The following is a 57,671-nucleotide window of genomic DNA, read 5'->3' as shown; positions in this document are numbered from 1 at the left end:
GCATTACCGCATCGTCATCGCCGACGCCCGCACCAAGCGGGACGGCCGTGTCATCGAGGCCATCGGGCAGTACCACCCGAAGTCCGACCCGAGCATCATCAAGGTCGACGCGGACCGTGTCGGGCACTGGCTGTCCGTCGGCGCCCAGCCGACCGAGCCGGTCCTGGCGATCCTCAAGGTCACCGGTGACTGGCAGAAGTTCAAGGGCCTTCCCGCCCCTGAGCCGATGAAGCTCCCGGCACCGAAGCCCGACAAGCGCGAGGTCTTCGCCGAGGCGGCGCGGGCGGCGGCCGCGGCCGACGACAAGCCGGCGACCACCCCGAAGAAGGCCAAGAAGGCGGCCGCTGCCGACGGCGCCGAGGCGGCGCCGGCAGAGCCGGCCGCGGGGCAGTAAGTGCTCGAGGCGGCTCTCGAACATCTCGTCCGCGGCATCGTCGACTATCCCGACGATGTCCGGGTCGATCTGTCGAGCAACCGGCGCGGCCGGACGCTGGAGGTACGGGTCCATCCCGACGACCTCGGCAAGGTCATCGGTCGCCGCGGCCGGACCGCCCGGGCGTTGCGTACCGTGATGGGCGGTGTGGGCGGTCGCGGTCTGCGCATCGACGTCGTCGACGTGGACCGTTGATGCCCGCTGTCGGCACCCGTGGGCACGCTGCCGCGTCCCATGGGTGAACCCGTCGTCGTCGGGCGGGTCGGGCGTCCCCACGGCATCCGTGGGGATGTGACGATCGACGTCCGTACCGACCTTCCGGAGCGGCGTTTCGCGCCCGGGTCCGCCCTGGTCCGCCGGGCTGCGGAGAACCGGGCGGTGGGCACGCCCTCCACCGGGAACGGTCCCGAGACGGGAGAGGGGGCCGCGCCGCCGAACGCCGCCACTGTGCCGCCCTTCGGGTCGGTCCTGTGGGTGGAGACCTCCCGGTGGCATTCCGGGCGTCTGTTGGTGCGGTTCGCCGGGGTCGCTGACCGTCGTGCCGCCGAGGCGCTGCGGGGCAGTCTGCTGACCATCGACTCCGACGAGTCCGGTCCGCCGACGGTGGCCGGTGAGGACGACGACGGTGAGACCTGGTGGGATCGTGACCTGGTCGGCCTGCAGGCACGGACTCCCGACGGCGTGGTGCTGGGGGACGTCGCCGACGTCGTTCACTCCCCGGCGGGCGAGATCCTCGCGATCAGCCGTGCGGGCGGTGGGGAGTACCTGGTCCCGTTCGTCCGCGAGATCGTGCCGACCGTCGACCCGAAGGCCGGCCACATCGTGGTCGACCCGCCGCCGGGCCTGCTCGACCTCGACTGACCTCGCGGCGCGACTGTCTACCGGGCAGCACGGCTGATCTGCCGTGCATGACGGATCTGCCGGCGCGGCGCCGCGGCAGGGCTCGGCAGGTTGTCCTTCCGGGCCGCGGCACACCTCAGGCACGAAGGCAGCGGATGCGCATCGACGTCGTGACGATCTTTCCGGAGTACCTGCGCCCGCTGGAACTGGCCCTGGTCGGGCGGGCGGCGGCGCGGGACCTGGTCGACATTCACACGCACGACCTGCGGCAGTGGACGCACGACATCCACCGCACGGTCGACGACTCGCCCTACGGCGGCGGGCCCGGCATGGTGATGCGGCCCGAGCCGTGGGACGGCGCGCTTCGCGAGATCTGCGAGCGTGATCCGTCCCGCCGGCCCCGGGTGGTCGTCCCCACGCCGGCCGGGAGGACGTTCACCCAGAGCTACGCCGCTGAGCTTGCCGCGCAGGACTGGCTTGTCTTCTGCTGCGGCCGCTACGAGGGCATCGACGGCCGTGTGGTCGACGCATGGGCGGACGACGAGATCTCGATCGGGGACTACGTGCTGGCCGGGGGAGAGGCTGCCACGCTGGTCATCGTCGAGGCGGTCACGCGGTTGCTGCCGGGAGTGGTCGGTAACGCGGAGTCGCTCACGGACGACTCCTTCGCGCATGGCCTCCTCGAGGGGCCGGTCTACACCCGTCCGCCGGTCTGGGAAGGGCGTGCGGTGCCGGAGATCCTGCGCTCCGGCGATCACGCGGCCATCGCCCGGTGGCGGCGGGACGAGGCGCTGCTGCGCACCGCCCGCCGGCGCCCCGAGCTGCTGGAACGCGTCGATCTGTCGGAACGGGATCGCTCGGTGCTGGCACGGCCTGCTCCGGTGGACCCCGCTCCGGTGAACTCCGGCCCGGTGAGCCTCGGTCCGACGGGCAGCACAGGCTGACCGGAGTGGGGCTACCGACCGGACACCGCATTCGTGTGGCACAGTAGGATGCAGTGTCCGCCGGTTCATGACCGACGCTGTTCACTGACCTTGTCCGCTGGCACTTACCATCGATGGCACCGTCCACAGATGGCGACTGTCCGCTCACACTGTCGGTCGGCGTTGTCGGTCCGACGAACCGGCGCACCCCACTGGACCGCTCGCCTGGTCCCCGCTGTCCTGGCTTTCCGCCGTTCTGGCGTCCGCCCGCCCGGCTCCGTGCCGGGGCGGCGGCGCGCGCCATGTGGCCGGAGGGCCCAGGTAGCTGACCGGGCACGGCCCTGGGCCCGTTCGATGTATTTGCCTGTGACAACCCTGAGGAAGCGACTGCCATGCACACCCTGGACAGCCTCGACGCCGAGTCGCGCAGGACGGACGTGCCGGAGTTCTGGCCGGGCGACACCCTGAAGGTCCACGTGCGCGTGGTCGAGGGCAACCGCCAGCGCATCCAGGTCTTCCAGGGCGTGGTGATTCGCCGCCAGGGAGGCGGCGTTCGGGAGACCTTCACAGTCCGCAAGGTCAGCTTCGGTGTCGGTGTGGAGCGGACCTTTCCCCTCCACAGCCCGATCGTGTCGCGGATCGAGATCGTGACCCGCGGTGACGTCCGTCGGGCGAAGCTCTACTACCTGCGCCAGCTTCGCGGCAAGGCCGCCAAGATCAAGGAGAAGCGCGAGCCGGTCGGCCGCTGATCTTCCCGGGTGGGTCGTCCACCGGTGTCCCCCTCGGATCGGACACCGGGCGACTTGCCGGGTGCGAAACCACTCCACCGCGCGCGCGGTGCATCAGGATGGTCAGGCCGCGGGCTGATCTCGTCAGGTCGCGGCCCAGGCGGGTCTCTGCCTGTCTCACGACGAACGACGGCCGACCTGACGAGGTGGCGCAGTGAGTGGATCGGACCGCGGCTTGCCCGAGCCGTTCGACGGCCACGCCGGGAGTGTTCCGGCGCCGGTCGGTGCCGGCCGCGGTGATCTCCCCGGTGCCGAGGGCCCTGCCGTGGACCAGACGGACGTGCTCAGCGTTTCCGGCGCCGCCGACGACCGTCCAGGCGGTTCGCCCTCCGCCGGATCGCACTCCGGCGGGGAGAGCGGCGGCACGTCCGCCGCCACGGGGCGGCGGGTCTCCCGGCCGGCAGGCGGAAGGGACCACGGGCGTGGCTCCTTCCTCCGTGAGCTGCCGATCCTCGTGTTGGTGGCCTTCCTGCTCGCGCTGCTGATCAAGACCGTCTTCGTGCAGGCGTTCTGGATCCCGTCGGAGTCGATGGAGCGGACGCTGCTCATCGACGACCGGGTCCTGGTGAACAAGGTCGTCTACCACTTCCGTGACGTGCACCGTGGCGAGATCGTTGTGTTCAACGGCCAGGGCACCGGGTTCGAACGGGAGTCCGTCGTCGTCTCGCCCCCGAGTAACGGGTTCAGCCGTCTCGTCCGCAACGTGCAGGAGCTCCTCGGGCTCGGTGCGCCGAGCGAGAAGGACTTCATCAAGCGGGTGATCGGAGTGGGCGGCGACGTCGTCGCCTGCTGCGACGGCGCCGGGCGCGTGACAGTGAACGGCAAGGGTCTCGACGAGCCGTACGTCTATGAGAACGACTTCCGCGACTTCGGGCCGATCACCGTTCCGGACGGCGACCTGTGGCTGATGGGTGACCACCGTTCCCGTTCCTCGGACTCCCGCCAGAACGGCCCCGTTCCGCAGGACAAGGTGATCGGCCGGGCCTTCGTCCGGGTCTGGCCACTCGGCCGGTTCGGGATGCTGTCAGTGCCGGAAACCTTCTCCGGTGTGCCGTCCGCGGCGGGTGCTCCCGCGTTGCCCGGCGCTGCTACCGGGCAGCTCACGCCGGCTGCCTCGGGGCCACTCGGGTCCTCGGACGCACTGCTGACCCCCCTCGCCGCGCTGGCCCTCGTGGTTCCGCTCCGCCGCCGCACCGGCCGGTGGCGACCGCACTCGGGCCGCTCGGGTGCGGCGCACCCGAGCGCAGGGCGGCCGGGCATCGGCCGGCGGAGCATCGGTCAGCGGGACCGGAGCGGGACGCGTGGGCGGGACAGGTGGCCGTGGCGTGACGCGGGTGGTTCGCCCTGATCTCGACGCAGGTGCGCGGGGCGGCGATTCGCCGCGATGCCGGCCTCTTCGGCTACGAACGGGCACTGGTCCGCGGCGGCCTTGGGCCGGTGGCTGGTGTGGATGAGGCTGGCCGGGGCGCATGCGCGGGGCCGCTGGTCGTGGCCGCGGTGGTCCTCGACCTGCGCCGGACGCGGCTGCTCGACCGGCTCACCGACTCGAAGCTGCTCACCGAGCGCATCCGCGAGGAGGTCTACGCCGACGTCCTGGCAAGCGCCGCCGCGGTGGCGACCATTGTGGTCTCCGCGGCCGACATCGACCGGATCGGTGTGCATGTGGCCAACATCATGGGTATGCGCCGAGCAGTGGCGGCACTCGACGTCCGGCCGGGCTACGTGCTGACGGACGGGTTCGCAGTCGCGGGCTTCGGGGTGGAGTCGCTGGCGGTGATCAAGGGGGACCGTGTTGTCGGGTGCATCGCCGCGGCGTCGGTCGTGGCCAAGGTGACCAGAGACCGGATCATGCGTAGTTTGCACGAGCGGCATGCCGAGTACGATTTCGCGCAGCACAAGGGGTACGTCACCGCGGCGCACAACGCCGCGTTGGCGCGGTACGGGCCGTGCGAGGAGCACCGCCTGTCCTACGTCAACGTCGCCGCTCAGGCGGCGCCGGCAGGAAAGACACGATCGTTGCGGCTGGAGGACAGAGTTGGTATGACCAGCCTGCATGGCGCCACGGAGAGCGCATGAGCGCGGAGGATCTCGAGAAGTACGAGACCGAGATGGAGCTCCAGCTCTACCGCGAGTACCGCGACGTGGTCGGGTTGTTCTCGTACGTGATCGAGACCGAGCGGCGGTTCTATCTGGCGAACGACTATCAGATCGAGGTCCGCAACAGTTCGGACGGCGAGGTCTTCTTCGAACTCACCCTGCGGGACGCCTGGGTCTGGGACATGTTCCGTCCTGCACGTTTCGTGAAGAACGTTCGGGTTGTCACGTTCAAGGACATCAACGTCGAGGAACTGACCAAAGCCGAGCTCTGAACCCCGAGGCCTGGCACTGAGGTCGGGGACCCGGCCGCCGGGGCTCCGTTCCGTTCCGCCTTGTCGTGCCCGTCGCGGTCCCGTCCGTCCCGCGCTGTCGGCGGTTCGGCCCATGGCCAGCGGGCTGCTGCGCGCTGCCCCTTCGCGATTCTCACGCGTGCGCCTGCGGTCACGCACGGGGACGAGAACCACCGGGGGGCTGTGGACGGAAACAGGTTGTCCACAGGGAGCGGTCCGAGCCACATCCGCGGCCTGAGCACACGCAACCTGATCTCACCGACGGGCGATCGACCCGCGGTGGGACGGAGACTCGGATGCGGGTCAGTCAGCGGTTCGGCAGGTTCGGTGAGGACGTCGCGGCCCGTCATCTCAGCGCGGAGGGCGCGGAGATCCTCGTCCGAAACTGGCGCTGCCGCGAGGGCGAGATCGACATCGTCGCCCGCCAGGGCGACCTTCTGCTCTTCTGCGAAGTGAAGGCACGCTCCGGCACCGGGTACGGCAGCGGCCCCGAGGCGGTCACCGGCCGCAAGGCGGCCCGGATCCGGCGGCTCGCCGTGCGCTGGCTGGCGGAGCATCCCCAGCCGCCCGCGATCGTGCGCTTCGACGTGCTCTCGGTCTGTCGGGAGCAGCAGGGCGCGGTGCGCGTGGATCACCTGCGGGGAGCCTTCTGATGGCGCTCGCCCGTTCTCTGGCCGTCGCCGTGGTTGGTATCGAAGGGCACCTCGTCGAGGTGGAGGCCGATCTGGCGAACGGCCTGCCCGGACTGACACTGATCGGCCTGCCCGACGCGGCTCTGCACGAGGCGCGCGACCGCGTGCGCGCCGCGGTGGTGAACTCGCGCGAGCGCTGGCCGGATCGCAGGATCACTGTCGGCCTCTTCCCCGCGACGTTGCCCAAGTCGGGCAGCGCGTTCGATCTCGCCATGGCCGCGGCGATCCTGGGCGCGGCTGGCGCCGTGCCGCGCGCGGCCCTCGCTGGTCGGATCCTGATCGGTGAACTCGCTCTCGACGGCAGGCTCCGCCCGGTGCGCGGTGTCCTGCCGGCCGTGCTCGCGGCGGTCGGCGCCGGGTTGGAGCGCATCGTCGTCCCGGCATCGAACGCCCGGGAGGCCGCGCTGGTGCCAGGCGCGGTGATCGAGCCCATGCATGACCTCGCGGGCGTGCTCGACCTGCTGCGTGGCCGCCCCCGGCTCGACCAGGTCCTGCCGGAGGCGGCGCCCGCGGTCCGTCCTGATCCGTCCGAGCTGGATCTCTCGGACGTCGCGGGTCAGGCCCGGGGGCGCCTCGCGGCCGAGGTGGCCGCGGCCGGCGGCCATCACCTGTATCTGCAGGGTCCTCCCGGCACCGGCAAGACAATGATCGCCGAACGGCTGCCCGGTCTGCTGCCGGCTCTCGACACGGCAGCGGCGCTGGAGGTCACGGCCGTGCACTCGGTCGCAGGCGTCCTCCCCGTGGGCGAGCCGCTGGTGACCAGGCCTCCGTTCCGGAGCCCGCATCATTCCGCCACCCCGGCCGCGCTCGTCGGCTCAGGCTCCTCGGTCATCCGTCCAGGGCTTGCCAGCCAGGCACATCACGGCGTGCTTTTTCTTGACGAGGCTCCGGAATTTGGGCGCAGTGCACTGGATGCGCTGCGCCAGCCGTTGGAAAGCGGCCAGGTCGAGATCGCCCGGGCCCGGGCGACGACCCGTTTCCCGGCCCGGTTCCTGCTGGTCCTTGCCGCGAACCCGTGTCCGTGCTCCCGGGCGCGTGGTCCTCGTGATCTCCGCTGCGACTGCCCGAGCACCGTGCGCCGTCGGTACCTCGCCCGGTTGTCAGGGCCGCTCCTGGACCGGATCGACCTCCAGATCGCGCTGACCTCACCCAGCCGCGCCGAGCTCAGGGCCGACCGGGACCTGGCGGGCTCCTCGGCCGCCGCCGCCCAGCGGGTCCACCAGGCGCGGTGTGTGATGGAACGTCGCTTCGCCGGAACTCCATGGCGTCGCAACGCAGAGGTCCCCGGCCCCTCACTCCGGCGTCGCTGGCCGCTGCGTTCGGAGGCCACCCGCCTGGCGGACCGCGCCTTCGAGCGGGGCCTGCTCACCGCCCGGGGGTTGGACCGGGTGTTCCGTGTCGCCTGGACCATCGCGGATCTCAACGGCCAGGAGCGTCCTGGCGCCGAAGAGGTGGGGCTGGCGCTCGACCTCCGTCTGCCCGGAGGCCGGCATGAGTGATCTGACGGACCTGACGGAGCAACAGCGCACGCCGCGGGTGCCCATGGCACGGGGAGATGCTGTTCCACGGGTGCTGGCGCGGATCGGGCTCAGCCGCATCGCCGGCCAGGCCCGTTCCGATCTGAACGCTCAGCTACGCACCTTGGGTGATGTCGCGCTGTGGGAGCGGCTGCGCTCGCAGCACCCGGGCATCGACCCGGAGCAGGACATCGAGGCCGCCGCACGGGTCGGGGCACGCCCGATCTGCCCGGGCGACGCGGACTGGCCGGCTGGTCTCGACGCCCTGGACCGGATCAGCGGCGTCGGGAGCTCTGACGTCGGTGCGCCGCTCGTTCTGTGGGCCAGGGGAGAGTCCGCCCTCGGGGACATCGCCCCGCGGGCAGTGGCGGTCGTCGGCTGCCGGGCAGCCACCGACTACGGCATCCGCCAAGCCGAGGAGATCGGCCTGGGGCTGGCCGAGCGGGGCTGGACGATCGTCTCGGGTGCGGCGTTCGGCATTGACGCGGCGGCCCATCGCGGCGCGCTGGCCGGCACGGGCCCGACGATCGCAGTGCTCGCCGGCGGTGTCGACGTGCCCTATCCGGCGGCCCATGCCGACCTGCTCGACGAGATCGCCGCGAACGGTCTCGTCCTCAGCGAGACACCGCCGGGGAGCCCACCGTATCGACGGCGCTTTCTGACCCGGAACAGGATCATCGCCGCGCTGGGCTCCGGCACGGTGCTGGTCGAGGCCGGGCTCCGTAGCGGAGCGTTGAACACCGTCCGCCACGCCCGTCGTCTCGGTCGCACCGTCATGGCGGTGCCCGGGCCGGTCACCAGCGCGATGAGCGCCGGCTGCCACCGGCTGCTGCGGGACCACCGGGAGGAGACGGTACTGGTCACGAGTGCAGGTGACGTCTGTGAGGAGATCGGCGGTATCGGCGAGCTGGCGGATCGTTCGACCGGCCCCGCCCTCGCCCGCGACGGGTTGTCGGATCTTGTCCTGGAGCTGCTGGACGTGATGCCGGCCCGCTCCGCCGTGGGTGTCGCGGAACTGGCCGGCCGCGTCGGTTGCCCACCAGGCACGGTGCTGGCCCTGCTCGGCCCGCTGACGGTGGAGGGGCTGGTCGAGGTGACCCGAGCCGGTTACCGGTTGACGGCGCTCGGCCGCTCCTCGTCCTCGCAGAGTCGCCGAAGGCAGTCCGCCGCGAGCCCCGCCCAGGGGAAGCTGACCGGGCTCTGACAGGCCCGCGTCGTCCGGCGTCATGGAAGCGTGCTGCCCGGTCCGGTCAGGAAGCTCCTGACCGGACCGGGCAGCACTTGTTCTCCGTGGACCGGTATCTCCTCAGAGGAAGGGAAGCAGCCGGGGCGGGGTCCGGCGGACGAAGCCGAGGGGGTTGAGGTACTCCTCAGCCCGCAGCACTCCCCAGTGCAGGCAGGCGGCTCCGGCGCAGCCCGGGTGGCCGGAGTCGAGCAGCCCGATCACCGCGCCGGCGGCGACCGGGTCGCCTTCACGCACCAGCGGCCGCACGGGTTCGTAGGTGGTCCGCAGCGAATCGTGGACCACGGTCACCACCCAGCGATCGCCGACCCACCCGGCGAACCCGACCACCCCGGACCGGGCCGCAATGACCTGGCCCCCCGCAGCCGAGCGCAGGTCGACCCCACGATGCCCGGGGCCGTAGGGATGCTCCGGTGCCTGGAAGCCCCGGGCCACCGAAACCGGCGGCAGAAGCGGCAACCTCCAGCCGTCGCTGCCGGCGACTCCTGGCGGGCTCGGTGCGGGCGGCGTCGCCGGGGCAGGCGGAGCGGAGGGGCCAGGTGCAGCGGACGGAGCACGCGGGCCGGCTTCTGACAGGGCCCGGACGGGCACGCGCCCCGGGCCGATAGCCGCGATCAGCACCGCGAGGACGGGGATGACCAGCCAGGCCAGGTGGCAGCGGGATCGGCGTGGCATGACGCGTCGCCTCCAGATCGGCGGTGGGGGCTGCCGCCGTCCGGTCGCGGGTCGGCCAGGCCGGCGTCAGCGGGCGGGCCCGTATGCGCAAGCCGGTGACGCGGCCACCGCCAGTGGACGGCAGCGATGACGGCACGGCGGCCGGACCCTTTCGGGTGTGGATCCGACCGCCGCCCGGCTGGCCGGCGGGGGCCTGAACTGCCAGCCACACCAGAATGACCCTCATCGGAGGCAAAAATAGATCTGTGGAGCCAAATGTGGATAACTGGAATTGAAAGAGCGTTGCTCGTGTCTGGATGTGGTCTTCAGTGGCGGTTCTCCGGCTGGGGCCGAGGCGGGCCGGGCTGCCCGGAGCCGCCGGACCTCCGGCTCCCCACCGGGGCCCGGGCGCCGGGCCGGGCGGCCGGCGTTCTGCCCCGGATCGGGGTATGAGCTGGGTCGATCGGATCCCGAGGGGGCCCCGACCGGCGTGGGACGGTCGGAGCGGCGGCCGGGTGGTGCCGGTCGCCGCCGGGGGAGTCGTCAGCAGGGCCGGGTATCATCGACATGGAGTCCATTGGCTGGGGTCACCCCGGCGTTGCCAATCTCCTGGGTCTCTGCTGCCAGGGGTTGGCGCCGCGTGGTCCCCGGCGCTGGTTGGTGTCGGCCGCGGCCGATCTCGACCGCCAAAGGGCTCAGTTCGCACGCCTGCTCCCGGTATTGACCGGGAGGGCCTCCTCGGTCCGCCGTGCCTTCCACGGCGGCCACGGCCGCTCAGGCGTCAGGGGCTCCGGCTGTCGCCGGAGCCGTCACAACCGAGGCGTCCCGGTCGACGTGCCGGGCGGGAAGGGAGCGACGGGATCATGGCCGTCGTCACCATGAAGCAGCTCCTCGAGAGCGGCGTTCACTTCGGGCACCAGACGAAGCGCTGGAACCCGAAGATGAAGCGCTACATCTTCACGGAGCGCAACGGGATCTACATCATCGACCTGCAGCAGACGCTGTCCTACATCGACCGGGCCTACGACTTCGTCAAGGAGACGGTCGCCCACGGTGGGACGGTCCTGTTCATCGGGACGAAGAAGCAGGCCCAGGAAGCGATCGAGGAGCAGGCCCAGCGGGTCGGTATGCCCTTCGTCAAGGAGCGCTGGCTGGGCGGGATGCTCACCAACTTCTCCACGGTCTACAAGCGGCTCCAGCGGCTCAAGGAGCTGGAGGAGATCGAGCTGACCGGCGGCACCGAGGTGCGCACGAAGAAGGAGCAGCTCGTCCTCACCCGGGAGAAGGCGAAGCTCGAGCGCACGCTCGGCGGCATCCGGGACATGAGCCGTGTGCCGAGCGCGGTCTGGGTCGTCGACACCAAGAAGGAGCACATCGCCGTCGGTGAGGCCCGCAAGCTGGGCATCCCGGTCGTGGCGATCCTCGACACCAACTGCGACCCGGACGAGGTCGACTACCCGATTCCGGGTAACGACGACGCCATCCGCAGCGCGGCCCTGCTGACCCGGGTCGTGGCGGACGCGGTTGCCGAGGGCCTGATGTCCCGTGCCGGCGCGTCCAGCAACGCCGAGGCGAAGCCCGAGCAGTCCACGGGCGACGAGCCGCTGGCGGAGTGGGAGCAGGCGCTGCTGCGCGGGGATGCCGCGCCGGCGGCCGACGCGGCCGCACCCGTGGCGGAGGCTGCCGCACCGGCGGCCGAGGCTGCGGCGCCAGAGGCTGCGGCGCCAGAGGCCGCTGCGCCGGCGGCGGAGCCGGCCGTCCCCGCGGCGGACGAGGCGTTGGCCCCCCAGGAGCAGCAGGAGCAGGCGCAGCCCGACACCGTCGGCACCGCGGTCTGACCCGTCCGACCTCAGGTTCTCCGGGATGCTCACGGCGTCCCGGAGAGCCCGTGGCGGCCCCGCCATGTGGCCTGCGCTCGTGGCAGGGCCAAGGCGACCGTCCGGTAGGACGCCGACCGCTCACCGGCGGCCGCGGTCAGTACCGGAGGCGCCGCGCGGCGGCGTCGCGTATGTCCCGACGCCGAGACTTCACGCCCACCATCGCCAGCATTCGGAACTGACGAGAAGAGCACCATGGCAGACATCACAGCCGCCGACATCCGTAAGCTCCGGGAACTGACCGGCGCGGGGATGAGCGACGTCAAGAAGGCGCTCGTCGAGCACGACGGCGACTTCGAGAAGGCCAAGTCCTGGCTGCGGGAGAAGGGGCTGGCGCAGGTCGCCAAGCGCGCCGGACGCAGCACGGCGAACGGCCTGGTCGAGTCCTACCTGCACCGTACCGACCCGCAGCTCCCGCCCACCCTGGGCGTGCTCGTGGAGCTGCGCTGCGAGACGGACTTCGTCGCGAAGACGGAGGACTTCAAGCAGCTCGCTCGTGACCTTGCCCAGCACATCGCTGCGGCCGACCCGCTGTACGTGACCGCGGACCAGGTCCCGAACGAGGTTCTGGAGTCCGAGCGGAAGATCTACGAGGCCGCCGCCCACGAAGAGGGCAAGAACGAGAAGGCGATTCCGAAGATCGTCGAGGGTCGGATCAACGGTTACCTCAAGAGCGTCGTCCTGCTGGACCAGCCCTGGGTCAAGGATGGGAAGCTCACCATCCGCGCGCTGCTGGAGCAGGCCGGATCCTCGCTGGGCGAGAAGATCGAGGTGGGCCGCTTCGCCCGCTTCAACGTCCGGCAGGCCTGAGCAGACCCACGCGGCAGGCGGACCGAGACGGCCGGGCACCGGGCGGAGGGGACAACACCTCCGCGGGTGTCCGGCCGATGTCCGTTCCGCCGTCGATCGACACCTTCCTCCGCCGACACCTTCCGCGATCGATACGGTCGGGCATCGACCCTGCCAAGGTCGATGCCCGACGATGCAGGGGACCGGGGGATCCGGGGCGGGCATGCGGCCCCACCGGGGCAGCCCGCCCGGCCACGGTCCGCGCCCGCCGACGCGCCACGCGGGCCCACGGGCAGCCGTGCCGGAGGCGTGCGGCAGACTGCTGTCAGCATGAACGTCCCTGGCCGCTGATCCCGGCCACCGGCGAAGGAGCCGCCTGTGACCGATGACGCCTACAGTGCCGTGGGTGGTGTGGATCCGATGGACCACGCGGACTCCACGCCGAGATGGACCCGAGTTCTGCTCAAGCTTTCCGGAGAGGCCTTCGCCGGGGGCGAGCCGCTGGGTATCGACCCCACCACCCTGGCGACGATCGCCCGTCAGATCGCCCAGGTGAGCCGCTCCGGCATCGAGATCGCCATCGTCGTCGGTGCCGGGAACATGTTCCGCGGGCAGGCCCTCGCCGAGCGCGGTATGGACCGGGCGCGCGCCGACTACATGGGCATGCTGGGCACCGTCATCAACTGCCTCGCCCTGCAGGACGTCCTCGAGCGCGAGGGCATCGTCACGCGGGTGCAGACGGCGATCGCCATGGGCCAGGTCGCCGAACCGTACCTGCCGCTGCGTGCCATCCGTCACCTGGAGAAGGGGCGGGTCGTGATCTTCGGCGCCGGTCTGGGAGCGCCCTTCTTCTCGACGGACACCACCGCGGCCCAGCGTGCCCTGGAGGTCAAGGCCCAGGCGGTGCTCAAGGCGACGAAGGTCGACGGGGTGTACGACTCCGACCCGGCGCTCAATCCCACCGCAGTTCGGTTCGACACTCTCACCTACGGTGAGGTCCTCGCGCGCGGCCTGAAGGTCATGGACGCGACCGCGATCAGCCTGTGCATGGACAACGACCTGCCCATCGTCGTCTTCGACCTTCTGACCGAGGGAAACATCTCCCGCGCTGTCCGAGGTGAGAAGATCGGCACGCTGGTCGGTGTCGAGACGTACGGAACGGAAGGTACGCGGTGATCGACGACACGCTCCTCGAGGCCGAGGAGAAGATGGACAAGGCAGTCTCGGTCGCCAAGGAGGACTTCGGAAACATCCGGACCGGGCGGATCACCCCGGCGGTCTTCTCCAAGGTGCTGGTGGACTACTACGGCGCTCCGACGCCGGTGCAGCAGCTCGCCTCCTTCCACATCCCCGAACCGCGCATGGTCATCATCACCCCCTACGACAAGACGTCGCTGAGCGCGGTGGAGAAGGCCGTCCGCGACTCCGACCTGGGGGTCAACCCGAGCAACGACGGGACGATCATCCGCTGTGTCTTTCCGGAGCTGTCGGAGCAGCGCCGCCGCGAGCTGGTGAAGGTCGCCCGGACGAAGGCGGAGGAGGCCCGGGTCAGCATCCGGAACGTCCGCCGGCACGCCAAGGACGCCATCGACCGGATCGTCCGGGACGGGGAGGCCGGCGAGGACGAGGGCCGACGTGGTGAGAAGGACCTGGACGAGGCAACCCACCGGTACGTCGCCCAGGTCGACGAACTTCTTCGCGTGAAGGAATCGGACCTGCTGTCGGTCTGAACTGCGAGCAGCGTCCGTCCACGTGCGACACCGTGTGAAGCGACCGATCCGGCGTGGGTGGATCGACCGATCCGCGTCGGCTGGTGCGGAGGTCGCCTGTGGACGACGTGATGGGCGGGTCCGTGAGTATCCCAGCGCTTGGCGTGCCGTCCGAGGGTGCTTCCGTGGTTGACTGTGCGGCGACAGCCGGTGGGCCGGGGCGGCGCGACGACCTTTCCTCGAGCGACGGCTCTCCGGCGGCCGAGGGCACCCCGGTGGCGGACGAGAGTCGGCCGGGGAAGGAAGACGAAGCGGCGCAGGTCGACGTCCCGGGAGAGCGGGACGATCTGCCGGCCGCTGTGCCCTCCGGCGCGGACGGGACCGCGGCCGGCGGCCGGTCAAACGGTGGGCGGCGGGTGATCCGGGCCGGTCGGGATCTCCCGGCTGCGATCGCGGTCGGGGCCGCCCTGGGCGCGGTGATCCTCGTTCCGCTGTTCACCCTGTACCCGATCTGGGTCGCCGTGGTCAGCACGGCGGTGGCCGTCGGCACCTACGAGGTGGTTCGCGCACTCCACGTCGCGGGGATGTCCGTGCCGCTGGTGCCGCTGGCTGCCGGAGCGGTCGCGATGCCCATAGCGGCCTACGCCGCGGGCACCAACGGACTCGTGCTGGCGCTCGCCGCCACCACCATCGTGTCCATCGGTGTCCGCGCGATTCATGACCCGCCCGGCCGCCCGGCTGATCCGCGCGGCCCAGCCGGCATCGGTGGCCCAGGCGGCATCGGTGGCCCAGGCGGCATCGGTGGCCCAGGCGGCATCGGTGGCGACGCGCGGCTGCGGGACATCGCGGCCTGTGCCTTCACGTCCGCGTACGTGGGCTTCCCGGCGGGCTTCGCCACCCTGCTGACGTCCGCACCGGACGGGCACTGGCGCACCATCGCCTTCCTCGGCACGGTAGTGGCCAGCGACATCGGCGGCTACACGGCCGGTGTGCTCTCCGGCGGGCGCCACAAGCTCGCGCCGACAGTCTCACCGGGCAAGTCCTGGGAGGGTTTTGCCGGATCGGTCATGGCCTGCGTGATCGTCGGCGCCGTGCTGATGGCCTGGCCACTGGGCGCCGAGATCTGGCAGGGAGCACTGCTCGGCGCCGCCGTCGCGGCGACGGCGACCGTCGGTGACCTGGGGGAGTCCCTCCTCAAGCGCGATATCGGGATCAAGGACATGGGCAGCCTGCTGCCCGGCCATGGCGGGATCATGGACCGGCTCGACTCGCTGTTGTGCACCGCGCCCGTAGCCTGGCTGCTGATCACCGCCTTCCTCGGCTGAGCCCGCCGGACAGCGCGCCAGGGCGGCCCTGCCGCGCCACTCAGGCCGCCGCCTGCCCCCCACCGCATTCCGATCACTCGATCACCGGGTCAACGTCAGGCCGGACTGCCTGGCACACTGGGCGGGCGATGACTGCCACGACCGCCGAATCCGGAGACCTCCTGCCGCTGGTGACAGGACGGTCCCGTCCGCCGCGCCACCTCGCGGACCTCTCCCGCGACGAGCGGCGCGCGATGGCCTCCTCGTTGGGCCTGCCGGCCTTCCGCGCCGACCAGCTGGCCCGGCACTACTTCGCGCGCCACCTGCGGGCCGACGACGCCGCGGAGATGACGGACCTGCCCGGGCCGGTTCGCTCGACACTGGTCGACACGATGCTGCCGCGGCTGCTCACCGCCGCCACCACTCTTGACTGCGACAGCGGGCAGACCCGCAAGACCGTGTGGCGCACCGTTGACGGCGCGAAGATCGAATCGGTACTGATGCGCTACCCGCAGCGGGCGACGGTCTGTGTGTCCAGCCAGGCGGGCTGCGGGATGGCCTGCCCGTTCTGCGCCACCGGCCAGGGGGGGCTCACCCGCAACCTCTCCACCGCCGAGATCGTCGAACAGGTGGTGGACGCGGCTCGCACGATGGCTCGGGGTGGCCTGCCCGGTGGCACCGGCAGGCTGTCGAACGTGGTGTTCATGGGCATGGGTGAGCCGCTGGCGAACTACAGCGCCCTGCTCGCCGCGGTCCGCCGGATCGTCGATCCGGCGCCGGACGGGCTCGGCCTGTCGGCCCGGAGCGTGACGGTGAGCACGGTGGGTCTCGTGCCGGGAATCCGGCGGCTGGCCGACGAAGGGCTGCCGGTGACCCTCGCGTTGTCCCTGCACGCGCCGGACGACGAGCTGCGCAACGAGCTCGTCCCGATCAACAACCGCTGGCCGGTGGCCGAGGTGCTCGCCGCCGCCTGGGACTACGCACGGATCACCGGCCGACGGGTGAGCATCGAGTACGCGCTCATCGACGGCGTCAATGACTCGGCCGAGCGGGCGGACGCGCTGGCCGCGCTGCTGGCCGGCCAGCTCGCGCACGTGAACCTGATTCCGCTGAACCCGACCGACGGCTCGTCCTGGCAGGCGAGCGCTCCCCGCGGGCAGCGGGAGTTCGTCGGCCGGCTGCGCGCCCGCGGTGTCGCGGCGACGGTCCGCGACACCCGTGGCCGGGAGATCGCGGCCGCCTGCGGCCAGCTGGCCGCGGAGCCGCCCGCCCGCGGGCGAGCGGGACGGTAGCCGTGGCCATCGGCAGCCCCGCCGGTCGGCGCCGGAGCCATGGCCGGGCCGGAGCTGGCTCCGGCCGGTCAGCAGCCGCCTCCGGGCGGCTGGCGGGTCTCAGCGCCCTGCGGCACGGCTCCCGGCCCGCGAACACGCTCTGGCTGCCGATCACCGCGGCGGTGGGCGTCCTCCTGCTGCTGCTCTGGTACGCGATGTCGCAGTCGCCGGCCGGGGATGCGGAGTCCGCCGCTCCCGTGGCGTCGGCGCTCGGCGAGGCCGGTGGCCCGGGTGCCGCGGTGCCGTCCGCGATGCCGACCGTGCCCCCGCCGCCGAGCAACGGGTGCGACACCGGCCGGAGCCTGCCGGCAGGTGTCACGACCGAGACCATCCCGGTGTCCGGGGCTGACCGGCAGTACGTGCTGGCGGTACCGCAGGGCGGCGGCGCCGGTTCGCCGTTGCCGCTGGTCCTGAACCTGCACGACCAGGCCCAGTCCGCGCCGGAACTCGAGCAGTACACCCAGATGACGGACGGCGGGACCCGCGCGGGCTACGCCGTCGTCTCGCCCGTGGGCGCCGCCGGCCGGTGGAACTTCACCCGTTCGGCCGAGGTGGGCCCGGACGACGTCCTGTTCGTCGGCACGGTACTCAACGATCTGACCGCCCGGATGTGCCTGGACCCCCAGCGGGTCTTCCTCAGCGGCTTCTCCGACGGCGCCGACATGGCGCTCGGACTCGCGTGCGCGCTGCCGGACCGGTTCGCGGCGGTCGTCACCGTCGCGTCGAGCCGGCTGCCGGACGACTGCCCCGCGCCCCGGGCGAGTCTGCTGGAGCTGCACGGCACCGAGGACCCGGTCGCTCCGTGGGACGGCGGCGGCCCCCCGCGTGCCGCGCCGTACGCGGGGCTGGTCGCCCAGCCGGTGGAGAGCCGGACCGACCGCTATGCCCGGGGGCTGGGCTGCGGCGGTGAGCACAAGGTGTCCCAGGACTTCACCAACGTGATCCGCACAGCCTGGACGTCCTGCCCGCAGGGCCGGGATGTCGGCGTGCTGGCGATGCAGGGCGGCGGGCATACCTGGCCTGGTGCCGCGGACCGCCCCGAGCTGGGGCGCACCGTGCCGAACCTGAGCGCGACCGTGGTGGCCATGGCCTTCTTCGCCGGTCACCCGGCCGATGGGCAGACGATCACCGGCGGAGGTGGCACGGGCGGCGGGAGCGGCTCGGGTGGCGGATCGTCCGGTGGGGCCTCCGGTGGATCCGGCGGTGCGCCGCAGCCCACCGCCACCGGGCCGGCGCAGCCCTCGGCGGCGCCCGGAACGCCCGGCGCACCGCCGGCCCCGTCGGCACCACCGGGAGGCACCTCCGAGCCCACGCCTGGTGCGAGCGCGTCCCCCACGCCGGTGGTACCGGCCACCACGCCCGCCCCGACCGCGGGTACGACAACGCCAGGCCAGGGGGCCGACGGCGATACGTGACGGCTGGCCAGCGGCCAGGTCGGGTGGCGTATCCGGCGTTGACCCCCGGTAGGCGCGGCTACACCCAACGCGCACCTTCGGGCGGCACGTGTCAGGAACCGAACAGGCCTCGGTCCAAGCGTCGAAGGGCCTGCGAGAATGGGCGGTGTGGCGGAGGCTTCGGTCCAGCGTGAGGTGGTTCTGCTCGGGTCTACCGGCTCGATCGGAACCCAGGCGATAGATGTCGTACGCCGCAACCCGGACAGATTCCGGGTGGTGGCGCTGATGGGCGGTGGGTCGCGGGTCGACCTGCTGGCCGAGCAGGCGCTCGATCTCGGGGTCGAGGCGGTCGGCGTGGCTGCGGCCTCGTCGGCGCAGGATCTTCAGCTCGCGTTCTTCGCGGAGGCGTCCCGGCGTGGGTACCGCCGCGGCGAGTTCGCGGTGCCGAAGATCCTCGCGGGGCCGGATGCGGCCAGTGAGATCGCGTCCTGGCCGGCGGACATAGTCCTCAACGGGGTGTCGGGCTCGGTAGGGCTCGCACCTACGCTGGCGGCGCTCAAGGCCGGCGCGACAGTGGCGCTGGCGAACAAGGAATCGCTGGTCGCGGGTGGTCCGCTGGTGCTTGACGCGCTGGGCGGCAACCCGGACCGGCTGGTGCCGGTGGACTCCGAGCACTCGGCGCTCGCGCAGTGCCTGCGTGGCGGCCGGCGCGAGGAGGTCCACAAGCTGGTCCTGACCGCCAGCGGTGGTCCGTTCCGCGGGCGGAGCAGGGACGAGCTGACCGAGGTCACCCGGGAGCAGGCCCTCGCGCACCCGACGTGGGCGATGGGGCCGCTGGTCACGATCAACTCGGCCACCCTGATGAACAAGGGCCTGGAGCTGATCGAGGCGCACCTGTTCTTCGGGGTGCCCTACGACGACATCGAGGTCGTGGTCCACCCGCAGTCGCTGGTGCACTCGATGGTGGAGTTCACGGACGGGTCGACCATCGCGCAGGTGTCCCCGCCGGACATGCGGCTGCCCATCGCCCTGGCGCTGGGCTGGCCGGACAGGGTGCCGTTGGCGCAGCCGCCGATGGACTGGTCGCGGTCACAGAGCCTCACCTTCGAGCCGCTGGACACCGTGGCGTTCCCGGCGGTCGACCTGGCCCGCACCGCGGGTCGGCTCGGTGGCACGGCCCCGGCGGTGTTCAACGCCGCGAACGAGGAGGCCGTCGCCGCCTTCCTCGCGGGCGGGCTGCCGTTCGTCCGTATCGTCGACCTGGTGGCCGAGGTGGTGGGAGCGCACGAGGTGATCGCCCGTCCGACGCTGGACGAGGTGTTCGCTGTCGAGCGCGAGGCGCGCGCCGCCGCGAACCGCCTGATCGAGAAGGCCGGCGGGCGTCCTGTGGCGGCCGGAGGACGTGCTTGATGGCAGCCCTGGGCATCGGCGCGTTCGTCCTCGCCCTGTTCGTCTCGGTCGTCCTGCACGAGGCCGGGCACTTCGTCACGGCCCGGCACTTCGGGATGAAGGCGTCCCGCTTCTTCGTCGGCTTCGGCCCCACCCTGTGGTCGAAGCAGCGCGGGGAGACCGAGTACGGCGTCAAGGCGATCCCCGCCGGCGGGTTCGTCAAGATCGAGGGGATGACCTCCCTCGAGGAGATCGACCCGGCTGACGAGCCGCGAGCCTTCTACAAGGCGCGGGCGCGGGCGAGGCTGGTCGTGATGTCCGCGGGCTCGTTCGTCCACTTCGTCATCGCGATCGTGCTGATCTACGGGGTGCTGGTGTCGTTCGGCACCCAGCAGCCGAGCGAGACGGTCGTCGGGCAGACGAGCTGTATCGCGAGCACGGGCGAATGCACCGGGCCCGGCCCGGCGGGCGCCGCCGGGCTGCTCGAGGGCGACCGGGTGGTGAGTTTCGACGGCAGGGCCATCACCGCCTGGTCGGACTTCACCCGGCTCGTGCGCGAGCACGGGCCCGGCCCCGCGGAACTCGTCGTCTCCCGGGACGGCGAGCTCCTGACCCTGCGGCCCGATCTCGTCCAGGTCCTGCGGGATCGTGAGACCGGCGGTACGGGCACGGATCCGGTCGGCGCCCTGGGCGTCCGCCCGGGTCGGGAGACCCGGCACTACGGGCCGCTGGAGGCCGTCCCGGAGACCTTCGAGGTCATCGGCTCGGGCTTCACCGGGATGTACGAAACGTTCACCGAACGGATCGACGACATCGGCCGCATCTTCGGTGACGACCGCGACGAGAGCGGTTTCATCAGTGTGGTGGGAGCGGCCCGGCTCGGCGGCGAGGTCGCCGCCGCGGACGACGACTGGTCCGACCGGATCGCCAGCTTCCTGGTCCTCGTCGCCGCGATCAACCTGGCCATCGGGATCTTCAACCTGCTGCCGCTGCTCCCGCTCGACGGTGGGCACATCGCGGTGCTCGGCTTCGAGCAGGCTCGGCACGGCCTGCGGCGGCTGCGCGGCTACCGCGGCCCGGTACAGCCGGTGGACTTCGCGAAGCTGTTACCAGCCACGTACGCCACGGTCGTCATTCTCGTCGGGTTCAGCCTGATCATCTTGTCCGCCGACATCGTCAACCCCATCCGCATCAACCAGTGAGCCGCCGTGTATCCGCGGTGGCGCGCGGTGGTGGTTCGCGGGTGTCCTGGTCGCCGGTAGATCCGGCAGGGGCCTCCCGCCAGCCGTCGTGAGCGCGCCGCCCCGCACGGGGCCGACTGACCCGGTCGACCGAACCGAGCCGAACGGCATCGCCGTGACGGATCATCCCGGGCCGGGTCGCCAACTGACGATCAAAGCATCCGACACGCCAGTGAGGACATTGTGACCGTTACTCTGGGCATGCCCGCCGCTCCGCCCCGCCCGGTTGGAACCCGGCGTGTCAGCCGGCAGATCCAGGTGGGAAACGTGCCGGTCGGAGGTGACGCCCCGGTCTCCATCCAGTCGATGTGCACCACGCTGACCTCGGACGTCAACGCCACTCTGCAGCAGATCGCCGAGCTGACCACCGCCGGCTGCCAGATCGTCCGGGTGGCCGTCCCCAGCCAGGACGACGCCGACGCGCTCGCGGCGATCGCCCGCAAGTCGCCGATCCCGGTGATCGCCGACATCCACTTCCAGCCGAAGTACGTGTTCGCCGCGATCGACGCGGGCTGCGCCGCCGTGCGGGTGAACCCGGGCAACATCAAGCAGTTCGACGACAAGGTCGGCGAGATCGCCCGCGCCGCCAAGGCGGCCGGCATCCCGATCCGGATCGGGGTCAACGCCGGGTCGCTCGACAAGCGCCTGCTGGAGAAGCACGGGAAGGCCACCCCGGAGGCGCTGGCAGAGTCGGCGCTGTGGGAGGCCTCGCTGTTCGAGGAGCACGACTTCCGGGACATCAAGATCTCGGTGAAGCACAACGACCCTGTGATCATGATCCAGGCCTACCGGCTGCTGGCCCAGGCCTGCGACTACCCGCTGCACCTCGGTGTCACCGAGGCCGGCCCGGCGTTCCAGGGCACCGTGAAGTCGGCGGTCGCCTTCGGCGCCCTGCTGGCCGAGGGCATCGGGGACACGATCCGGGTCTCGTTGTCGGCTCCTCCGATCGAGGAGATCAAGGTCGGCGCGGCGATTCTGGAGTCGCTCGGGCTCAAGGAGCGCCGGCTCGAGATCGTCTCCTGCCCGGCCTGTGGCCGCGCCCAGGTCGACGTCTACACCCTCGCCAACGAGGTCAGCGCCGGCCTCGAGGGCATGGAGGTCCCGCTGCGGGTAGCCGTCATGGGCTGCGTCGTCAACGGTCCGGGGGAGGCCCGCGAGGCCGACCTCGGAGTGGCCTCCGGCAACGGCAAGGGGCAGATCTTCGTCAAGGGCAAGGTCATTAAGACGGTGCCGGAGGCGCAGATCGTGGAGACTCTCATCGAGGAGGCCATGCGGCTGGCCGAGGAGATGGAGGCCAACGGCGCGGCCTCCGGCTCGCCCTCGGTCTCCGTGGCCTCCTAGCAACCTAGCAACCTGGAAGGGCTGGATGGGTCTGCCGCTGCGTTCCGCACCGACCCGGCTGCTCGACGACAGGGATCTTCCTGCCGTCACCGAGCTGCTGAGCCGTAACCCGATCGCGGATGTCTTCGTCGCGTCCCGGGTGGCTGCATGTGGTCTGGATCCCTGGCGCCTCGGCGCCGAGGTGTGGGGCCACACGGTGGATGGCAGCCTCGCGGCCCTGTGTTACTCCGGCGCGAACCTCTGGCCCGTGGCAGCGGGCCCGGACTCGGCGAGGCTGTTCGCCGAGCGGGCCCGCCGCCAGGGCCGCCGCTGCTCGTCCATCGTCGGGGTCGGCTCGGCGGTGTCCGCGATGTGGCGTTTCCTCGAGCCGGTCTGGGGCCCGGCCCGCGAGATCCGCGGCGAGCAGCCCTTACTCGCCATCGACGCCCCGCCGCACCTCGCGCCCGACCGGTCGGTCCGCCTCGTCCGTCCGGATGAGCTGGATGTGCTTCTTCCCGCCTGCATCGCGATGTTCACCGAGGAGATCGGCGTCTCGCCGGTCGGGCCGGACGGCGGCGCGCTCTACCGCTCCCGCGTCGCTGAGTTCGTCGGGCAGCGCCGGTCGTTCGCCCGCATCGAGCACGGCCGGGTGCTCTTCAAGGCGGAGATCGGCGCGGTCGCCGGCGACGTCTGCCAGATCCAGGGCGTGTGGGTCGACCCGGCGCTGCGCGGGCGCGGCCTCGGCGCCGCCGGGACCGCCAGTGTCGTCGCCCTGGCGCGCTCGATGTTCGCGCCGATCGTGAGCCTCTACGTGAACGACTTCAACCACTCCGCGCGCCGCGCGTACGAGCGCGTCGGTTTCGAGCGTGTGGGTACGTTCGCCTCGATCCTCTTCTGATCTTTCGATCAGCTCCCGCCGCTGTCGAGCCCGCCCGTGACCAGGGCGGGCTCTGACGCGTCCGCCGCGTGCGTCCCGCTTTCCGCGGGAAGGATTCCGTCTCGCTGTGTACAAGCGGGTAACGCACTGCGTAAGCGCTGTTTCACGCTTGGTGGAGCATGGTGTCATCCGTGTGAATTCCGATGGCGAGATGTGCGCTTGTCTGGCATCCTTACCTTCCCGATGTCTCCAATCGACTTGACGCATGTGATCGACATTTGCTGTGCGCCGAGAGTGTTGAAAGGGTAACGGAACGTGATGAAGCCCAAGAGGCTGTGGCAGCGGTTCGTGCCACTGGTTGCTGCCGGTGCGCTTGCGCTGGCGGTGACCGCCTGCTCGGGCGACGACGGGGGATCAGAATCCGTGTCGGCCAGCGGGGAGGTGACGGGAACCCTCCGCCTCGGCTACTTCCCGAACCTCACCCACGCCCCGGCGCTCGTCGGCGTTGAGCAGGGCACCTTCGCCAGGGAACTCGGCGCCGGCGTGAAGCTGGAGCCCAAGACCTTCAACTCGGGGGTCCAGGAGGCGGAGGCGATCCTTTCCGGTGCGCTCGACGCCGGCTTCATCGGCCCGAACCCGGCCGTGAACACGTTTATCAGGTCGAAGGGCGAGGCGATCCGCATCGTCTCCGGCGTGACCGCCGGCGGCGCGGCGCTGGTGGTGAAGCCGGAGATCACCTCGGTTGAGCAGCTGCGCGGCAAGACGCTGGCGACGCCGAGCCTCGGCAACACCCAGGACGTGGCGCTGCGCTTCTTCCTCCAGAAGAACGGGCTGAAGACCGACACCAAGGGCGGCGGCGACGTCTCGATCCGCCCGCAGGAGAACTCGGTCACGGTCGACGCCTTCAAGTCCGGTGCCATCGACGGTGCCTGGGTGCCCGAGCCCGTCGCGTCCCGCCTGGTCGCCGAGGGCGGCACCGTGCTCGTCGACGAGGCAGACGAATGGCCCGAGACGGACGGGAAGTTCGTCACCACGGTCCTGCTCGTCCGCACGGACTACCTGGAGAGGAACCCGCAGATCATCGAGCGGCTCATCGCGGCCAACATCTCCGTGATCGACCAGCTCAACGCCGACCCGGCGGCCGGGCAGACCGCCGCGAACGATGCGCTCGAGACGCTCACCGGCAAGCCCCTCGCCGACGACGTGGTCACCTCCGCCTGGAAGGGCCTGACCTTCGGCCCCGACCCGGTCGCGACGTCGCTGTTCACCTCCGCGGCACACCAGGAGGAGCTCGGCCTCATCGAGGACCCGCAGCTCGACGGGATCTTCGACCTGACCATCCTCAACCGGCTTCTCACCGCCGCCGGTGATCCGGCGGTCGCTGACAAGTAGGTCCGCCGGGTCCGCCGTGTCCATCCGGCCGGATGGACACGGCGGACCCGGCGGAGTCGATCCCGGCGGGCCGCCCCGCCGGGATCGATCGCGTGGGGACCCTGCAAGATCGTGAACCACCGAGGGGAGCAAGCTCGTGACGGCGCTCGCGACGGACACGGCGCTGCGGATCGACGGCGTCAGCCGGGTCTTCGGCTCCGGTACCGGTCAGGTCCGCGCCCTCGACGACATCCACCTGGATGTCCGTCCCGGTGAGTTCGTCTGTTTGCTGGGCGCCTCGGGCTGCGGCAAGTCGACGCTGCTCAGCCTGGTTGCCGGGCTCGACCAGCCCACTGCGGGGACGGTGGACACCGGTGGCCGCCGGGTCGGGATGATGTTCCAGGACTCGGCCCTGCTGCCCTGGCTGACCGCTGGCGGCAACGTGGAGGTGCCGCTGAAGCTGCGGCGCGTGCCGAAGGCCCGGCGTGCGGAGCGCGTCGACGAGCTGCTGACGATGGTCCGGCTCGCCGGCCAGGCGAACCGGCGCCCCCATGAGCTTTCCGGCGGGATGCGCCAGCGGGTGAGCCTTGCGCGGGCGTTTGCCCAGGAGGCGGACATCCTGTGCATGGACGAGCCGTTCGGAGCCCTCGACGCGATGACGCGCGACCTCCTCCACGACGAGCTCGAGCGCATCTGGCGGGAGACGGGGATCACCGTCCTGTTCGTCACGCACGACGTGCGGGAGGCCGTGCGTCTCGGTGACCGGATCGTCCTGCTCTCCTCCCGGCCCGGCCGGGTCGCGGAGATCTTCGATGTGCCGATCGAACGGCCCCGTCGCATCGATCAGCCCCAGGTGTCCGAGCTCGCCTCCGTCGTGACGGCGCGGCTCCGGGAGGAGGTCGCGCGTCATGGCCACTGACATCGACGCGAGCGTCACCACGATCCGTGACGGGAACGGGGCGGTTCGCTCGTCCGCGCCGGACGCGGTCACCCGTGGCAGCGCCCCGTCGGCGCCGCGGGAGTCGGACGAGACCCTCGCCGGGCTGGACGCACTCGACATCCCGGTGCGCTCCCAGCGTCCCACCGTGGGCCGGGTGTGGGCCTCGACCTGGCCGAAGCTCGCAGCCTTCGGGATGTTCCTGCTCGTCTGGCAGATCGTGGTCTGGTCCGGGTGGAAGCCCACCTACGTGCTGCCCGGCCCCGGGGACACCCTGCCGGAGTTCTTCGAGCAGCTCGGCACCTCCGAGTTCTGGGACGCGTTCGGCCGGACGTTGACCCGGGCCGCCGAGGGCTACGCCGTGGCCGTCGTCCTCGGCGGGATCGTCGGCCTGGCGGTCGCCCGGTTCGGCCTGCTGCGCGCGGCCGTGGGCTCGTTCATCACCGCGCTGCAGACGATGCCGTCGGTGGTCTGGGTCCCGCTCGCGATCCTGCTCTTCCAGCTCAACGAGTCGGCGATCATGTTCGTCGTGGTGCTGGGCGCGGCGCCTTCCGTGGCGAACGGGGTCATCTACGGCGTCGACTACGTCCCGCCGCTGCTGGTCCGGGTCGGGCGCAGCATGGGCGCCAGCGGCTTCGCGCTGTACCGGTACGTGGTCGCGCCTGCCGCGTTCCCCTCGGTCCTCGCCGGCCTCAAGCAGGGCTGGGCGTTCGCCTGGCGCAGCCTGATGGCCGGTGAGCTGATCGTCATCGTCCCCGGCCACCCGTCGATCGGCGCGAACCTGCAGAACGCCCGCGACCTCTCCGACACCGTCGGCGTGATGGTCTCGATGCTGACGATCTTCGTGATCGGTGTCGTCGTCGACGCGGCGTTCAACGTTCTCGACCGGCGGATGCGGGAGCGTCGCGGTCTCATCGCCGAAGGCTCGAACGCGGTGAAGGCGGCCCGCGGCTCTCAGAACAGCCGGCCGAAGGACGGGTCTGCGGGGCCGACCGGCCCGACCGGCCCGACCGGCCCGACCGGCCCGGCCGGACCGCACTCCGGCGTGGACACGTCAGCGGTCTGACAGCGGCCCGGCCCTCGCCCGGTGCCGGCCGGCACCGGGCGGGAGGCAGGCCAACGGGCGGCCAGGCGGCCTGCCAGGGAACCCACGGGAAGGCTGCCCGCAGCACTGGCGGGCAAGATGGTGTTATGCAGATCTCCGCCCGGGCCGACTATGCACTGCGGGCCCTGCTCACGCTCGCCGCTTCGGACGGCAACCTCGTCAAGGGGGAGACGCTCGCCTCGGCTCAGGACCTCCCCCTGCGTTTCCTCGAGAACATCCTTACCGACCTGCGCCGCAGCGGTCTGGTGCAGAGCCGCCGCGGGGCGGACGGCGGCTACCAGCTGTGTCGCCCGGCCGAGGAGATCACGATCGCCACCGTGATCCGGGCCACCGACGGCCCGCTGGCCAGCGTGCGCGGCCGGCCGCCGGAGAACGCACACTACGAGGGCGCGGCGAAGCATCTGCAGGATGTCTGGATCGCTGTCCGCGTCAACCTGCGCAGAGTGCTCGAATCCGTCACCCTCGCGGACGTCGCCAGTGGGAAGCTTCCCGACATCGTCTGTGAGCTGCGCGAGGAGCCGGACGCCTGGTCGACGAGATAGCGACAGAGATAGCGCGGTGCATGGTGGGTTTCTCGTGGTTCGCCCCGGACGGGGATCCCGGCACGCACGCCGCTGCCGGCGCGGACACGGCTGCCGGCCCGATGGCGGGCGGCCCCGTCCCGGCCGACGGTCCCACCCCGACCGGTGGCGCTGCCCCGACCGGCGGTCCCGGGCAGTTGGCCGCGGTCGTCTTCGACTGGGGAGGCACGCTCACCCCCTTCCACGACGTGGACCTGCTCGACCTGTGGCGACTGGCGGCCCTGGAGATCTCTCCGCCGCAGGCAGACGAGATCACCGCCATCCTGGCCGGGCTGGAGGCGTCGTGGTGGAACTCCCGCGACGCCGCCGGCGGCCACGCCGGCAACGGGTCGGAGGGCGGGATGACGGGCTCGATCGCCGAGCTGCTGGCGGCGGCCTCCGCCCGGCTGGGCGTGGACGTGGCCGCGGCAGTCGTGCAGGCCGCGTCCCGGCGTGACCTCACGGCCTGGACCCCGCACACGATGTGCGACCCCGAGGCACTGCTGCTGGTCCACCTCGTCCGGGCCCGTGGCCTGCTCATCGGCCTGCTGACGAACACCCGGTGGCCGCGGCTGTGGCACGAGCGCATGCTGCAGCGCGACGGCCTGCTGGATCTCTTCCACGCCAGGGTCTACACCAGCGATCTTCCGTTCGACAAGCCCCATCCGATCGCGTTCCAGGCGGCCCTCGACGCGCTGGGGATCGGTGATCCGTCCCGCGTGCTGTTCGTCGGTGACCGGGTGCGGACCGACATCCGTGGGGCCCGGGCGGCCGGAATGCGGACCGTTCTCGTCCGCGACGGTGGCTCCGACGCGGTGAATCCGGAGATGGCCGGCCGCGCGGGGAAGCTACCCGCGGACGCGGTGATCGGCCGGCTCGGACAACTGCTCGAGGTCCTGGACGCGTTCGGCGCCGCACGCCCGGGCACCCCTCCGCCCCGCTGATCGCGACCGCCACCCGGCAGGTGCCCGCGCACGGCAGGTGCCCGCGCACGGCAGGTCAGCGGCCGGGGAAGGCCGGGCCTGCCGCCTCCGGGGCCACGCCCGCGGCCAGCCGCGCCCGCTGGCCGCGCAGCGCCATGGCGACGAGGGCGTCCACGGCCAGCTCGCGGTCGGCGCCGGTCAGCGCGCCGACGGCGGCGCCGGCCGAGACGGCGGACTGGTCCTCGACGCGGGAAAGCAGGTCGACTGAACCCTCGACCCCGGCCGGCTCGACCGGCAGGCGGTACGCGGGCAGCGCTGCCGGCGGCGTCGTGCCGTGGGCCCGCAGCGCCGCGACGAGCACGTCCCGCAGCGCACGGTGATCATCGTGGGCGGCCCGGGCAAGGGAGCGAGCTGGCTGGGCCGGTGCGCCCAGCGGCGCGAGTGCACCGCCTGCCGCCGCCGTCGCGAAGACGGCCGCGTGCGCCGCCGACAGCATCGTCGCCAGCGCCGCGACCGCGGCGGCTCCGCCGGCCTGCCCCTCGCCTGCGGTGGAGGCATCGTCGGTGGCGGGCCCGCCGGCGAGCGCTCCGTCGGCCGCTCCGCCGGCCGCTGCGACCAGCTCGGCGTGCCCGGACTCGGCGGCGCACAGGCTGCCCAGCAGCGGCGCGAGCCCGGAGCCGGCGGCCAGAGCGCCGGTCCGGTGTGCCGTGGCGGTTGTGTGCTCGAGCCCGGCGAGGGCGCTGAGGGCGGCTGCCCGTGCCGCAACGGTGTCGCCGGCCGGGATGCCGTCCGCGGGCGGGGGAACCATCGCTGTGCCAGGCGGCCCGGTGCTTCCGCCCACGGAGGCCGGGCCGGTGGTGGTGCTCGGGCCGATGCTGCCCGAACCCGCCGCGCTGTTCGGACGTCCGCTGCCGGCAACCGCGCCCACCCCGGGCAGGCCGAGCGCGACCAGCGCGCGGGCATGGTCGGCGTGGTGCGCGCGGATCGCCCGCAGCGCCCCGGCGAGGGCGGGATGCTCGTCGATCGCGGTGTCGTAGGCCGCCAGCAGGGCGGTCTCCCGGGCGTGGGCGTCGGTCGCCGCGGCCACATCGGCCGGGCTGGCGGTGGGCCCGGGGGCGGTGGGCGCCGACCCGGTGCAGCCGGCAGCGGCGGCGAGGACGGCCGCACCGGCGCTGACCACCGGGACGGCAGCCAGAAAGGCCCGGCGCGACGGCCCGGTGCCGCTTGCTGTGGACACCGCTGGAGCTTCGCACATCAGCCCGCGGCCTCTGGCCGGCGTGGCCCGCCCTGCTGTCACTGCTGCGCGGACGGCCCGCGATTGGAGACCTGTGCCGACGGACGTAGGCTAAGGATCTCGGCGGTGTGACGCTGGACGCTTGACGCGGGGGGCGCTGCCTGTCCGGGATGACGGCCCTGTCCCCCTGCGCCGTTTCCACGGCCGGTCACCGACGAGGCCGGGTGGCATGCGGCCACGGTCAGGGGCGCCGAGTCGGCGCGGGAAGGAACGGGCGAGGTGGCTAGGACGGGAGACTCCGGCCGGGCGGGGGTCCGTCGGCCGACGGCGCCGTCCCGAGGCACCGGAAGGACGCAGGCCTCCGCGGGAGGCAGCCGGGCAGCAACTGCGGCGGCGAACGAGGCCGCGCGGGTGGAGCTGCGGCGCAGGCTGGAGCCCGCGTTGGCCGCCGAGGGTTTCGATCTCGAGGACGTCGCCGTCTCACGGGCGGGTTCGCGCAGTGTGGTCCGAGTCGCCGTCGACCGTGAGGGCGGGATCGATCTCGACGCTGTCGCCGCGGCCAGCAGGCTGGTCTCCGCCGCCCTGGACGACGAGGCCGAGGGCGGTGCCGGCGGGCCACTCGCCGGGCCCTACGTGCTGGAGGTGACGTCGCCCGGTGTTGACCGGCCGCTGCTGGCTCCGAGGCACTGGCGCCGGGCCGTCGGGCGGGTGGTGCTCGTTCGGCGCTCTGATGGCGGCGACGTCGAGGGCAGGGTGCTTTCGGCCGACGACGAGGGTGCTGACCTCGCGGTTCCCACCGGGCCGGCCCGCCGCGGCCGGCCTGCCCGGACCCGGGTGGAGCGGGTGGTCTACGACACCGTGACCCGGGCGACCGTCCAGGTCGAGTTCGGGTCGGCCGCGGATGCCGACCAGCGCGACAGGGAGGCGGGCGGAGACCCGGTCGTCGGCCCCGAGGACGTCACCGACACGGATCTCGACGACTTCGACGACTTTGATGACGCGGACGATTCCGAGGACGCGGACGACGTCGACGATGCGGATGACGTCCACGACCTCGACGACGTCCACGACTCGGACGACACCGACGGAGTGGACGATCCGGGCGACGTCGCCGGGTCGGCGACCGCCGGGAGCGGTGCGGGGGGCGCGGTCGCGGCGGAGGCCGGGCACACCGTGCCGCCCCCCGATGAGCTGGTGCAGGATCATGGTGCCGTGGGCGCGGTTGCGGGCCCGAGCGGCCGGGACGGCAAGGAGATGAACCGGTGAAGCTCGACGTCGCTGCACTGCGGGGAATCGAGCGCGAGAAGGAGATCGCCTTCGACACTCTTGTCGAGGCGATCGAGACCGCGTTGCTGACCGCCTACAAACACACCAGTGGCTCCGCCGAGGACGCCCGGGTGGTGATCAACCGCACCAGCGGTGAGGTCGCGGTCTTCGCGCGGGAGAACGGGCCGGACGGTACCCCCAGGGAGTGGGACGACACGCCCGCGGACTTCGGCCGGATCGCCACCATGACCGCCAAGCAGGTCATCATGCAGCGCCTGCGTGAGGCGCAGCAGGAGGTGACCTACGGCCAGTACGCGGATCGCGAGCACGAGGTGGTCTCCGGCGTGGTCCAGCACCACGAGCAGCGAGCCGGTTCCCGGGTGGTCCTGGTCGACCTCGGCACGGTGGAAGGTGTCCTGCCGCCGGCCGAGCAGGTCCCCGGCGAGCGGCTCGAGCACGGTGATCGGATCAAGTGCTACGTCGTGCACGTGTCCCGTGGTGCGCACGGGCCGACCGTGACGCTCTCCCGCACCCATCCGGAGCTGGTCAAGGGGCTGTTCCGGCTCGAGGTGCCCGAGGTCGCCGACGGCACGGTCGAGCTGGCGGCGATCGCCCGGGAGGCTGGCCACCGCACCAAGATCGCGGTTCGTTCGAAGGCGTCCGGGGTGAACCCGAAGGGCGCCTGTATCGGCCCGATGGGCAGCCGGGTCCGGGCGGTCATGGCAGAGCTCCACGGCGAGAAGATCGACATTGTCGACTGGTCGGGCGACCCGGCGACCTTCGTCGGCAGCGCACTCTCCCCGGCGCGGGTGTCGCGGGTGGAGGTCACCGACCTGGCGAGCCGGTCGGCAAGGGTCGTCGTGCCCGACTACCAGCTGTCGCTCGCGATCGGCCGGGAGGGCCAGAACGCCCGGCTCGCCGCGAGGCTCACCGGGTGGCGGATCGACATCCACTCCGACACCGAGGGGAGCGGGGAGCGTGCCGAGCGGCCGACCGGGGACAACACGCCCCGGAACAACGGATCCGGGGGCGGCCCACGGAGGTCCTCCGCCATGGGCGGCCACTCTCGGGGCGCAACGGGATAGACTTATCATGGCGCGCCGTGCGGAGCCGGCTCCCCGGGTGACTCCCGCTCGTGCATCGAAAGCCCGTGCATCGAAGTCGGATGCCGGGAAGTCGAATGCCGAGCAGGGGCCACCGGGGGACTCTGGACCGATTCGTACCTGTGTCGGTTGTCGAAGCCGGGTGGCGCGGTCGAGCCTGTTGCGTATCGTCGTGGTCGGTGGCGAGCTCCTCCCGGATGTCCGCCGCCGAATGCAGGGCCGGGGCGCCCACGTGCACCCCGACCCCACGTGCGTCGATCTCGCGGAGCGCCGTAAGGCGTTCCCGCGGGCGCTGCGGGTCTCCGGGCCGCTCGGGCTGAATCAGGTCAGAGCACATCTGGAGCAGCGGACGCGCAACAGCAGCATGTAGAACAGAGGGGCGGGCGCCGCGAAGTGGCGGTGTCCGGGTGAGACAGCGGTGCGGTATCCGTTCCGGTGGGGATCGGTTCGGGTGGTTCGCGCCGGTAGGCGACGCCAGATCGACGTCGACATGGAAGCAGGTCGAGACAGCGATGACCGCGCAGTGAGAACGCAACCATGATCACCAGCAGGTAACGAGGTCACGCGGGCATGGACCGCGGGCCGAACGAAGGAGCACCGTGGCAGGAAAGGCCCGCGTACATGAGCTCGCGAAAGAGCTCGGCGTCGACAGCAAGACCGTGCTTGCCAAGCTGAAGGACCTTGGTGAGTTCGTGAAGTCCGCCTCGTCCACTGTCGAGGCACCTGTGGTCCGCAAGCTCAAGGAGGCCTTCCCCGCGGAAGGCTCCGGCGCCGCGGGCCGTTCCGGGGGCCGTCCCGGTAACGGGGCCCGGCCCACTCCGCCGCCTCGCCCAGGTCCTGTGCCTGGTCGTCCCGGCCCCATGCCTGGTCGTCCCGGCCCCGCCGGTGCCCGGCCCGTGCCCGGCCGTCCTGGCCCCGCGCCCGCTGCGGCGCGTCCCGGCCCGCCGGCCCCCCCGCAGCCCCCGCAGCCTCCGGTGAGTCCGCCGGCTCCGATCGCTCCGCCGCCCGCGGCCCAGCCGCAGGCGCCCCGTCCGATCGCTGCCTCGGCGGCTCCGGCCGCGCCCGCGCCTCCGGCGCCGGCGACCCCGCCGGCTCCGGGTGCTCCCGGCGCTCCGGGTGCCTCCGGGCCGCGTCCCGGCCCGGCGAGCCCGACCGCGGGTGGCCCGCGTCCCGGCCCGGCCCAGCAGGGTCGGCCGCGTCCCGGTGGCCCCGGGCAGGGTGGTCCCGGCAGCGGCCCGCGTCCCGGCCCCAGGCCGGGTCCCCGCCCGGCCGGTGCCGGCAACAACCCCTTCACCTCCCCGTCGGCCGGTCCGCGTGCCGGCTCCGGCCAGGGCGGCTCGCCGTCGGCTCCGCCGCGGCCCGGCGCCCCGCGTCCGGGTGGCCCGCGTCCGGGTGGCCCGCGTCCGGGTGGCCCGGGCGGTCCGCGTCCGTCGCCGGGCTCGATGCCGCCGCGTCCCGGCGGTTCCGGTGGTCAGCGTCCGTCGCCGGGCTCGATGCCGCCGCGTCCCGGTGGCTCCGGTGGTCCGCGCCCCAACGCGGGAATGTTCCAGCCCCGGCCTGCCGGTGGCGCTCCCGGGCGTCCGGGTGGCGCGCCGGGCCGTCCCGGTGGCGGCGGTGGCGGCGGTCCGCGCCCAGGCGGTGGCGGCGGGTTCGCCGGCCGTGGCGGTGCGCCCGGTCGTCCCGGCGGCGGTGGCGGTGGCGCTCCCGGTCGTCCCGGTGGTGGCGGTCCCGGTGGTGGCGGTCGTCCGGCCGCTGGTGGCCGCGGTCGCGGTGGTACCACGGCGGGTGCCTTCGGCCCCGGTGGCCGTGGGCGTCCCGGCCGGCAGCGCAAGTCCAAGCGCGCGAAGCGGCAGGAATGGGAGAGCGGGCTCGAGGCGCCGCGCATGGGGGCGATGGTCCCTCGCGGCAACGGGCAGGCGATCCGGCTGCCCCGCGGCGCGTCGCTCGCGGACTTCGCCGACAAGATCGACGCCAACCCCGGCGCTCTTGTCCAGGTGGTGTTCACCCAGCTGGGTGAGATGGTCACGGCCACCCAGTCCTGCACCGACGAGACGTTGCAGCTGCTTGGCGTGACGCTCGGCTACGAGGTCCAGATCGTCAGCCCGGAGGACGAGGACAAGGAGCTCCTGGAGAGCTTCGACCTCTCGTTCGGCGGCGAGTACGGCGACGACGTCGAGATGGGTACCCGTCCGCCGGTCGTGACGGTCATGGGTCACGTCGACCACGGAAAGACGAAGCTGCTCGACGCGGTCCGCTCCACGGACGTCGTCGGTGGCGAGGCCGGCGGGATCACCCAGCACATCGGCGCCTACCAGGTGCGGGCGGTGGTCGACGGCGACGAGCGGCCGATCACCTTCATCGACACCCCGGGTCACGAGACCTTCACGGCCATGCGTGCCCGCGGTGCCCAGGTGACCGACATCGTCGTCCTCGTCGTCGCGGCGGACGACGGTGTGAAGCCGCAGACCGTCGAGGCGCTCAACCACGCGCAGGCGGCCGGCGTGCCGGTCGTCGTGGCGGTGAACAAGGTCGACAAGGAGGGCGCGGACCCGGCGAAGGTCCGTGGCCAGCTCACCGAGTACGGCCTGGTCGCCGAGGAGTACGGCGGCGACACGATGTTCGTCGACGTCTCCGCGCGCAACCGGACCGGTATCGACGCTCTGCTGGAGGCGGTCATCCTGACCGCCGACGCATCCCTCGACCTGCAGGCGCCGACTGGCACCGAGGCTCAGGGTGTGGCGATCGAAGGCCGCCTCGACCGTGGCCGTGGCCCGGTAGCGACGGTGCTGGTCCAGCGCGGGACCCTGCGTGTCGGTGACTCGGTCGTCGCTGGCGAGGCCTTCGGCCGCGTGCGTGCGATGCTCGACGAGAACGGCGCGCAGGTCACCGAGGCGGGCCCGGCGCGGCCCGTGCAGGTGCTCGGTTTCACCAGCGTTCCCGACGCCGGCGACAACTTCCTCGTCGTACCCGAGGACCGGGTCGCCCGGCAGATCGCCGAGCGCAGGCAGGCCCGTGAGCGCAACGCCGAGCTGGCGCTGAGCCGCGGTCGCCCGACGCTGGAGAGCATCCTCGAGCGGATGAAGGAGGGCGAGAAGACCCAGCTCAACCTCATCCTCAAGGGTGACGTGTCGGGTTCGGTCGAAGCCCTCGAGGACGCCCTGCTCAAGATCGACGTCGGCGACGAGGTCGGTCTGCGGATCATCGACCGTGGTGTCGGCGCGATCACCGAGACCAACGTCATGCTGGCGTCGGCCTCGGACGCGGTCATCATCGGCTTCAACGTCCGCCCGCAGGGCAAGGCGACGGAGCTGGCCGACCGCGAGGGCGTGGAGGTCCGCTACTACTCGGTGATCTACCAGGCCATCGAGGACATCGAGAACGCCCTCAAGGGCATGCTCAAGCCGGTGTACGAAGAGGCCCAGCTCGGTACCGCGGAGGTCCGCGAGGTCTTCCGGGTCCCCCGGGTCGGCAACGTCGCCGGTTCGCTCGTCCGCTCCGGCATCATCCGCCGCAACACCAAGGCCCGGCTCATCCGGGACGGTGTGGTGGTCGCGGACAATCTCACCGTCGACTCGCTCAAGCGGTTCAAGGACGACGCGACGGAGGTCCGCGAGGGCTACGAGTGCGGTATCGGTCTCGGGTCGTTCAACGACATCAAGATCGATGACGTGATCGAGACCTTCGAGCAGCGGGAGGTTGCCCGCACCTGATCCGGCGGTGTCGGTGCCGGTCGTACCTCTGGTCCGACCGGCACCGGCGCTCCGCGCATTCAGGATGTGGGAAGATCATGTGGATCGGGACCCTGACGCTGGACATTCTTCTCGGCGATGTCCACTCGCTGAAGGAGAAACGGTCGGTCGTCCGGCCGGTCGTGGCGGAGCTCCGGCGGCGTTTCGCGGTGAGTACCGCGGAGACCGGCAGCCTGGATCTGCACCGTCGCGTCGAGATCGGAGTGGCTGTCGTGGCCGCGGACCGCGCGCACTGCGTGGAGGTCATCAGCGCCTGCGAGGACCTGGTGGCGCGACGCCCGGAGCTGGAGGTTCTCTCGGCGCGGGCGCGCTTCCTCTCCGGGGATGACGTGGACGGCCATCCCGGGCCCGAGACGGTTCCGTCCCAGGGCGTGCCCTGATCCGTCCCGTGCCACGGAGCGGCCCCTGCTGTGGACACGGACACGAGCGTGGCGGCACAGTCGCGAGCGCGGCGCACGTGACCGGCGGTTCCGGGTGCGGTGCCTGGACCGCGGGGGCAGCAGGAATCTGGTGGGTGTCGACCGTGCGCCGGCCGGGCACCGTGGTGTCCGCCCGCCGAGGTCGACCGGGTGAGTGAGGGAGGTGGGCGGTGGCTGATCCGGCCCGCGCACGCCGGCTGGCAGTGCGCATCCGTGAGGTGGTCGCGTCCACGCTGGAACGCGGTGTGAAGGATCCCCGTCTCGGAATGGTGACCGTGACGGACGCTCGGGTCACCCCCGACCTGCTCGACGCGACGATCTTCTACACGGTGTACGGCGATGACGATGCGCGGGAGGCCTCGGCCGCCGCGTTGGAATCGGCGAGGGGGATGCTGCGCAGCCAGGTCGGGCGCGCCACCGGGGTCAAGGTCACCCCGACGCTGACCTTCATCCACGACCGGCTGCCCGAGGACACGCAGCACCTCGAGGACCTGCTCGACGTCGCCCGGCGGCGGGACGCGGAGATCGCCCGGGCGCGCCAGGACGCTACGCCCGCCGGTGAGCCGGACCCCTACCGGCGGCCCCGGGAGATCGACGTCGAGCTCGAGATCGACGAAGCCGACCTCGAGCTCGACGTCGAGCCGGAGCCGGGCCGCGACTGGGCGGACCCCGATGCTGTGGGCGGTGACGAGGCCCGGAGCGGGTGGCGGGAGTCGGCGTCATGACGGTCATCTCCGCGACGGGTCCGGGATCCGGCGCGGGATCGTCCGGCCCAGGTGAAGCCACGCTCGGCGCGCCGGGCGGCGCGGGATCCGCCCAGGCCCTGCAGGACGCGGTGCGGGCGCTGCGCGGCGTCGCGGACGCCGGTGCGGAAGTGCTGCTGCTCGCCCACATCAACCCGGACGGGGACAGCCTCGGCTCGGCGATCGCGCTCGGCCTGGCCCTGCGCCGCCTTGGTGCGCGCCCCCGCGTCTCGTTCGACGCGGATCCCTTCGTGGTCCCGCGCACGCTGGGCTTCCTGCCCGGCCAGGACCTGCTGGTCGCACCCGACGACCTGGGCGGGCGCGGTGGTGCGGAGCTGGTCGTGACGCTGGACGCGGGCAGCGAGGAACGCCTCGGTGGCCTGGCCCGGCGGCTCGCCGGCCCGCGTTCGCTCGTCGTGGACCACCACGCCTCCAACACCCTGTTCGGTGACATCAACCTGGTCGACATCGCGGCAGCGTCCACCAGCGTGCTGGTGGTGCGGCTGATCGACGCCCTCGGCGTGGAGCTCGACCAGGACATGGCCACCGCGGTGTACACGGGGCTGGCCACGGACACCGGTTCCTTCCGGTACGCGGCGACGACGCCGTCCGTCCACGAGCTGGCCGCCCGCCTGCTGGCGACCGGAGTCCGGCACGACCTGATCGGCCGGACACTCTGGGACACCCACCGCTTCGGCTATCTCAAGCTCCTGGGGGAGACCCTGCAGCGGGCCCGGCTGGAGCCTGAGTTCGATCTCATCTGGACCTGGTGCACCGAGGCCGACCTGCGCGCGGCCGGGATCGGGTACGACGAGATCGAGGCCGTCATCGACACGGTCCGGACGGTGTCCGAGGCCGAGGTCGCCGTCGTCTGCAAGCAGGACGGCGGTGTCTGGAAGCTGTCGGTGCGTTCCAAGGGCGCGGTGGACGTCGGCGCGGTCTGCACCGCCCTGGGCGGTGGCGGCCATCGTTTCGCCGCCGGGATCTCGTCGTCGGCGCCGCTCGAGACGGTGATGGCCCGGTTCCGGGAGAAGATCGTGCACGCTCCCCGGCTTGCGGGGTGAACGTGTGGTGAGCCCACCGGAATCCGCGGAATCCCCGGCCTCGTCGCCGTCGCCGTCGCCGTCGCCGTCGCCCTCGCCCTCGCCCCTGCCGTCGCCGTCCGCCCCGGCCCGGCCATCGGCTGCGGCCGTGGACGGTCTGGTCGTGGTCGACAAGCCGGCGGGGTGGACGTCCCACGACGTGGTGGCACGATCACGGCGCCCGCTGCGCACGCGCCGCGTCGGTCATGCCGGGACGCTCGACCCGATGGCCACCGGAGTGCTGGTCCTCGGCGTCGGCCGCGGCACGAGGCTGCTCGGCCGGCTGGCGCTGACCACGAAGGTGTATGAGGCGACGATCCGCCTGGGCCGCACCACCACGACGGACGACGCCGAGGGCGAACCGGTCGAGGACCGCCCGGTTGAGGTCGACGCCACTGGCCTGGCGGCGGGGATGGCGGCGCTCACCGGGGAGATCGACCAGGTCCCGTCCAGTGTGAGCGCGGTGAAGGTCAACGGGGTGCGGGCCTATGCCCGGGTCCGAGCCGGCGAGGAGGTCACCCTGGCGGCCCGCCGGGTCACCGTGAGCCGTTTCGACCTCCTCGCGCGGCGCGAGCGCGATCTGGACGTCGTGGTGGCCTGTTCCAGCGGGACGTACATCCGCGCGCTCGCCCGCGACCTGGGTGCCGCCCTCGGCTGTGGGGGGCACCTGACCGCGCTGCGCCGGCGGGAGGTCGGGCCGTTCGGGCTCACCGCGGCGGTGACGCTGGACGAGCTGGCCGAGCGTGGGCCGGCGGCAGTGCTGCCGCTCGGGGCGGCGGTGGCGGCGGCCTTCCCACGCCGGGACGTCGACGTGACCGAGGCCCGTGATGTCGCTCACGGCCGGCGACTGCCTCCACTGGGCAGTTCCGGCCCCTATGGCGTCTTCGGACCGGATGGCGCCGTTCTGGCCCTCTTCGAGGAGCAGGACGGAACAGCCCGGCCGATCGTGGTCTTCGCGCCGGCGTAGCACCGGCATCTCCGCGCCCGGCGTCGACGCCGCGCCGGCCGGGGGCGGTCGCGGGAACGCGAAGCTCGACCCGCCGCGGATCGAAGATCAATTCGTGATGCCCTAGGCTTCGGCAGGTGCGACGTTGGCGCGGAGTCGAGAACACCCCGGACGACTGGCCCGGCGGAGTCGTCACCATTGGCTTCTTCGACGGCGTTCATCTGGGCCACCGCCGGATCATCGGGCGGGCCGTCGAGCTTGCCCGGGAACGCGGGCAGCAGGCGACGGTGCTGACGTTCGACCCGCATCCCGCCGAGGTCCTGCGCCCGGGTACGCATCCCGCGCAGCTGACCACCCTGCGTTACAAGGCGGAGCTGCTCGCGGCCATCGGTGTCGACGCGCTCTGCGTCGCCCCGTTCACCCTGGAGTTCAGCCGGATCCCGGCGGAGGAGTTCGTCCGCCAGGTGCTGGTGGGTCGGCTGCGGGCGTCCACCGTGGTCGTGGGGGAGAACTTCACCTACGGCCACCGCGCGGCCGGCACGGTGCAGACGCTGGCCCGCAGCGGGGCGGCGGAGGGCTTCGCGGTGGAGGGGATCGGTCTGGTGCGCGCGGACGAGAAGGTGTTGTCCTCCACCGAGATCCGCCGCCGGGTCGCCGCGGGCGACGTCGAGGGTGCCGCGGTGGCGCTCGGCCGGCCGCACCGGGTCGAGGGCGTGGTGGTGCACGGTGACGCCCGTGGCCGCACGATCGGCTACCCGACCGCGAACCTGCAGTGCACACCGTGGTCGGCGGTGCCCGCCGACGGCGTCTACGCGGGGTTCGCGAGCTGGTCCGACCAGCGTCGGGCCGCCGCGATCTCGATCGGTACGAACCCGACGTTCGAGGGGCGGGAGCGCAGGGTCGAGGCGTTCCTGCTCGACTTCGACGGCGATCTCTACGGCGAGTACATGACCTACGAGTTCACCCGCCTGCTGCGTCCGACCCTGCGTTTCGACTCCGTCGACGAGCTCGTCGAGCAGATGGGCCGGGACGTCGACGCGACCAGGACGGCCACCCTTCCCGTCTGACCCGGGCCGGAGCCCGGATCGGTCCCGCGGCTGGACGGCGGCAGGAGTCCTGGGACCGCGGCAGGAATCGGAGGGACCGGCGGGCGGGGTGCGGGGACGGGGAGTGAAGCTGCCGTCGGTGTAGCGCCAGGTGCTGCCAGTAGGTGCCATATAGTTGCGGCGTGGACCAGTCCGCGCGACCGGCCCCGTCGGAGACAGCGGCGGTGTATGCCCGTGTCTCGTCCGCCGACCAGAAGCCGGACCTTGACCGGCAGGTCGCCCGAATCGTCACCTGGGTTGCCAGCCAGAACCGGACTGCCAGCCAGAACCGGACCGTCGGCACGGTCATCACCGAGGTCTGCGCCGGATGAAGACACTGCAGGCATACCGCTTCGCCCTCGACCCGAACGACAGCCAACTCGCTGGCCTGCGCCGGCACGCGGGTGCGTCGAGGTTCGCCTACAACTGGGGTCTGGCCCGGGTGAAGGCGGCGTTGTCGCAGCGCGCGGCCGAGGCGACCTACGGCGTCACCGGCGAGGGGCTGACCCCGGTGCCGTGGACGCTTCCCGCGCTCCGCCGCGCGTGGAACGCGGCCAAGCGGGAGATCGCGCCGTGGTGGGACGCGTGCTCGAAGGAGGCGTTCTCCGCCGGCCTGGACCAGCTTGCCCGCGCGTTGACGAACTTCAGCGATTCCCGCAGGGGACAACGCAGGGGCCGGCGGGTCGGCTTTCCCCGGTTCAAGAAGCGCGGGAAGACCCGCGACTCGTTCCGCTACACGACCGGCGCCTACGGCCCCGCCGACGCGACCCACGTGAAGCTCCCCCGGATCGGCCGGGTCAGAGTCCACGAGCCGACCGACGCGCTCACCGGCCGTCTGGCAGACGGCCGGGACGGTCGGGGTCGACCTGGGCGTGAAACACCTCGCTGTCCTGCCGACGGGCGAGACGGTTCCCAACCCGAAGCACTACGAGCGTGCCGAGCGGAAACTGCGCCGGGCGGCCCGGGCCCACGCCCGGTCGGAGCCCGGCAGTGCTGGGCGCCGCCAGCGCGCCGCCGCACTGGCTCGTGTCCACGCCCGGATCGCCGACCAGCGGCGCGACGGGCTCCACAAGCTCACGACCCGGCTCGCGAAGACCCACGACGTCGTGGTCGTGGAAGACCTCAACGTCACCGCAATGGTCCGCAACCGGCGCCTCGCGAAGGCCGTCTCCACCACCGGCTTCACGCAGATCCGCCGTCAGCTTGCCTACAAGACCGGGTGGTACGGCTCGACGCTGCACGTCGCGGATCGCTGGTACCCAAGCTCGAAGACCTGTTCCGGCTGTGGTTGGCGAAACCCAAGTCTGACCCCGGCCGACCGCACCTTCCGCTGCCAGTCCTGCGGACTGGCCCTCGACCGCGACGCCAACGCCGCGATCAACCTGGCACACCTCGTCGCCGCCAGTACGTCGGAGACGCGAAACGCCCGTGGAGCCGACCGTAAGACCACACTCGTCCGGCAGGTGGCTACGAAGCGGGAACCTGGCACGGCCAAGGCCGGTCAGACCAGGGGTGCCGGCGCGCAAGTGCCGGCGGCGTGAACGGCGAGCGCTGCTGCTCATCGATCCGCAACGGTTGATAAGCTTCCCCCTCAGGCGGGAGCGGTGTGTCCGGTGACGGCGTGCCGGATGGTCGACTCGCGGTGGTTGCTGATGGTGTACAGCTGGTGACTTGCAGCTGATGGTGTTCAGCGGTCGCCGGGGTCCGGCGGTGGTCGGAGCGGGTTTCGGTGAGGTGCCGAGGGCCCGGGGCCGCCGGCGGCGGTGCGACCTCCGGTGGCTGACACCGGCGGGATGTCCGGGTGGAGAAGACCCCGGGCGCGCGCCGCCCCGGACGAGGAACGAGGTGGAGCGTGCCGCTCTCTAGCGACGTCAAGCAGAAGATCATGTCGGACTACGCCACGGTCGAACGGGACACCGGTTCGCCCGAGGTCCAGGTGGCGATGCTGACCCGTCGCATCAGTGACCTGACGGAGCACCTGAAGGTCCACAAGCACGACCACCACAGCCGCCGCGGGCTTCTCCTGCTGGTCGGGCGTCGGCGCCGGCTGCTGAACTACCTGTCGAAGACAGACATCAACCGCTATCGCGCACTGATCGAACGACTCGGTCTGCGCCGATAGTCAACAAGAGGGAGCGCCCCGGTGGCGCTCCCTCCGGCGCATCCGGGGTAGATACCGGGGCGTCGGGCCGTCGGCGGCACTCGGTCGCCCGGCGGTCGCAGGACCTGGCCGGGTCCGCGCGGCATGAGCCGCCGGTCCTCGGTCGTGGCCGCCTGGACGGTGCCCACCGGCGCCGGCCCCGGAGACTTCGACTGAGCACCGGCATCCTCGATGGCGCGGGCACGGCCCACGATGAGGATGGAGTATCGAGTGGACGACTCGACACAGGCGGCCGAGGCGGTCATCACGACACCGGCCGGAACCCGCACGGTGCGGTTCGAGACCGGCCGGCTGGCCAGGCAGGCCGCCGGTGCGGTGGTCGCTCACCTGGGCGACACCATGGTCCTGTCGGCGACGACAGTGAGCCGGTCGCCGAAGGAGCAGCTGGACTTCTTCCCGCTCACGGTGGACGTCGAGGAGCGGATGTACGCGGCCGGGCGCATTCCCGGATCGTTCTTCCGCCGCGAGGGGCGTCCCAGCGAGGACGCGATCCTGACCTGCCGGCTGATCGACCGCCCGCTGCGCCCGTCGTTCGCGAAGGGGCTGCGCAACGAGATCCAGGTCGTCGCGACCGTGCTGGCGCTGGACCCGGAGACCCTCTACGACGTCGTCGCGATCAACGCGGCGAGTGCGTCGACGATGCTGGCGGGCCTGCCGTTCAGCGGCCCGATCGGCGCGACCCGGGTCGGGTTCGTCGACGGTGAGTGGATCGCCTTCCCGACCCACCCCGAGCTGGAGCGGGCCACGTTCGACATGGTCGTGGCCGGCCGCGTCCTGGAGGACGGCTCCGACGTCGCGATCATGATGGTCGAGGCGGAGTCCACCCCGGGCACCGTCAACCTGCTCGCGGGCGGTGCCGCGGCGCCGACCGAGGAGGTCGTCGCGGCGGGCCTGGAGGCGGCGAAGCCCGCGATCCGCGAGCTGTGCCGGGCGCAGAGCGAGCTCGCCGCTGGCGCGGCCAAGGCGCGGCGCGAGTTCCCGGTCTTCGTCGACTACCACGACGACGTGCTGGAGTCGATGACCGCGGCTGTGGGCGAGGAGCTCGCGGCGGCGCTGCGCATCGCGGGCAAGACCGAGCGCGAGACCGAGCTTGAGCGGGTCCGCGCGCTGGCGGTCGAGAAGGTCTCCGGCCAGTTCGAGGGCCGCGACAAGGAGATCGGCCCGGCCTACCGGGCACTGACCAAGAAGCTGGTCCGCTCGCGGATCGTCGCCGACGGCGTGCGTATCGACGGCCGGTCGACGACCGAGATCCGGGAGTTGTCGGCCGAGGTCGACTACATCCCGCGGGTGCACGGCTCGGCGCTGTTCGAGCGGGGCGAGACGCAGATCCTCGGCGTCACGACGCTGGCGATGCTGCGGATGGAGCAGACCGTCGACACGCTCAACCCGGAGCGCACCAAGCGCTACATGCACAACTACAACTTCCCGCCGTACTCCACCGGGGAGACGGGCCGGGTCGGCTCGCCCAAGCGTCGCGAGATCGGCCACGGCGCGCTCGCCGAGCGGGCGCTGCTGCCGGTGCTGCCCAGCCGCGAGGAGTTCCCCTACGCGATCCGCCAGGTCTCCGAGGCGCTGGGCTCGAACGGCTCGACCAGCATGGGCTCGGTGTGCGCGAGCACGCTGTCGCTGCTCAACGCGGGTGTGCCGCTGAAGGCGCCGGTGGCCGGCATCGCGATGGGCCTGATCAAGGAGGGTGACTCCTTCGTCACCCTCACCGACATCCTCGGTGCCGAGGACGCCTACGGTGACATGGACTTCAAGGTCGCCGGTACCCGGGACTTCGTCACCGCCCTGCAGCTCGACACCAAGCTCGACGGCATCCCCGCGTCGGTGCTGGCGGCGGCCCTGCAGCAGGCTCGGGCGGCCCGGCTGACGATCCTGGAAGTGATGGCCGAGGCCATCGGCGAGCCGGACGAGATGTCCGCGCACGCGCCGCGGGTCATCTCGGTGAAGATTCCGGTCGACAAGATCGGTGAGGTCATCGGGCCCAAGGGCAAGATGATCAACCAGATCCAGGCCGACTCCGGCGCCGAGATCACGGTCGAGGACGACGGCACGATCTACATCGGCGCCGCCGACGGGCCGTCGGCGGAGACCGCCCGCTCCGCGATCAACGCGATCGCCAACCCGCAGATGCCCGAGGTGGGGGAGCGCTACCTCGGCACCATCGTCAAGATCACCAACTTCGGTGCCTTCGTGTCACTGACCCCGGGCAAGGACGGCCTGCTCCACGTGAGCAAGCTCAAGCAGCTCGCGGGCGGCAAGCGGGTGGAGAAGGTGGAGGACGTCCTGTCGGTGGGCCAGAAGCTGCAGGTGGAGATCACCGAGATCGACGCCCGCGGCAAGATCAGCCTCGCGCCCGGGGCGGAGGCCTCCGACGCGGTTGCCGTCGAGTCCTGAGTCACCCCGTGTACGCGGGGGTCCTCCTCCTGACAGGAGCACTGTGACGGAGACGGAACTGTCCTCCTCTGGCGGGCGCACGCAGGCCACGGGCGGGCCGGAGGTCACCTCCGGCCCGCAGCCGGGCCGTGTCGCCGACCTGCTCGCGGCGGGCGGTGGCACCGCGGAGCTGCTCGCCGGGACGGTGCGCCGCACCGTCCTGCCGGGCGGCCTGCGGGTCATCACGGAGAAGGTGCCCGGGGTCCGCTCGGTGGCCATCGGCGTCTGGGTCGGTGTGGGGTCCCGCGACGAGACGCCCCTGACCGGCGGCTGCTCGCACTACCTGGAGCACCTGCTGTTCAAGGGCACCCCGACCCGGGACGCGCTGACAATCAGCGCTGCCATCGAGGCGGTCGGCGGGGATCTCAACGCCTTCACGAACAAGGAGTACACCTGCTACTACGCCCGGGTCCTCGACGACGACCTGGGCCTGGCCGTCGACGTCGTCTGCGACATGGTCGCCAACTCGCTGGTGACCGCGGACGACGTCGAGGCCGAGCGCGGCGTGATCCTCGAGGAGATCGCCATGCACGAGGACGACCCGGGTGACGTCGTGCACGACGTCTTCGCGGATGCCGTCCTCGGGTCGTCGGTACTGGGCCGGCCGGTGCTCGGCACGGTCGAGACGATCCAGGCCCTCGGCCGGGAGACGATCTTCGACTACTACCGCGAGCACTACGCGCCACCGGCGCTGGTGATCTCGATCGCGGGCAACCTCGACCACGACCACGCCCTCGACCGGGTGACCAGGGCGTTCGCCGACCACCTCGGTGGGCCGGCACGGACGCAGGACGTCCGCCGCGGTGACTACCCGTTCCCGCCCCCGCCGGGGATCGTCGTGGCCAACCGGCCGACCGAGCAGGCCCACGTCGTGCTCGGCACGACCGGCCTGTCCCGGCACGACCCGCGCCGCTACGCGCTCGGGCTGCTGTCCCAGGCCCTGGGCGGCGGGATGAGCTCGCGGCTGTTCCAGGAGGTCCGGGAGAAGCGGGGCCTGGCCTACTCGGTCTACTCGTTCGACAACCAGTTCGCCGACGCCGGTCTGTTCGGGGTGTACGCGGGCTGCACGCCGGGCCGCGCCGACGACGTCCTGGAGATCTGCCGCGAGCAGGTGCACCAGATCGCCGAGCACGGCATCACCGCGGAGGAGCTCGACCGGGCCCGCGGGCAGAACCGCGGCGGGCTCGTGCTCAACCTGGAGGACACCGGGTCGCGGATGTCCCGGCTCGGGAAGTCCGAGCTCGTCCACGGCGAGATCCTCTCGGTGGACGAGGTGCTGGCCCGGGTCGAGGCTGTCACCCTGGACGACGTGCGGGCCCTCGCCGGCGAGCTCGTCGACCAGCCGTGGTCGCTGGGCGTCATCGGCCCGTTCGACGACCACGACTTCAGTGCCGCGGTCGCCCGCTGAGTCGTCAGCCGTGAGCTGGCAGTCAGCAGTGAGCTTTGATGATCACCCGGCCCCGCGGCCTGTGTCGCGGGGCCGGCACCTGTGAGGGGCGCGAAGTGATTGGTGTCGGTGTGCTCGGCTCCCGTGGCCGGATGGGCGCCACGGTGTGCTCGGCTGTCCGGGAAGCGCCGGATCTGGAGCTGGTGGCCGAGGCCGACGCCGGCGACGACCGCGCTCCGCTTGCGAAGGCGGACGTGGTCGTCGACTTCACCCATCCCGACGCGGTCATGGACAACCTGCGCTGGGCGGTCGCCAACGGCGTCCACGCCGTGGTGGGCACGACCGGGCTCGACGGCGACCGCCTCGACACCGTGCGCGGCTGGCTGGGCGCCGAGCCGTCGGTCGGGGTGTTCGTGGCACCCAACTTCGGCATCGCCGCCGTGTTGATGATGCTTTTCGCCGCCCGGGCGGCACCGTACTTCGAATCGGTGGAGATCGTCGAGCTGCACCATCCCGGCAAGGCGGACGCGCCCAGCGGCACGGCACGGCGCACTGCCGAGCTCATCGCCGCCGCCCGGAAGTCCGCCGGACTCGACCCGGCCGGCCCGGACGCGACGACCTCGGCGCTCGACGGGGCCCGCGGGGCCCGTGCCGCCGGCGTGCCGGTGCACGCCGTCCGGCTCGCCGGGCTGGTCGCGCACCAGGAGGTGCTTCTCGGCGGTGCCGGCGAAACCCTCGCGATCCGCCACGACTCGCTCGACCGCGCCTCGTTCATGCCGGGCATCCTGCTCGCGGTGCGTCAGGTGGCCGCGCATCCAGGGCTGACCGTGGGCCTGGAGAGCCTTCTCGACCTCGGCTGAGCCAGGCCGGACCGGGGCCCACGCACCGGTCCGGGGCCGGGTGTCGCCAAGCCGTCACCCGGTCCGCTGTCCGCCGCCGCCCACACGGATGGATAGGTTTCGGGTGTGGCACGACAAACGGGTGGCCGGCCGGCCAACACGGGGACCGTCTTCGGCATCGACCTCGGGACGACCTTCAGCTGCCTGGCCAGGGTGTCCGCCTCCGGCGACCCCGAGGTCATCCCGCTGATGGACGGGTCGACGATTCTGCCCAGCGTGGTGCTGTTCGTCGGCCGCGACGACTACATCACCGGTGAGACCGCCCGGCGCCTCGCCCGGGCCCGGCCCGACGACGTCTGCTCGCTTGTCAAACGCCGGATGGGCGACCGTGACTGGCGGTTCGTGACCCACGGGGCGGCCTGGTCGGCGCCGGCGGTCAGCGGGCTGATCCTCAAGGCGCTCGTCTCGGACGCCGGGATGACCGCCGGGGAACCGGTCCGGGACGCCGTCATCACCGTTCCGGCCTACTTCGGTGACGAGGAGCGCCGGGCCACCGTGCTGGCCGGCGAGTACGCCGGGCTGAACGTCGTCGACGTCATCAACGAGCCCACCGCCGCCGCGCTGTCCTACGGGTTCGCCCGGTTCGAGGTCGCGGGCCGGCGCACCCTTGCCGGGCCCGGCGTCCTCACCGAGGAGGTCGCCCTCGTCTACGACCTGGGCGGTGGAACCTTCGACGTCACCATCGTCGAGCTCGCCGACCGCCGGGTCTCCGTCGTCGCGACCGACGGTGACCACCAGCTGGGCGGGGCCGACTGGGACGAGAAGATCGTCCTGTTCCTCACCGACCGCTTCCTCGCCGCCCACCCGGGTGCCGAGGACCCGCTCGACGACGGCGAGGCCGCGCAGGTGCTGCAGCTCGCCGCCGAGCGCGCGCGGCGTGAGCTGACCGACGCGGACTCGACCGTGATCAATGTCAGTCACGGCGGGAGGACGCTGGACGTCACCCTGACCCGGGACGAGGTGGAGAACCTCACCGCGGTCCTGCTCGACCGCACCCTCGAGCTGACCCGGTCGGCGATCGAGGCCGCCCGTGAGCGCGGGGTGCGCGGCGTCGACCGGGTCCTGCTGGTCGGGGGCGCCTCGCGGATGCCGGCCGTGGCCCGGCGGCTGGCCGCCGAACTGTCCGTGCCGGTGGAGCTGAGCGACCCGGACCTGGCCGTCGCGCGCGGAGCCGCGATCTACGGGGAGAAGAAGGCGCTGGAGCGCCTGGTCGCCGCCGACCTCGTCACCCGCGGCCAGCTGGTGGACGGCGCCGCGGTGGACACGGCCGCCCCCGCCGACCTGGACGCCGCGTGCCGGCGCCTCGCCGAGGCCTTGGGGCTGCCCGCGGACCGGGTGCGGCGGACCGTCGAGGTGCAGGTCGTCAACGTCGTCTCCCGGGGCTTCGGGGTGCTGGCGCTGGACCGTTTCGGCGATCAGCGGGCGGTGTTCCTCGTTCACCGCAACGACCGGCTGCCGGTGGCCGTCCGCCGGCTGTTCGGCACCGTGCGCGACGACCAGGACGCGGTAACCGTCCACGTCGTCGAGCAGGCCGGGGGCGTCGAGTCCGCCCGCGTCGATGACAACAAGATCATTGCCAACGCGGAGATCACCGGCATTCCACCGGGCTATCCGGCCGGTACTCAGATAGAAATCATGTTCCGGATGGGGTTCGACGGCATCCTGGAGGTGACGGCACGCCACGAGGGGCTCGCCGACCGGCCGCTGACGGTTCGCATCGAGACGTCCGCGGCTCTGAGCCAGGCGGACGTCGCGCGCGAGCGGGAGCAGGTCGCCCGAGCCCGCCGTGAGCGGGGCACGGATCCGGGCGCCGGTGGCGACCCGCTCCGCAAGAAGCCGCCGGACGCGGAGCAGGGCGGGCTCGGCGGCCCGCCCGGCTGGGTGTAGCCGGGCCTGGGTGCCAACCGGCAGGGCGCCCGACAGAGCGCCCGACAAGAACGGCCGGAGAGCGCGACGCCAGAGAGGGAGACCACCGTGCTGCCCTTCGACTCGAACGACTACCGGCGGCGGGTGCTCGCGGCGCTCCACGCCCGCGGCGGGGCCGAGCAGAGCGACCCCTTCGAGATCTACGACATCCCGGTCGTGGAGGCGCCCCGGCTCGGTGACGCGGAGGTCCGCGCCCGCCTGGACGAGGTCTGGGCCTTCTGGCAGCGCAGCCGGGACCATCCCCGCTACCGTGGGGTGATCATCGCCCTGCTGGGTCTGCACGACGAGCTGTCGTCGGCCCTGGCCACCGCCGCGTCCCGCGCCGACCTCGCCGAACGGGTCACCGCGGCCCGCGCGGCCCGGGACAGCGAGCGCTTCGCCGAGCTCGACGCCGCCGTCCGCCGCCTGGTGAGCCGCTTCGGCGGCCTGCCCGAGGACAAGGTCGCGGCACTGCGTGCCCTGGCCGCCGCGCAGGGCGTCGACGAGGCGGCGTTCGCGCAGCGCATCCGCCGGTACCGGCTGCTCCCCGCGGGCGCGCCGGAGCGGGCGACGTCCGGGCAGGCCCGCCGGGCCGTGCCCGCGGAGGTGATCCGCCAGATCCGCGCCGATCTCGACGAGCTCGGGCGGATCGCCGGGACCACCCCGCCGCGCAGTCTGTTCGATCTGCTCGGGGTCTCCCCGGGAAGCACCCGAGAGGAGATCCGGGCCGTCCGCGACGCGGCCGCGGCCCGCAACCGCGAGCGCCGGCCGGACCGGCGGCGCGCGCTGTTGGACGACCTGCTGACGGCCGTCCGTTCGCTCCTCGTCGAGGGTGACCCGGAGGCCTACCTCGACGCCCTGGTCGAGCCGGTCAGGGCGGCGCTGCGATCGCGGGTCGCCACCGCCGTCCTCATCGAGGACCGTCTGCTCGCGTCGGCCGCCGCGGAGTTCGTCGCCCACGCCGAGGCGGAGGGCCTCGACCCGGCCCGGGCCCGGACGGTCGTCGCCGACCTCGCGCGTGAGAACGGCGTGGAGGCACCCGACGTGGCGTACACGCCGCGCCGGTCCGGCGGCGCCGGCGGTGGTGCGGGTGCCGGTGCCGCCGAAGGCGGCGGCGTGGTGCCGCCCGGGCGGGACGTGCCGGCTCCCGCGCCCGGCCGTACGCGTGACTGGCAGGCCCTGCTTTCCCGGGCCCGGGCCGCGCTCCGGGCCGGACGGCCGATCGAGGCCAGTGACGAGATCTCCCGGGCGCGCGAGGCGGCAGGGGAGACCCTGCCGCCCATCCGGGCGCTCGGCGACGAGGTGGAGCGGGTCATCCGGGCCGCGGGGGAGAGCTGGCGGGTCATCGTCGCCGAGGCCGGCGCCGACCGACACCGCGCAGTCGCCCGCCTCACCGAGGACCTCGCCCGGGTCGCGGCGGACGTCCCTGGTCCAGGCGGACGGGTGCTCGACGAAGTACGTGCGACGGCACGTGCGCGCTGCGCCCAGGCGGACGAGCTCGTCCGCCGCGCGCGTGAGGCACCCGGGCCGGAGCGGATCCAGCTGGCGCGGGAGGCGCTGGCCGCGGTGGCAGATCACGAGGAGGCACACGGCCTGCTCGCGGACAGCCCGGACGCCGACGCCGCGCTGCGGCCGGCTCGGCCGGCCAGGCCGGCTCGGCAGCGACCGGCCGCCGCCCCGGGTGACGGTTCGAACGAAGGTCCGGGCGAAGGTTCGGGTGAGGGCTCGGGCGGGCGGCCGGAGCCGGAGCGCGGGCAGGCCCGGGTCCCGGAGCAGGAGCGGGTGTCGGCGGACGACCGTCCGGCCCCTGCCGCCGTTTCGTCTGCCGTCGTGCCATCCGCCGCCGAGGCGCAGGTCGTCGAGGCGCCGAGCGGGGTGTCCGCCCGGTGGGACGGCGCGTCCGTGGTCGTCAGCTGGCGTCCGACGATCACTCCGGGTGATGTCCGGTACCGCATCCGGCGGATCACCGCGGACGGCAACGCCCGCGCGGTGGGTGTCACCGCCGCCACCTCGATCGAGGACGGCGGCGTGTACCGCGGGTCGTCAATCCCCGAGTACGAGGTGATCGCCGGCGTCGGTGGCGTCTGGTCGGCGCCGGCTCGGTGGCCGGAACCGGTGCGTGGCGAGGACCCTGCGCGTGACCAGGAGCGGGTGCCCGAGCCGGAGCGGGCGGCCTCCGGTGCCACCGGGGAGGGCGGCGGGACGCAGGTGCCGGGCCGGCTTCCGCCGGTTCCGGCGCCGGCCGAGGCGCCCGCCACGGCGGCAGGCGCGGTGCCGGTGGCAGAGGCGGTGCCGGCGGCAGAGGCGGTGCCGGTGCCCGACGCGGTGCCCGGCCCGACAGACGTGCGGGTCCCGCCGCCGGGTCCGCGGACCGCTGCCGATGAGCTCGACCCGGCGTCCGACCTGCGGTTGGTGGCGGGGCGGCTGTGCTGGACCTGGCCGTCCGGCTGCACGGAGATGATGGTGACGGCGCGTGCGGATCTGCCGCCCGCCGGCGCGCAGGAGCTCGGCTCCATCACGCGCAAGATCACCAACACGCGGTACGACATCGACGGCGGCTTCGCGCTGCCGGAAGCGCGCCCGCTGCACGTGGCGCTGTTCGCCTGCGTTCGCGCGCATGGTGAGCTGGTGGTCGCGGGCGCGGCGGCCGGGCGCTGCCTGGTGGACGCCGCCGGCGTGCTGGTCGTCATTGCGGCGACGCCCGGTGTGGCCGCTCCCGCCACGGGTGCGTCAGGAGGGGCCCGGACTGCCTAGTGCCGTGACGGACCGGGGTGAACCCGGCCCGTCACGGCACCAGCCGCCGGCGTGTAAGGTTCCGGTCGTGCTTTTCTCGTCTCGACATCGGTGATCGCCGCGCTTTCAGGGTCCGATGAGCGTGTGTGGAGGCCACGCGCGCCCGCAGTGTCGAGAAAGAGGAGTTGTTCCGGCGATGGCCGATGTGCCCGTGGTCCGTCCCACCCCGATCAGCGGATTTCCCGAATGGCTGCCCGACGTGCGGATGGTCGAGCTCCGCTGGCTGGACACCATCCGCGCCACGTTCGAGCGGTACGGGTTCTGCTCGGTCGAGACCCCGTCGGTGGAGGCGCTGGACGCCCTGATGGCCAAGGGCGAGACCTCGCAGGAGGTCTACACCCTGCGGCGGCTGCAGGCAGAGGATGACGGTGACAGCTCGCGCCTCGGTCTGCACTTCGACCTGACCGTTCCGTTCGCCCGTTACGTCGCGGCGCATTTCAACGACCTGGTCTTCCCGTTCAAGCGCTACCAGATCCAGCGGGTGTGGCGCGGAGAGCGGCCCCAGGAGGGGCGGTTCCGGGAGTTCACCCAGTGCGACATCGACGTCATCAACGTCGACCAGGTGCCACTGCACTTCGATGCCGAGCTTCCCCGGATCGTGCACGAGGTCCTTACCACGCTCGGCGTGCCCGCGTGGACGCTGAACATCAACAACCGCAAGGTGCTGCAGGGGTTCTACGAGGGGCTGGGAATCGGTGACCCGCTGGCCGTCATCCGGGCCGCCGACAAGATCGACAAGATCGGGTCCGCCGGAGTCGAGGCGCTGCTGACCGGCCCGGTCGGGCTCACTACGGACCAGGCCCGGGCCTGCCTGGACCTGGCTCACGTGCGGGGGTCCGACTCCGGGGTCGTCGAGGCGGTCGGCCGGCTCGGGGCGAAGTCCGACCTGCTCACCGAGGGCCTCGACGAGCTGGCGCGGGTGCTCGACGATCTGGCGGACCTGCCGCCCGGCAGCGTCGTCGCCGACCTGTCGATCGCCCGCGGGCTGGACTACTACACGGGCACCGTCTACGAGGCGAAGTTCGTCGACGCCCCGGGCTACGGCAGCATCTGTTCCGGCGGGCGTTACGACGATCTCGCGGGGACCTTCATCCGCCGCCACCTGCCCGGGGTCGGCATCTCGATCGGCCTCACCCGCATCTTCGCCAAGCTGGTGGCGGAGGGCCTCGTCGGCGGCGGGCCGGCGAGCCCGGCCCAGGTTCTGGTGGTGATCCCGAGCGACGAGCGGCGGGCGGACGCGCTGGCCACCGCCCGGCAGTTGCGGGCCCGCGGCCTCAACGTCGAGACCTACCACCAGGCGGACAAGCTCGCCAAGCAGATCCGTTACGCCTCCCGCAAGGGCATCGGGCATGTCTGGTTCCCGCCGTTCGGGGACGACCGGCCACACGAGGTGAAGAACATGGCGACCGGGGAGCAGAGCCCGGCGGACCCGGCGGTGTGGTCGCCCGCTTCCTGAGGCGGGCCCGGCCGCGGCCTCGCAACAGGTGGCTGGCCGCGTGGTCCTGGCACACGGCAGGTCCTTCGGCGCGGGCGGTGGCCGCCCGTGCGGGCGATGGCCTTCCACGCGACCGCGGCGCCGGTCGGCGGCGCGGGAGACGGGCCGACCGGCGGTCGCGGCCGCGTGGCAGACGCGGTGCCCGCGCCGCCGGCGTGGAGCTCGACCAGGAGCTGACGGGGGCGGAGACCCCTGGCCGTGCAGCGCCTGCCGGGCGAGCACCGGACCCCCCGCCGACCGCGGCGAGGCGCCCACATCCGGTGTACCACGGTGCGCCGCCGCCTCCACCGCGGTGTTCCGTACGGGTCACCGGACGGGTAAGTGGGTGGCGACACGGGTCGGTTGGGCGGTTCGAACGTAACCGGTCCGGTGCATGCCGATGCCGCCCCGCAGGAGATCGCCACCGGAGGGCCGGGGGCGTGGTGGTCCCCTTGTCCCCGTTCGACTCCGGTTCCTGACGGGCCGCGGAGAGCGGATACCGTGGGATGGCAGTCGCCGGTGCCCGCCGGGCGCTGGTTCCGGCAGTCAGACCGTCGGGGGAAACCGTCAGACCAACGGGAAATCGTCAGGACCGTCGGGGCAACGGGGTGGAGGTCGCTGTGGTGGATGTCGGAGTGCCGGGCGGAGCCGGTGGGAGCGGGGCTGGATCCGGGTCCGGGCCAGGGAGCGGTCCGGCGCAGGCCGGGCTGCGGGTCCAGGTGATCGCCCGCACCGAGTTCCTCCCGCCGGACGACGTCCCGTGGAGCACCGACGCCGACGGCGGCCAGGCGCTGGCCGAGTTCGCCGGGCGGGCCTGCTACCAGAGCTGGAACAAGCCGAACCCGGCGACGGCGACCAACGCCGGCTACCTCCGGCACATCCTCGACGTCGGGCATCTGTCGGTGCTGGAGCACGGGACGGTGTCGCTGTACATCACCGGGGTGTCGCGCAGCCTCACCCACGAGCTGGTGCGGCACCGGCACTTCTCCTACAGCCAGCTGTCGCAGCGCTACGTCCCCGAGCACGACGCGGCCCTGGTCGAACCGGCGGTGATCGCTGAGGACCCGGAGCTGCACGAGCTCTTCACCGAGGCGGCGGCCGCCTCGATGGAGGCGTACGCCCGGCTGCTGGAGGGCCTCGAGAAGCGCTTCGCCGACGTCTCCGCGCCGACGTCACGGCGCAAGCAGGCCCGGCAGGCGGCCCGGTCGGTGCTGATGAACGCCACCGAGACCAGGATCGTCGTGACCGGCAACTACCGCGCCTGGCGGCACTTCATCGGCATGCGTGCCAGTGAGCACGCCGATGTCGAGATCCGCGGCCTGGCGGTCGCGGTGCTCCGAGCGCTGCAGGGCGTGGCGCCGAACGTGTTCGCCGACTTCCGGCTCAGCGCGCTGGATGACGGTACCGAGGTGGCGTCCAGCCCGCTCGTCGGCGAAGGCTGAACCGGCGCCCCGGCCCGGCCGCAAGGGCCCTTCGGCTCGGAGACCGCCGACGTTCGCCTCGCCGGTGCGCGGGCGGAGATAACCAGATTCGTCCTCACAATGGATCAGTGTTCGGGCAGGAGCGCGGCGCACGATGATGGGGTCGAGCGGTGGGACGAGCGCGCGGGCAACGGCGCCGGAGCGGGCCGGGCAGGGGAGGGCAGGCATGGTCGACGTTGCCGAGATCGGCGCGGGGTCCGAGGTGGTGACACCGAAGCCGCTGGCGGCCGACGAACTGCGCCTGCTCGACGCGTACTGGCGGGCCGCCAACTACCTGGCGGTGGGGCAGATCTACCTGCTGGACAACCCACTGCTGGCCGAGCCGCTGCGGGCCGAGCACATCAAGCCGCGGCTGCTGGGCCACTGGGGCACCACGCCCGGTCTGAACCTGATCTACACCCACCTCAACCGGATCATCCGTCACCACGACCTGGACGCGATCTACGTGATCGGCCCGGGCCACGGCGGGCCGGCCATCGTGGCGAACACCTACCTCGAGGGCACCTACAGCGAGACCTACCCGTCCATCACCCAGGACCTGGCCGGGATGCGCCGGCTGTTCCGCCAGTTCTCCTTCCCGGGCGGGATCCCCAGCCATGTCGCCCCGGAGGTGCCCGGCTCCATCCACGAGGGCGGTGAGCTCGGCTACGCCCTCACCCACGCCTACGGGGCCGCGTTCGACAACCCGCACCTGCTGGTGGCCGCGGTCGTCGGCGACGGTGAGGCCGAGACGGGGCCGCTCGCGGCGAGCTGGCACTCGAACAAGTTTCTCGACCCCGTCCGTGACGGGGTGGTGCTACCGATCCTGCACCTCAACGGATACAAGATCGCCCAGCCGACGGTCCTGGCCCGGATCCCGGAGAGCGAGCTCGACGCGCTGATGCGCGGCTACGGCTACGAGCCGCTGTACGTGACCGGCGATGACCCGGCCGAGGTACACCAGCAGTTCGCCCACGTGCTCGACACCGCGATCGAGCGGATCCACGGCATCCAGGACCGGGCGCGCCGGCTCGGTGATCCGTCCCGCCCGGCCTGGCCGATGATCATTCTGCGCACGCCGAAAGGCTGGACGGGCCCGGCGAACGTGGACGGGAAGCCGGTCGAGGGGAACTGGCGCTCCCATCAGGTTCCGCTTTCCGATCCGAAGAACGACACGGCGCACCTCGCCCAGCTCGAGGCCTGGCTGCGCGGCTACCGGCCGTGGGAGCTGTTCGAGGCCGACGGGCGGCTCCGGCCGGAACTCGCGGCACTGGCGCCGGTGGGCACCCGCCGGATGAGCGCCAACCCGCACGCCAACGGCGGCGAGCTGCTGCGCGACCTGACCCTGCCCGACTTCCGCGACTACGCCGTCGACTTCCCGTCGCCAGGGATCGGCTGGAGCGAGGCGACCCGGGTCCTCGGTGGTTTCCTGCGTGACGTCATGCGCGCCAACCCGAACACGTTCCGGGTCATGGGGCCGGACGAGACCGCGTCGAACCGGCTGGGCGCGCTGTTCGAGACCACCGCGCGTGCCTGGAACGCGGAGGTCGTCCCGACCGACGAGGATCTCGCGCCCGACGGCCGGGTGATGGAGGTGCTCTCCGAGCACCTGTGCCAGGGCTGGCTGGAGGGGTACCTGCTCACCGGCCGGCACGGGTTCTTCTCCTGCTACGAGGCGTTCATCCACATCGTCGACTCGATGGTGAACCAGCACGCCAAGTGGTTGAAGACGACGCTGAACATCCCGTGGCGCCGGCCGATCGCGTCGCTGAACTACCTGCTCACGAGTCACGTCTGGCGCCAGGACCACAACGGTTTCTCGCACCAGGACCCGGGCTTCATCGACCACGTGGTCAACAAGAAGGCAGAGATCATCCGCGTCTATCTGCCGCCGGACGCGAACACGCTGCTCTCGGTCGCCGACCACTGCCTGCGCAGCAGGCACTACATCAACGTGATCGTCGCCGGCAAGCAGTCAGCCCTGAACTACCTGCCGATGCCGGACGCGATCGCCCACTGCACCCGCGGGCTGGGCATCTGGGACTGGGCGAGCAACGATCACACCGAGCACGGCGACGGCAATCCGGACGTCGTGATGGCCTGCGCCGGCGACATCCCGACCCTGGAGACGCTGGCCGCGGTCGACATCCTGCGCCAGCACTTTCCGGATCTGAAGGTCCGGGTCGTCAACGTCGTCGACCTGATGTGCCTGCAGGACGAGGCAGAGCACCCGCACGGCATCTCCGACGCCCGGTTCGACGCGCTGTTCACCGAGGACCGGCCGGTCATCTTCGCCTACCACGGCTATCCGTGGCTGATCCACCGGCTCACCTACCGCCGCCGCAACCACAACAACCTGCATGTCCGGGGCTACATCGAGGAGGGCACGACCACCACGCCCTTCGACATGGTGATGATGAACAACCTCGACCGTTACCACCTGGTCGTGGATGTGATCGACCGGGTGGAGAGCCTGGGCGCGCGGGCCGCGCACGTCCGGCAGCGGATGGTCGACGCGCGCCTCGCCGCCCGCGCCTACACCCGTGACCATGGAGTGGACGACCCACGCATCCGCGACTGGGTCTGGCCGTACTGAGAGCGGATCCAGAATGACCAGGGCCACGGACCGGGCGGGCGCCGCGACGGCGGGAGCGCCGTCCGCCCCCGCGTCGGCGATGCCTCCCGACAGGCCGGGGAACGTCCTGGTTGTCAACGCGGGGTCGTCCAGTGTGAAACTGCGCCTGCTGGCCCCGGATGACCAGGTGCTGGCCGCACACGACCTGCGGGCCGCCGCCGGCCGGCCGGACCCCGACGAGCTGGAGCGGGCGGTCGAGGAGCTCGCGCACGCCGGTGAAGTCGCGATCACCGGTCACCGGGTGGTGCACGGCGGATCGGTCTTCACCGACCCGGTCCTGGTCGACGACGAGGTGGAGGGGCAGCTACGGGCGCTCGTCCCGTTGGCGCCGCTGCACCAGCCCGCGGCGTTGGCCGCGCTCGCCGACGTGTCGGCGGCTCTCCCCGGGGTGCCGCGGGTCGCCTGTTTCGACACCGCGTTCCACGCACGGATGCCGCCCGAGGCCTTCACCTACGCGGTGCCGGCGCGCTGGCGGGAGGAGTACGGGGTGCGCCGCTACGGCTTCCACGGCCTCTCCCACGCCTACGCCTCGCGCCGCGCCGCCGAACTGACCGGTGCCCGCCGGGTGGTCACCGCCCACCTGGGCTCGGGCGCCTCACTGGCCGCCGTCCGCGACGGTGTGAGCATCGACACGACCATGGGCTTCACCCCGCTGGAAGGAATGGTGATGGCCACCCGGTCCGGGACGGTGGACCCCGGCCTGCTGCTGTGGCTGCAGACCGAGCAGGGGATATCCGCCGAGGAGCTCACCGACGCCCTGTTCCACCACAGTGGCATGACCGGCCTGGTCGGCTCGGCGGACATGCGGGCCGTGCTCGACGGAGCCCGGCGCCCGGGCAGCCCGGAGGCGCTGGGTCTCGCCGTGTACCTGCACCGGCTGCGCGCGGAGACGGCCGCGATGGCCGCCGCCCTCGGGGGGATGGACGCACTGGTCCTCACCGGCGGGGTGGGTGAGCGCGCCGCCCCGGTTCGGTCGGGCGCGGCGGCCGGGCTCGGCTTCCTGGGAGTCGCGATCGACGAGGCGCGCAGCGACTCCTACCAGCGCGGAGACCTGGAGATCAGTGCTCCCGGCGCACCCGTGCGCACCCTGGTCATCGAGGCTCGCGAGGACATCGAGATCGCCCGCGCCGCGCGCGCCTACCTGCCGGCCCGCCCCGGAGGCTAGCCGGGTCTTCCGCACATGGGGATTCGATGCTTCGACCTGCCTGACTGGTGATCAAGGTGGTCGGGTCGGGTCGACGCCGAGGATGTCGAGGAGGTGTTGGTGAAGGTGTGGTGGGCGGGGGA

The 57,671-nt window shown here is 72.3% G+C and carries 48 protein-coding genes and 2 pseudogenes (1 of these 50 running past the window's edge); 48 read left to right on the top strand and 2 right to left on the bottom strand.

Annotated elements, in window-relative coordinates; all coding sequences use genetic code 11:
- The 11 genes from rpsP to dprA form a co-directional block, all read left to right on the top strand.
- Positions 1-394: the 3' portion of a 30S ribosomal protein S16 gene (rpsP, locus tag AB1460_RS06610; protein ID WP_368959712.1), read on the top strand. Its footprint begins 47 nt before the window's first position; only the last 394 of its 441 coding nucleotides appear in the window; its start codon lies off the left edge, out of view; its stop codon occupies positions 392-394.
- Entirely contained in the window at positions 395-628 is a 234-nt protein-coding gene (locus tag AB1460_RS06605; protein ID WP_006544182.1) for an RNA-binding protein, read from the top strand.
- A gap of 39 nt (positions 629-667) precedes the next feature.
- On the top strand, positions 668-1,294 hold the full coding sequence (gene rimM / locus AB1460_RS06600) for a ribosome maturation factor RimM (RefSeq protein ID WP_368959711.1): 627 nt from the start codon (positions 668-670) through the stop codon (positions 1,292-1,294).
- A gap of 134 nt (positions 1,295-1,428) precedes the next feature.
- Positions 1,429-2,217 carry a tRNA (guanosine(37)-N1)-methyltransferase TrmD gene (trmD, locus tag AB1460_RS06595; RefSeq protein ID WP_368959710.1) on the top strand — a complete coding sequence of 263 codons (789 nt, stop codon included), beginning with the start codon at positions 1,429-1,431 and terminating at the stop codon, positions 2,215-2,217.
- Positions 2,218-2,588: 371 nt separating this feature from the next.
- Complete coding sequence (gene rplS, locus AB1460_RS06590; protein ID WP_368959709.1) at positions 2,589-2,945, top strand: 50S ribosomal protein L19; 357 nt, start codon at positions 2,589-2,591, stop codon at positions 2,943-2,945.
- Positions 2,946-3,138: 193 nt separating this feature from the next.
- On the top strand, positions 3,139-4,332 hold the full coding sequence (gene lepB, locus AB1460_RS06585; protein WP_368959708.1) for a signal peptidase I: 1,194 nt from the start codon (positions 3,139-3,141) through the stop codon (positions 4,330-4,332).
- A gap of 11 nt (positions 4,333-4,343) precedes the next feature.
- Entirely contained in the window at positions 4,344-5,060 is a 717-nt protein-coding gene (locus tag AB1460_RS06580) for a ribonuclease HII (RefSeq protein ID WP_368959707.1), read from the top strand.
- Positions 5,057-5,353 carry a DUF2469 domain-containing protein gene (locus tag AB1460_RS06575; protein WP_018640602.1) on the top strand — a complete coding sequence of 99 codons (297 nt, stop codon included), beginning with the start codon at positions 5,057-5,059 and terminating at the stop codon, positions 5,351-5,353. The genes AB1460_RS06580 and AB1460_RS06575 overlap by 4 nt, the downstream gene beginning before the upstream one ends.
- A gap of 314 nt (positions 5,354-5,667) precedes the next feature.
- On the top strand, positions 5,668-6,024 hold the full coding sequence (locus AB1460_RS06570) for a YraN family protein (RefSeq protein WP_368959706.1): 357 nt from the start codon (positions 5,668-5,670) through the stop codon (positions 6,022-6,024).
- Positions 6,024-7,562: a YifB family Mg chelatase-like AAA ATPase gene (locus tag AB1460_RS06565; RefSeq protein WP_368959705.1), complete on the top strand. Its 1,539-nt coding sequence runs from the start codon at positions 6,024-6,026 to the stop codon at positions 7,560-7,562. The genes AB1460_RS06570 and AB1460_RS06565 overlap by 1 nt, the downstream gene beginning before the upstream one ends.
- The gene (gene dprA, locus AB1460_RS06560; protein WP_368959704.1) at positions 7,555-8,784 is read left to right on the top strand and encodes a DNA-processing protein DprA; all 1,230 of its coding nucleotides are present in this window, start codon (positions 7,555-7,557) and stop codon (positions 8,782-8,784) included. Before AB1460_RS06565 ends, dprA begins: the two co-directional genes overlap by 8 nt.
- A 102-nt stretch (positions 8,785-8,886) precedes the next feature.
- Here the strand turns inward: dprA and AB1460_RS06555 are convergent, their stop codons facing one another.
- Positions 8,887-9,498 carry a M23 family metallopeptidase gene (locus AB1460_RS06555; protein ID WP_368959703.1) on the bottom strand — a complete coding sequence of 204 codons (612 nt, stop codon included), beginning with the start codon at positions 9,496-9,498 and terminating at the stop codon, positions 8,887-8,889.
- Between the two features lie 842 nt (positions 9,499-10,340).
- On the opposite strand from AB1460_RS06555, the gene rpsB reads away from it, so the two are divergent.
- From rpsB to AB1460_RS06475, 16 genes are all read left to right on the top strand, one after another.
- Positions 10,341-11,315 (top strand): 30S ribosomal protein S2, encoded by a 975-nt coding sequence (rpsB, locus tag AB1460_RS06550; protein ID WP_368959702.1) that lies wholly within the window; start codon positions 10,341-10,343, stop codon positions 11,313-11,315.
- 234 nt (positions 11,316-11,549) lie between these two features.
- Positions 11,550-12,164: a translation elongation factor Ts gene (gene tsf / locus AB1460_RS06545; RefSeq protein ID WP_368959701.1), complete on the top strand. Its 615-nt coding sequence runs from the start codon at positions 11,550-11,552 to the stop codon at positions 12,162-12,164.
- Positions 12,165-12,563: 399 nt separating this feature from the next.
- Complete coding sequence (gene pyrH, locus AB1460_RS06540; protein WP_368959745.1) at positions 12,564-13,319, top strand: UMP kinase; 756 nt, start codon at positions 12,564-12,566, stop codon at positions 13,317-13,319.
- Positions 13,316-13,873 carry a ribosome recycling factor gene (gene frr / locus AB1460_RS06535; RefSeq protein ID WP_018640632.1) on the top strand — a complete coding sequence of 186 codons (558 nt, stop codon included), beginning with the start codon at positions 13,316-13,318 and terminating at the stop codon, positions 13,871-13,873. The genes pyrH and frr overlap by 4 nt, the downstream gene beginning before the upstream one ends.
- A gap of 98 nt (positions 13,874-13,971) precedes the next feature.
- Entirely contained in the window at positions 13,972-15,177 is a 1,206-nt protein-coding gene (locus tag AB1460_RS06530) for a phosphatidate cytidylyltransferase (protein WP_420497206.1), read from the top strand.
- Positions 15,178-15,305: 128 nt separating this feature from the next.
- Complete coding sequence (gene rlmN / locus AB1460_RS06525; protein WP_368959700.1) at positions 15,306-16,448, top strand: 23S rRNA (adenine(2503)-C(2))-methyltransferase RlmN; 1,143 nt, start codon at positions 15,306-15,308, stop codon at positions 16,446-16,448.
- 2 nt (positions 16,449-16,450) lie between these two features.
- The gene (locus AB1460_RS06520; RefSeq protein ID WP_368959699.1) at positions 16,451-17,902 is read left to right on the top strand and encodes an alpha/beta hydrolase family esterase; all 1,452 of its coding nucleotides are present in this window, start codon (positions 16,451-16,453) and stop codon (positions 17,900-17,902) included.
- Positions 17,903-18,040: 138 nt separating this feature from the next.
- Positions 18,041-19,291, top strand: coding sequence for a 1-deoxy-D-xylulose-5-phosphate reductoisomerase (gene dxr, locus AB1460_RS06515; RefSeq protein ID WP_071082534.1), 1,251 nt, complete (start codon positions 18,041-18,043; stop codon positions 19,289-19,291).
- Positions 19,291-20,472 carry a M50 family metallopeptidase gene (locus tag AB1460_RS06510; protein WP_368959698.1) on the top strand — a complete coding sequence of 394 codons (1,182 nt, stop codon included), beginning with the start codon at positions 19,291-19,293 and terminating at the stop codon, positions 20,470-20,472. Before dxr ends, AB1460_RS06510 begins: the two co-directional genes overlap by 1 nt.
- A 222-nt stretch (positions 20,473-20,694) precedes the next feature.
- Entirely contained in the window at positions 20,695-21,852 is a 1,158-nt protein-coding gene (ispG, locus tag AB1460_RS06505) for a flavodoxin-dependent (E)-4-hydroxy-3-methylbut-2-enyl-diphosphate synthase (RefSeq protein WP_368959697.1), read from the top strand.
- 25 nt (positions 21,853-21,877) lie between these two features.
- Positions 21,878-22,729, top strand: coding sequence for a GNAT family N-acetyltransferase (locus AB1460_RS06500; protein ID WP_368959696.1), 852 nt, complete (start codon positions 21,878-21,880; stop codon positions 22,727-22,729).
- A 297-nt stretch (positions 22,730-23,026) separates the two neighbouring features.
- On the top strand, positions 23,027-24,100 hold the full coding sequence (locus AB1460_RS06495; RefSeq protein WP_368959695.1) for an ABC transporter substrate-binding protein: 1,074 nt from the start codon (positions 23,027-23,029) through the stop codon (positions 24,098-24,100).
- Positions 24,101-24,236: 136 nt separating this feature from the next.
- Positions 24,237-24,998 carry an ABC transporter ATP-binding protein gene (locus AB1460_RS06490; RefSeq protein WP_368959694.1) on the top strand — a complete coding sequence of 254 codons (762 nt, stop codon included), beginning with the start codon at positions 24,237-24,239 and terminating at the stop codon, positions 24,996-24,998.
- Complete coding sequence (locus AB1460_RS06485; RefSeq protein WP_368959693.1) at positions 24,988-26,082, top strand: ABC transporter permease; 1,095 nt, start codon at positions 24,988-24,990, stop codon at positions 26,080-26,082. Before AB1460_RS06490 ends, AB1460_RS06485 begins: the two co-directional genes overlap by 11 nt.
- A 125-nt stretch (positions 26,083-26,207) precedes the next feature.
- Positions 26,208-26,663 (top strand): RrF2 family transcriptional regulator, encoded by a 456-nt coding sequence (locus AB1460_RS06480; protein WP_018640643.1) that lies wholly within the window; start codon positions 26,208-26,210, stop codon positions 26,661-26,663.
- Positions 26,664-26,683: 20 nt separating this feature from the next.
- Complete coding sequence (locus tag AB1460_RS06475; protein WP_368959692.1) at positions 26,684-27,625, top strand: HAD family hydrolase; 942 nt, start codon at positions 26,684-26,686, stop codon at positions 27,623-27,625.
- Between the two features lie 55 nt (positions 27,626-27,680).
- On the opposite strand, the gene AB1460_RS06470 is transcribed toward AB1460_RS06475, so the two are convergent.
- A complete protein-coding gene (locus AB1460_RS06470) occupies positions 27,681-28,841 on the bottom strand; it encodes a DUF4439 domain-containing protein (RefSeq protein ID WP_368959691.1) in 1,161 nt (386 codons plus the stop codon).
- 276 nt (positions 28,842-29,117) lie between these two features.
- Here AB1460_RS06470 and rimP point away from each other — a divergent pair, with 276 nt between their 5' ends.
- From rimP to AB1460_RS06365, 21 genes and pseudogenes are all read left to right on the top strand, one after another.
- Positions 29,118-30,104, top strand: coding sequence for a ribosome maturation factor RimP (rimP, locus tag AB1460_RS06465; protein ID WP_368959690.1), 987 nt, complete (start codon positions 29,118-29,120; stop codon positions 30,102-30,104).
- Positions 30,101-31,189: a transcription termination factor NusA gene (nusA, locus tag AB1460_RS06460; protein WP_368959689.1), complete on the top strand. Its 1,089-nt coding sequence runs from the start codon at positions 30,101-30,103 to the stop codon at positions 31,187-31,189. The genes rimP and nusA overlap by 4 nt, the downstream gene beginning before the upstream one ends.
- 130 nt (positions 31,190-31,319) lie before the next feature.
- Entirely contained in the window at positions 31,320-31,577 is a 258-nt protein-coding gene (locus AB1460_RS06455; protein WP_368959743.1) for a YlxR family protein, read from the top strand.
- 229 nt (positions 31,578-31,806) lie between these two features.
- Positions 31,807-34,917 carry a translation initiation factor IF-2 gene (gene infB, locus AB1460_RS06450; RefSeq protein WP_368959688.1) on the top strand — a complete coding sequence of 1,037 codons (3,111 nt, stop codon included), beginning with the start codon at positions 31,807-31,809 and terminating at the stop codon, positions 34,915-34,917.
- 77 nt (positions 34,918-34,994) lie between these two features.
- Entirely contained in the window at positions 34,995-35,336 is a 342-nt protein-coding gene (locus tag AB1460_RS06445) for a DUF503 domain-containing protein (RefSeq protein WP_368959687.1), read from the top strand.
- Positions 35,337-35,545: 209 nt separating this feature from the next.
- Positions 35,546-36,100: a 30S ribosome-binding factor RbfA gene (rbfA, locus tag AB1460_RS06440; RefSeq protein WP_368959686.1), complete on the top strand. Its 555-nt coding sequence runs from the start codon at positions 35,546-35,548 to the stop codon at positions 36,098-36,100.
- Positions 36,097-37,182 carry a DHH family phosphoesterase gene (locus AB1460_RS06435; RefSeq protein WP_368959685.1) on the top strand — a complete coding sequence of 362 codons (1,086 nt, stop codon included), beginning with the start codon at positions 36,097-36,099 and terminating at the stop codon, positions 37,180-37,182. The genes rbfA and AB1460_RS06435 overlap by 4 nt, the downstream gene beginning before the upstream one ends.
- A gap of 127 nt (positions 37,183-37,309) precedes the next feature.
- Positions 37,310-38,167, top strand: a complete 858-nt coding sequence (gene truB, locus AB1460_RS06430; RefSeq protein ID WP_368959684.1) for a tRNA pseudouridine(55) synthase TruB — start codon at positions 37,310-37,312, stop codon at positions 38,165-38,167.
- A gap of 116 nt (positions 38,168-38,283) precedes the next feature.
- Positions 38,284-39,213, top strand: coding sequence for a bifunctional riboflavin kinase/FAD synthetase (locus AB1460_RS06425; protein WP_368959683.1), 930 nt, complete (start codon positions 38,284-38,286; stop codon positions 39,211-39,213).
- Between the two features lie 203 nt (positions 39,214-39,416).
- Positions 39,417-39,503: pseudogene (locus tag AB1460_RS06420) on the top strand (IS607 family transposase); the annotation flags it as partial.
- Between the two features lie 56 nt (positions 39,504-39,559).
- Positions 39,560-40,772, top strand: a pseudogene (locus tag AB1460_RS06415) (RNA-guided endonuclease TnpB family protein).
- A gap of 311 nt (positions 40,773-41,083) precedes the next feature.
- Positions 41,084-41,353, top strand: coding sequence for a 30S ribosomal protein S15 (rpsO, locus tag AB1460_RS06410; protein WP_018640655.1), 270 nt, complete (start codon positions 41,084-41,086; stop codon positions 41,351-41,353).
- Between the two features lie 249 nt (positions 41,354-41,602).
- On the top strand, positions 41,603-43,792 hold the full coding sequence (locus AB1460_RS06405) for a polyribonucleotide nucleotidyltransferase (protein ID WP_368959682.1): 2,190 nt from the start codon (positions 41,603-41,605) through the stop codon (positions 43,790-43,792).
- Positions 43,793-43,835: 43 nt separating this feature from the next.
- Entirely contained in the window at positions 43,836-45,239 is a 1,404-nt protein-coding gene (locus AB1460_RS06400; RefSeq protein ID WP_368959681.1) for a M16 family metallopeptidase, read from the top strand.
- Between the two features lie 95 nt (positions 45,240-45,334).
- Entirely contained in the window at positions 45,335-46,078 is a 744-nt protein-coding gene (gene dapB, locus AB1460_RS06395; RefSeq protein ID WP_368959680.1) for a 4-hydroxy-tetrahydrodipicolinate reductase, read from the top strand.
- Positions 46,079-46,183: 105 nt separating this feature from the next.
- The gene (locus AB1460_RS06390; protein ID WP_368959679.1) at positions 46,184-48,004 is read left to right on the top strand and encodes an Hsp70 family protein; all 1,821 of its coding nucleotides are present in this window, start codon (positions 46,184-46,186) and stop codon (positions 48,002-48,004) included.
- 87 nt (positions 48,005-48,091) lie between these two features.
- Positions 48,092-50,776 (top strand): hypothetical protein, encoded by a 2,685-nt coding sequence (locus AB1460_RS06385; protein WP_368959678.1) that lies wholly within the window; start codon positions 48,092-48,094, stop codon positions 50,774-50,776.
- A 175-nt stretch (positions 50,777-50,951) separates the two neighbouring features.
- A complete protein-coding gene (gene hisS, locus AB1460_RS06380; protein ID WP_368959677.1) occupies positions 50,952-52,271 on the top strand; it encodes a histidine--tRNA ligase in 1,320 nt (439 codons plus the stop codon).
- A gap of 725 nt (positions 52,272-52,996) precedes the next feature.
- Positions 52,997-53,731, top strand: coding sequence for an FAD-dependent thymidylate synthase (gene thyX / locus AB1460_RS06375; RefSeq protein ID WP_368959742.1), 735 nt, complete (start codon positions 52,997-52,999; stop codon positions 53,729-53,731).
- 205 nt (positions 53,732-53,936) lie between these two features.
- Entirely contained in the window at positions 53,937-56,345 is a 2,409-nt protein-coding gene (locus tag AB1460_RS06370) for a phosphoketolase (protein ID WP_368959676.1), read from the top strand.
- Positions 56,346-56,424: 79 nt separating this feature from the next.
- Complete coding sequence (locus AB1460_RS06365; protein WP_368959741.1) at positions 56,425-57,549, top strand: acetate/propionate family kinase; 1,125 nt, start codon at positions 56,425-56,427, stop codon at positions 57,547-57,549.
- Positions 57,550-57,671 lie beyond the last annotated feature (122 nt).

Source organism: Parafrankia sp. FMc2 (genome assembly GCF_041008525.1).
Classification (GTDB): Bacteria; Actinomycetota; Actinomycetes; order Frankiales; family Frankiaceae; genus Parafrankia.
Note: the sequence above shows the minus strand (reverse complement) of the source record. Positions and strands in the feature narration are given on the sequence as shown.

Coding starts and splice junctions, on each gene's coding strand:
- rimM (WP_368959711.1), top strand. CDS start 668: ATGGGTGAACCCGTCGTCGTCGGGCGGGTCGGGCGTCCCCACGGCATC.
- trmD (WP_368959710.1), top strand. CDS start 1,429: ATGCGCATCGACGTCGTGACGATCTTTCCGGAGTACCTGCGCCCGCTG.
- rplS (WP_368959709.1), top strand. CDS start 2,589: ATGCACACCCTGGACAGCCTCGACGCCGAGTCGCGCAGGACGGACGTG.
- AB1460_RS06575 (WP_018640602.1), top strand. CDS start 5,057: ATGAGCGCGGAGGATCTCGAGAAGTACGAGACCGAGATGGAGCTCCAG.
- AB1460_RS06570 (WP_368959706.1), top strand. CDS start 5,668: ATGCGGGTCAGTCAGCGGTTCGGCAGGTTCGGTGAGGACGTCGCGGCC.
- AB1460_RS06565 (WP_368959705.1), top strand. CDS start 6,024: ATGGCGCTCGCCCGTTCTCTGGCCGTCGCCGTGGTTGGTATCGAAGGG.
- dprA (WP_368959704.1), top strand. CDS start 7,555: ATGAGTGATCTGACGGACCTGACGGAGCAACAGCGCACGCCGCGGGTG.
- AB1460_RS06555 (WP_368959703.1), bottom strand. CDS start 9,498: ATGCCACGCCGATCCCGCTGCCACCTGGCCTGGCTGGTCATCCCCGTC.
- rpsB (WP_368959702.1), top strand. CDS start 10,341: ATGGCCGTCGTCACCATGAAGCAGCTCCTCGAGAGCGGCGTTCACTTC.
- tsf (WP_368959701.1), top strand. CDS start 11,550: ATGGCAGACATCACAGCCGCCGACATCCGTAAGCTCCGGGAACTGACC.
- pyrH (WP_368959745.1), top strand. CDS start 12,564: ATGGACCACGCGGACTCCACGCCGAGATGGACCCGAGTTCTGCTCAAG.
- rlmN (WP_368959700.1), top strand. CDS start 15,306: ATGACTGCCACGACCGCCGAATCCGGAGACCTCCTGCCGCTGGTGACA.
- dxr (WP_071082534.1), top strand. CDS start 18,041: ATGGGCGGTGTGGCGGAGGCTTCGGTCCAGCGTGAGGTGGTTCTGCTC.
- AB1460_RS06510 (WP_368959698.1), top strand. CDS start 19,291: ATGGCAGCCCTGGGCATCGGCGCGTTCGTCCTCGCCCTGTTCGTCTCG.
- AB1460_RS06500 (WP_368959696.1), top strand. CDS start 21,878: ATGGGTCTGCCGCTGCGTTCCGCACCGACCCGGCTGCTCGACGACAGG.
- AB1460_RS06495 (WP_368959695.1), top strand. CDS start 23,027: ATGAAGCCCAAGAGGCTGTGGCAGCGGTTCGTGCCACTGGTTGCTGCC.
- AB1460_RS06485 (WP_368959693.1), top strand. CDS start 24,988: ATGGCCACTGACATCGACGCGAGCGTCACCACGATCCGTGACGGGAAC.
- AB1460_RS06480 (WP_018640643.1), top strand. CDS start 26,208: ATGCAGATCTCCGCCCGGGCCGACTATGCACTGCGGGCCCTGCTCACG.
- AB1460_RS06475 (WP_368959692.1), top strand. CDS start 26,684: ATGGTGGGTTTCTCGTGGTTCGCCCCGGACGGGGATCCCGGCACGCAC.
- AB1460_RS06445 (WP_368959687.1), top strand. CDS start 34,995: ATGTGGATCGGGACCCTGACGCTGGACATTCTTCTCGGCGATGTCCAC.
- AB1460_RS06435 (WP_368959685.1), top strand. CDS start 36,097: ATGACGGTCATCTCCGCGACGGGTCCGGGATCCGGCGCGGGATCGTCC.
- hisS (WP_368959677.1), top strand. CDS start 50,952: ATGGCCGATGTGCCCGTGGTCCGTCCCACCCCGATCAGCGGATTTCCC.
- AB1460_RS06370 (WP_368959676.1), top strand. CDS start 53,937: ATGGTCGACGTTGCCGAGATCGGCGCGGGGTCCGAGGTGGTGACACCG.
- AB1460_RS06365 (WP_368959741.1), top strand. CDS start 56,425: ATGCCTCCCGACAGGCCGGGGAACGTCCTGGTTGTCAACGCGGGGTCG.